Raw genomic sequence first — 57,671 nt, forward strand, 5'->3', positions numbered from 1 at the left:
ATACATTCACTACTATAATCACGAGCGAATCAAACTAAAACTGAAAGGGCTGAGTCCTGTTCAATACAGAAATCAGCCCTCCTATGTATAACTAACAAACTGTCCAACTTTTTGGGGTCAGTTCACACGCCATCCTTTTTTATTTTCTACATTTGTTTGAATAAATGCGCGTAGACGCGACTCACCTGAATTTTTTGCTTACTACCTTTGAGTTGCAGCGTCAGTTTGCCGCTTTCGTCGCGATTGGCGAGTTCTAGAGAGCGCGTATTGATGATGTAGCCACGATGTACCTGCCAGAAGACTTCAGGATCAAGTTGTGCAAGTAGCTCACGCAAACTCATACGTATCAACACCGACTGCTCTGCCGTGACCACATTGATATACTTGTCTGTGGCTTCGAAGTACAGCACATCACCGACCGGAATCATGCGAATTTGGTTGCCGACCGCAGCGCGTACCATGCTGAGGCGTTCTGTCTTGGGCGCGAGACCAGAAAGCGCTGGGTTGAGCTTACTTAGTTGCGCCATTAATTGACCAAGTTCATCAGGGCGCTCGTCTTGCGAGCTGAACTTCGCTTGGAGTCGCTGTACCGTTTTTGAGATGCGTACATCACTAATCGGTTTCAACACATAGTCGATCGCCTCGTGCTCAAAGGCTTGAATTGCGTACTCGTCGTAGGCAGTGACGAAAACGATGAGTGGAAACGGTTTATCCCCCGGCCATTCATCTGCCAATTCTTCAGCGACTTCTAAGCCTGTTTTCCCCGGCATTTTGATGTCGAGAAAAATAATATCGGGGAACTCTTTGAGCGCGTGGTTGACTGCTTCGATACCATTCTCAGCGATGCCGCAGAATCTGAGTTCGGGCCACAGGCGTTCTAAGGTTTTTTTGAGCGTTAAGGCTAAGATTTCTTCGTCTTCCGCGATCAAGGCGCGTGGAGTTGAATGGTTCATCGTTGACCTAGATAGAGTTTGAATTTAATGGCAAGCGCAGTTCCGCAAGGACGCCACAGGGTTGATTATTGACTAGCGTGAAGCTCGCTTTTTCGCCATACAAGGCCAATACACGTTCACGAATATTGGCATTGCCGACATGGCTTTGGTGGTCCGGTGCTCGATAGTTTTCATCGTAATCCGCTGGCAATCCTAAACCGGTATCACCCACCGTCAATATCAGACATTGATGTTCCATTTTGACGCTGACCGTGACTTTGCCGCCTTCCACCTTAGGTTCAAGACCGTGTTTAATTGCGTTCTCTACGAGCGGTTGTAGCAACATGGGCGCGATTTCTTTACCCTCGAGTTCAACTGGTAAATCGATGGCATAAGTTAAGCGTTTCCCCATACGAATCGCGAGTAATTCGAGATAGGCATGCATCAATTCGAATTCATGCTTGAGCGTGGTTTTCTCGGTACGTGCGGAATTGAGCGTTGCCCGCAGGTAGCGAATCAGCTGCTCCAACATGTATTGAGCACGTTCTGTATCGATCGCGATTAGACCCTGTAAGTTCGCCAGCGTATTAAACAACATGTGTGGCTCAATTTGCGCTTGTAATAGCTGGAGTTGCGCTTGCAAGGCTTGGCGCTCAATGGCGGCAGTACGCGCTTTTTCTTTTTCTTGGGCGAGCTTGATGTCGTTTAGTTTGTTTTGGTTCCAGAAGAAGATGCCGGCGAAGAGGCTGATAAATGCACTCACGACGATCGGTGCTCGGTTGCCGCTTTGCATCAGTGTGACAAAACTGGGCGCATCAATTCCATACAAGAAAAGGCCAATAGAGCTTCCAATGAAATAGCCGACAGGTGCGGCAGCGATGCAAATCAACATAAACGCAATGCGATTGGGTTCTTGCTTTCGCCAAATGAGGTAGCTCGACAACGAGATCACGACATTAATGGAAAAACCAATGAGCATGGAAAACACCCACACCATGAAGAAGCCTTGCTTGGAGTGTAAAACTAACTTAACGAAAACAGCGATTAAAGTGTTTAACGCCACCATCATGCCGACCTCGCGCATGATTTTTTCTCTAGTGAGTGTATTAAAACGATCGGTGATCTTCATCTGAGTCCTGTTCTACTAAGCCTATGGCGATGTGGCCACGTCGAAGTATAAAGCTTAGGCTAAGGACTAGGCTAGGAGAAAAGTTTGCGACAAAATCGCGAAAAACGTCGCCAATGGAGATTGATTGGCGTGAAGCGGGAAGCGTCGTAGACAAGAAAAGAGCGAGGTGGCACTTTGTGGGAAGTGCTTACGCTCGCTCAAATGGGGGTGATAAACGGTAATTCGTGGTGAATAATGTTTTTGTTTAGGTGATGCGAATTACTTGTATTGTGGCCCTGTTAGTAAGAAACCACCGCCTTGATAGATGGTAGTGATATCGTCCGCCGCAGGGTAGTCGCTACTGTCAGGGAATTTATGCGCAAATACTGTTGAGCTGTCTTTGGCTTGGAAGCCGAGATGAGCCGCATAGCGATTGTCCCACCAACTTGCTGGGTTATTCGACACGCCAAAACTAATGGTGTGGCCGACACGTGGTGCAAACACTGCACAGCGTAAGAGTTCAACTAAATCGTTGTAGCTGAGGTAAGTCACCATCATGCGCTTGTTGATCGGCTCTGGGAATGAGGAGCCGATGCGGATACAGACGGTTTCAAGGCCAAAGCGGTCGTAGTAGTATCGCGACAGGCTTTCACCAAAACATTTACTGATGCCATACATGCCATCGGGGCGCGTAGGCATACTAGCGTCGATATAGTCTGTGGTCTTGTAATAGCCAACGACATGGTTAGAGCTGGCAAAGATCACGCGCTTTACTTTTGCTAGGTGCACTGCTTCATAAATATTGTAAGTGCCTTGAATATTCGCTGCCATGATGGCTTCAAAGTTGTTTTCTGTGGAGATGCCACCGAAATGCAACACAACGTCGACATCTTTCATTAATTCGTGCACGGCGGCTTTGTTGGAGAGATCGCACTGTACGATTTCTTCACCTTCTTGCGCATCGCCCATCGGGCTGATGTCAGAGAGGCGAATGATATCGGCCCAAGGCTTGATACGTTCGCGCAAAATTTTACCTAAGCCGCCAGCCGCGCCAGTGAGAAGAATGCGTTTAAAAGGTTTGATTGGTGCAGTACTCATGACTTCCTCAAATTTAAGTTTAGCTTTACAGAGATGAATTCGGTGAATGTAGGGGAGATTAGGTAATCGGTGCAGGGTTAAACAGCACTAAAGAGTTGTGCAGTTTCCAGTGCTCAGCCCATGTTTTCTTACCGCTGGCGACATCGAGCATAAAGTGGAATAACTCCCAACCTACGTCGCTAATGCTACTTTCGCCACTGGCGATTTTGCCAGCGTTTATGTCCATTAAATCATGCCAACGTTTAGCGAGATCGTTACGTGTGGCGACTTTGACGACAGGTACAGCAGCTAAACCATAAGGTGTACCGCGACCTGTGGTGAACACATGCATATTCATGCCTGCCGCGAGCTGTAAAGTACCGCAAATAAAATCGCTGGCAGGGGTAGCAGCATAGATCAAACCTTTGCTTGTCAATTTTTCGCCAGGTGATAACACACCGGTAATCGCGCTGCTACCGGATTTGACGATAGAGCCCATAGCTTTTTCGACGATATTGGATAAGCCACCTTTTTTGTTGCCTGGTGTAGTGTTAGCGCTACGATCGACGCCGCCGCGCTTCAAGTAATTATCGTACCACTCCATTTCACGAATCATGGCAGCGGCAATTTCTGGGGTGGCGGCACGGGAGGTCAGTTGGTCGATGCCATCACGCACCTCGGTCACTTCTGAAAACATCACAGTAGCGCCAGCGCGTACTAGTAGATCTGTGGCAAAGCCGACGGCAGGGTTGGCGGTCACACCGGAAAACGCATCGCTACCACCGCATTGCACGCCAATCACCAGATCAGAGGCAGGGCAGGTTTCGCGACGACGTCGATTCAAAACTTCGAGTTGTTGCTCCGCAGTTGCCATGATCGATTGAATCATCGAATCAAAACCCACATGTTCAGCATCTTGCAAACAAACGACGACCGGTTCAAAAGAATTGGTGTTGGCGCTTTGAATAGGAATGGCAGCCTTCGGAAATAAGCGATTCGGTTGCAGTTTTTCGCAGCCCAAGCTCACCACCATGGCTTGTCCGCCAAAGTTAGGGTTGAGACTAATATTACGTACCGTTCGAATGGGGATTTGCGCATCAGGTGAGTCAATCGCTACACCACAACCATAGGTATGATCGAGACCAATCACATCATCCACGTGCGGATATTTTGGGAGTAATTCTTGTTTGATGCGTTTGACAGCAAATTCGACTACACCGGCCACACATTGCACGGTAGTGGTGATCGCTAAAATATTGCGCGTACCCACGCTGCCATCGGCGTTACGGAAACCCTGGAAGGTATAGCCCTCGAGTGCGGTGGTTTCTGCCGCTGGACGGTTGGCAATAGGCAGATCTTCTAAAGTACGTGCAGGTGGAAGTTGGACTAAGGCTTCTTGTATCCAGCGACCACGTTCTATGTTTTCTGTGGCGAAACCGATGGTCACGTTATAGCGAATGATTTTCTCTTGCGCGCCGATATCAGACAAAGCGACTTTATGGCCCTGTGGAACGTATTCTTTCAAAACCAAACCGCAGGGAAATACGGTGCCCGCTGCGAGTCCACCATCATTGACGACGATGGCGACATTGTCGTTGTCATGCATGCGAATATACAGCGGTGTGAGCGTTTCGTTTGCCATGTTGATCTCTTGTCCTTTTCTCTTTTCCCGACCGCACTACAACGAACGCGAGGTTCAATCTTGAGTTAGCGATCGGTTGATCTGCTCAAGCACAGACGAACTTCTCAACTCAAATTTAGATCGCTCGCAATAACTGCATTTCGGTCTTATGTTTTCGATGCGGCATCGGCTTGCATGAGTAGACCTGTCATTAGTAGACCAATTTCATAATCGGTCTGACCACTCATTTAAGGCGGTGCTGCACCCATTCTTCTTGGCAAGTACTCGCATTGGTATGAGCGGAGAGGCGAAAAAACGATGTCTATTCGCTCGAACCTAAGCTTATTTTTATTGGTTGTTGTGGCGAGTATGCCATTTAAAAAAATATTTGGCTAGTCCAGATTGCAAAATTGGTCGAACCAATTTAGAATGGCCTGACCAAATACAACATCGTGTTTTTATTATGATAAGAAAAGCCTCTGCAGCTACTGAGCAATCCGGCCACGAGCCGCGCTTGTATCGCGTAGTGGCCGACAAGATCCAAGTCTTAATTCAGGATGAAAGTATCGGTGCTGGAGAGCGTTTGCCGTCGGAGCGAGATTTGGCGGCGAAGTTATCTGTCAGCCGTGCTTCATTGCGCGAGGCGATCTTGGCTTTGGAATTAGGTGGCGTGGTGGAAGTGCGTGGCGGGTCTGGCGTGTATATCAGTGAGCAAGTTCAAGAGCCCGACGTGCCAGAAGTGGGTCCGGGGCCGTTTGAAGTGTTGTCGGCGCGCCGTTTGATTGAGCCTGAAGTGGCTGCAATCGCTGCGCGGGTGGCGACAGATGGTGCGATTGATACGATTTTGAAAGCGGCGTTGGAAATGGAGAAGCATCATGCTGACCAGTCCAGCAACGAGCGTGCAGATAGAGAATTCCATTTGTCGATTGCGAGGGCAACTGGCAATAGTGCTTTGGTTGGAACGGTTGAATATTTGTGGGATCAACGTGGTCGTTTATGGCATCGCTTGAAGGAGCATTTTCAAACGGAAGAATTACGCCATGTCACTTTGACTGACCATCGCGATATTTTAGAAGCGATTGCGGCGCATGATCCCGCAGCAGCACGTAAAGCGATGCGAGCACATTTAGAGCGAGTGACACGGACCTTCTCGCGCGGTTGAAGCAAGCCTGAGTAGCTGTAGAGAGGTGAAAGTTTTAGTGGTTTTAGTAGTTTTAGTGTTGAGAAGTGATGCAAGAAAATGGTAGGGCTGATCACACCTGCATTTGTCTGGTCAGCAAATTGGACCGGCGAGACCTCGATGCGGCAAATAGCCACATCTTCGTCGACGCGGCAGAGAGTACGCGAGGTGCTCCAACTAGGGTTTTTTGCTCATCCCCATATGAGTGTCTATTAAAATTAGTAGGAGACAATAATGAAAACGAACAAGAAGACCAGCTTGCAACAGCTGACCTTATCCGCTATCACAGTCGCAGTCTTGGGTGTTATTAGTCAAAGCCAAGCACTGGCGCAAGAACCTTTGCGGGTGGAAGTGACAGGTTCCTCCATCAAACGTTTGGCAAGTGAAGCTTCACTACCGATTACTTCGGTAACTGGCGAAGAGTTAGAAAAACGCGGCATGACAACTTTGGCCGATTTGATGATGGCTTTGCCTCAGTCAAATTCTTTAGCGCCTTCTAATGCAGGTTCCGGCACCAACGTTAACTTGCGCGGCTTGGGCGTTAACCGCACTTTGGTATTGCTGAATGGTCGCCGCCTAGCCAATGAAGCGATTGCCGATGGTTATGCCAATCTCGACGTGATCCCGATGAGCGCGATCGCACGCGTTGAAGTGTTGAACGACGGCGCTTCATCTATCTACGGTTCAGACGCCATCGGTGGTGTCGTCAATTTCATCACAAAGCGTGAATACAATGGTGCTTCCGTTACAGCGCAAGCGGTACAACCGCAGCGTGACGGTGGTGCAGACGAACAACGCGTGAGCTTCATCATTGGTACGGGCGATTTGCAAAAAGATGGATGGAATATTTATGCAACGGCCGATGCCCATCGTCGTAGCCGCCTGTTGGGCTCTGATCGCGCTGAGTTGAGTTCTGCAGAGTTATTGACCAGTATTGGTCGTGCGCCATCTTTGGCCAGTGGCGGTTTCGCGATGCCGGCGAACTTTACTATCCCAAGTAACAAAGCCTTCGCTGCGGCTAACCCATACTATTCAACGGGTTGCGTGGCACCTTACTCGATTCAAGGCGGTAAGAATACCTGTGTTATTAACAATCAAACCTATAACACCGCCTTATATGCGAATGATCAACTGACCTTCTTCACAAAAGCGACGAAACGTATTAGCGATGATCATACTATCTCCTTGGAATACAACCGTGGTGAAGAGCATATCTTTGGCACAAAAATTCCAACGACTAGCTTAGCCGCCAACGGCGTTACGGCATTGTTGCCTTCGACCAGTAAGTGGTATCCAGGCGGCAGTGGCGGTGTGCCAAAAGTGACAGGCGTAACAGGCGCACCTTTGTTGGTGACTTGGAGTGTTGCGGACTTAGGCGCTTACACGACCAAAGATGAACAGATCAATCAACGTTGGAATTTGAGTGACGAAGGCGTGATCGCTGGTTGGGACTACAAAGCTGGTTTGGTGGTCGGTATTAGCGATCGTATTGGTTACTTAGATTCTGGTGCTGTCGATGGTGCCAAGCTCATCGCAGGTATTACGAATGGCACATTGAACCCATTTGGGTTGCAAGATGCTACAGGTAAAGCCTACCTCGATAGCATTGGTCTGAACGGCCAGAAATTGCGCGTTTCTAAGAGTACATACACCGGTTTGGAACTGACACTCAACAAAGCAGTGATGAAATTACCTGCTGGTGATGTTGGCTTGGCGGTTGGCTTAGATTTTCATCGTGATACAACCGAAGATACCAAAACAGAATTAGGTAACTTGGCGACTTATGCGGGCTCAGTTCCTTCTCACGGTCAAGGTGCACGCAATGTAGCGGCTTTGTATGCTGAGGTTGAAGTGCCGGTGACTAAAGAATTGAACTTGAACTTGGCGGTGCGTGACGATCATTTCAGCGACTTCGGCAACACAGTGAATCCAAAAGCGAGCTTCCGTTATCAACCGAACTCTGTGGTGATGTTCCGTGGTTCAGCTAATACTGGTTTCCGCGCACCGACTTTGTTCGACCGTTACGGCTATCGTTTGCCAGGCGCCACCACAACAACGGGTGCGGCATGGGATGATCCAGTGCAATGTCCAGGCCCAACGCCAGCTATTGCTGGTACAGGTAAAGCCTTGCCAGGTTTGGTGTCGGCAACAGTGTGTAATGTGAAATTGCCAAAACAAACTGGTAGTAATGCCGAGTTGATTCCAGAAACCTCTGTGGGCGGCACGCTTGGTATGGTGGTTGAGCCAATGAAGAATTTGACGGTGTCTGTAGACTACTGGCGTATCACGATGGATAAGATGTTGGCCAATTTGCCGGAGCAAGCTTACTTCTTAGATCCAGTGAAGTATGCCGATTTGTTTGTGCGCGATGCGACGGGCAAATTGTTGTACATTAAAAACGTGACGATGAACCTCGGTGGTCAAAAAGCAGCAGGCTTGGATTTGGCTGCAAACTATAGCTATCCAACAGAGGGTTGGGGTACGTTTAAAGTTAGTTTGAATGGCACTTATCTGACACAGTTTGATAATCAGTTGGAAAAAGGTGGTGCTTGGGCCTCCAACATCGGTCGTTTCGGTTTGGCAAGTAACGGCACGACAAGCAGCTTGCCTATCATTACTTTCCGTTGGAAACATACCTTGGCTCTGAACTGGATGAAAGGTGATTGGGCTGCGCAGTTGACACAGAACTACAATACTGGGTACCACGATCAAAACTTGGTCGCAGCGCAGTACTTCCGTGATATCAAACCCTATCAAGTGTTCAACCTGACTGGCACTTATCGTGGTTTTAAAAACTTCACGATTGTGGCTGGTCTGACGAATCTGTTTGATGTCAATCCGCCTGTGACTAATCACAGTGGTTATAACGGTTATTTGAGTAGCGCCGCTAGTCCGATTGGTCGTGCATTCAATACCCGTATCACTTATACCTTCTATTGATCGGTCATACCCGCGATCTGCTTGAAACAGATCGCGGTTTTTTTTTGATCTCGTTCATCATTGATTGATCACCGGTATTCATCATGGCATTTCAGGTTCAATTGAAACAAAGATGGCAAAGCTTGGGCCTTGCGCTCTCACTTCTCATGCTCGGTGCCTGCGCGCCTATCAGCGAGCTTCAAGCAAACAAACAAGAGAGCGAGCAAGCGATACGCATCGTCTTGGTTGGTGACTCTACCATGGCAACCAAGAGCGGCTATGGCGATGCGTTATGCGAGCGTTTTACGCCAGCAGTGCAGTGCATTAATCTTGCTCGCGGCGGTCGTAGTTCTGGCAGTTTTCGTGCTGAAGGCTTATGGAAACAAGTCGAAGATTTACTCAAAGATCAATCAGGGCGTAAGACGTTCGTCTTGATCCAGTTTGGGCACAATGATCAACCTGGAAAGCCAGGACGCTCGACTGACTTAGCGACGGAATTTCCCGTCAATATGGCGCGCTATGTAGATGAAGTACGCGCTTGGAATGGTGTACCTGTACTAGTCACACCCTTAACTCGTCGCAGCTTTCGTGCTGGCGTTTTAGAAAACAACCTCTTGCCTTGGGCACAGGCGATCGAGAAGATAGGGCAGGAACGTCATGCTACTGTGTTGCCACTCAATGCAAAAAGTTATGCGGCAGTACAAACGATGGGGGAGGCAGAGGCGGACACCTTAGCAGTAGCGCCTCCACCGGTAGTGAATAAGCAAGTGGATGAAGCAGGTTCAAGCAGACCTGATATCGCAAAGTTAGAGCCTCAGGGCGCGCCAAAGTCTGCTTTTGATCGCACCCACGTGGGTCGCAAAGGTGCTGTCTTTTTCGCCGACATGGTGTTGCGTGAATTGATGCAGGCGTATCCAGAAACCAAGGCCTTGGTTGGGCCAGCCTTGACGACTGAAGTAGCAAAAGAAGGAAGTAAATAATGAAGTCCTTAAGCTTGAAATTGCTGATGTGCGCTTTGCCTTTCAGTTCGTTTTTATCTGCAGCCAGTTTTGCGCAAGATAGTCGGCAAGTGATCGAACCCCGTATGCCTGCGGTATGCACGGTGTTAACCGCGACGCAAGCAGCGAAAGACGTGGCAGAAAGTACCATCGTCGACACTCAAAAAATCCAAGCTGCGCTCGATCAATGCCCACAAGGACAGGCCGTGCAGTTAGCGGCAAATAATGAGCGAGATAGTTTTATTGCTGGACCACTACGTATTCCTTCCGGTGTTTCTTTGCGCATTGATCGCGAGGTGATCTTGTATGCCAGCACAGATCCAAGTTTGTTTGAGCGTGGTGATAAGTTTGGCGCATGTGGCGTCAACGCAGAAAAAGGCCGTCAATGTTTGCCCTTTATTCGCATAGAAGATGCGAAGTCCTCAGGCTTGTACGGCCCCGGCACGATTGATGGACAAGGTGCTGCTTTGGTTAAAGGTAAAACCGAATCGTGGTGGCAAATGGCGCGCCGTGCTCAGCGTGAAAACAATGAACACAATGTGCCGCGTTTGATCGAAGTCAATCGCTCGCAAGACATTACTTTCTATCAGCTACGCCTACAAAACTCTCCCAATTTTCATGTGACTTTGAATCGGGTTGATGGTTTTACTGCATGGGCAGTGGTGATCGATACGCCCGCCACTTCGCGTAATACTGATGGTATTGATCCGATTTCGTCGCGCAATATTACGGTGGCACATAGTTATATCCGCACCGGTGACGACAACATCGCGATTAAAGGAGGAAGTAGTGGAGTGGTCGAGAATGTCTCCATCTTGAATAATCATTTCTATAGCGGCCATGGCATGTCGATTGGTAGTGAAACGAATGGTGGCGTGCGCAATGTCTTAGTACGCGATCTAAGTATGCAAGGCACCACTTCTGGCTTACGCATCAAGAGCGATGTTTCACGAGGTGGCGTGGTCGAACATATTCGATACGAAAACGTCTGTCTAAAAGATATTAAACGCCCCATTGATATCGACACGCATTACAACCCCAAGGCGATTGGCCGGTCTGTACCATATTATCGCGATATCGTGATGGAGAACGTGCACAGCCTAAGCCCAGGACAAATCATTTTGCGCGGCTACGATGCGCAAAATCCGCTGCGTTTGCAGATGAAACAAGTCAGTGTAGCGGCGACTTCATTAGCAACACAAACCGTCGCCTTCGCTGAGATCAACGTCGATGGTAGGCCGCAATCCTTCCTTGAAGAAAGCAAACGTATTGAATTGCCTACCGTGAGTGAGAGTACTTGCGCAGGTAAGTTCGCCGATTTCCCGGCGGTGCAAAAGAAGGATGTTCGCCCCCAGCTCACTGCCCAACAATCAGCATTGTTCAGCATTGAAGAAGTGCTTAAGCGTGTTGGTGAAGCAGGCAAAGAAAAGTTAGACCCATGGAACCCATTAAACGATGACTTAGTGCGCGCCTCAGATCTGAAGGCCGACTATGTGGTCGACCGCCGCTTGAAAGCCGATGGCATCCGTGTATTTCATAGTGTGCAAGCTGCAGTCAATCAAGCTTTGCTCGATGGCAGAAAACTGCAAGCTAAGACGGCAGGCAATAAACGTTTATGGATAGAACTTGCGCCTGATACTTATCGAGAACTCTTGTATGTGCCTGTGACCGCGGTTCCGATCACCTTGTTTTCAAAAAATGAAGATGCGCGTCAAACAAAGATCGTCGCCAATCTACATGCGGCATTACTGGGCCGTGCTTATATCAGCCGTTTCGCCAAGCAGTTTGAAAGTGTAGACCCTAGCATTGTCGAGATGTTCAATAGCATCAAAGACAGGCCAGTGATCGGCACTAACGGCAGCGCAGTGGCGTGGATACGCGGTGACGGTTTTCAAGTCAAAAACATCACGATTGAAAACGCCTACAACAAAGAAGCGATCGATACCTCAGCCGAATGTCCGAATAGCAGTTGCGGCGCAACAGCGGGTACAGCCCCGGTGGTCGTTGTGCATCACCAAGCGGTAGCGATGATGGTGGAAGGCGCAGACAAAGTTCAATTTGAAAATTTACGCCTCTTGGGTCTGCAAGATACTTTGTACTTACGTTCGACGAAACCTGGCCTCAGTGTGCGGAGTTTCTTCCATCGTTCTTATGTGGAGGGTAATGTCGATTTTATCTTCGGCGACACCACGGCTTACTTCTATCGATCTGAAATTAAGTCTATCGGTGATCGTTCCACTTCGTACGTGGCGGCACCGAACACCAATTTGCGTAGCGCCTATGGCTTCGTGTTTAACGAATGCAATTTCACACACGATGGCAGCGCCAATGCTTTAGCAGGTAAATTCTATTTGGCACGGCAATGGTTCCATACACAAAAGTGCACCCCGTATGCAGGTATCAATGTGCCGGGCTATCGTTGTGAGTTAGCCGATGTCGATGGCTATCAGGCGCCTGTTGGCACCATTAGCAAACAAGTCTTAGAAACCGTCGGTAAAGTCGTGATTTTGAATTCACGCATTGGTGCGCATATTCAAACGCAACATCCTTGGGCTGATTGGAACAAAAAAGGTAGCCTCGCTTTCCGCCCAGCGCAATATGCAGTGGCCGATTATTTTGCCAATTTAGCGGAAGTCAGCAAAGAACGCGATGCCGACTGGGTACAGCAGCTAGGCTATAGCTTACCGTTGATTATGCCAACGCCGGCTGCAGCAATATTCTTAGCTGAGTTTAACAATAGCGTAGAAGCAGCGCCCGCCACTTCGCCTGCTCATCCTTCAAAGTGAATGAAAGCTTCCTATGAATAAGCCTCAAAATAAGAATCAAACACGCCGACGCTTCCTCCAAAGCACCAGCCTAATAGGCGGCGCACTTTGCCTGCCTACGGCATGGAGCCAAAGCAAAATGGAAAGCGACCCATGGCAACGTGCGCAAAGTATCGTTGATCGTTTCGCCAAAGCTTTGCCATTTCGCGACCAAGATTTTTCAGTGCTGGAGTTCGGTGCCAAGCGATGCGAATTAGATTCGGTCAAGGCTTGGGTATCCCATGAAGAACAAGCGACATTGCCAACGCCGAAGACCGGTAGTCATGATTGTTATCCTGCATTTGCGGCTGCGATCGCCGCTTGCCATCAAGCTGGGGGCGGACGCGTCGTCATTCCTAAAGGTGATTGGTATTGTGCTGGCCCCTTGGTTTTGCTATCAAATGTGCATGTGCATTTACAAGCGGGTGCGCATATCTTCTTTAGTCATCAACCTGAACACTACGCTCAATATGGCAGTGTTGATTGTGGTGCCAATGGCCGCTTGGTGATTTCGCGTTGGCAGAGTAATGATTGCTTAAATTACTCACCGATGGTGTATGCCTTCGGACAAACCAATATTGCGCTTACAGGCGAAGATTGGAGCAGTATTCTAGACGGGCAGGGCGGAGTGCCATTTAATGAAGCTGGCGATTGTTGGTGGACTTGGAAGGGCAAACAAAAAACTATCAACTCAGTTGGACAAGACACTACGCCTAACTACAAGGCTGGCAAGATGTCGGAGAACACGGTGAATCCACTGAACGCCAAAGCTTTGTCTGACGTGGTCAATATCAGTCAAGAAGAGGCCTCCTTAATTCAAGCCGAAGGCGACCGGTGGCGCGCAGATGGTGCCTACTTGCCAGCTTTATCTGAAGCCAAAGTGCCGCTACCAAAACGTGTCTTCGGTAAAGGGCATTATCTACGCCCACCGATGATACAGTTGATCGGCTGCGATCGCGTTTGGCTGCAAGGCTATCAAGTCTGCAATACACCATTCTGGCAGCATCACCCCGTCAATTGCCGCGACATCTTGATCAAGAATGTGCTCGCGAAAAGCCACGGCCCCAATAGCGATGGTTTTGACCCCGAGGCTTGCGACAATGTCTTAGTCGAGTCCTGCACCTTCGACACCGGCGACGACTGTATTGCGATTAAAGCGGGCAAAAATCGCGATACGCAATATGGCCCTTCGCAAAATATCGTGATACAAAACTGTACCATGCAAAGCGGCCACGGCGCCGTCACCTTGGGCAGCGAAATGGCGGGCGGCATACAACATGTGTACGCACAAAACCTCTTGTTCGAGAACATGCATTGGGCGACCAACACATTGAACACCGCGATACGTCTCAAAACCAATATGAACCGCGGCGGTTTCTTACGCCACTTCTATGTACGCAACGTACGCATCCCCAACGGCGTACAAACCAGCCCATCGTTCTACGCGTCATTACCAGGTTCGCCCATCGCGTCCCGCACGGTGGCGTCCGCTGCAGGCGCTGTCGTCACCTTCGACTGTGACTACGCACCCGTGGCTGATAATGTACGTACCCGTCCACCCGAAGTGAGCCACGTACATATTTCAAATGTGACGGTCGGTAATGTGAAATCAAAAACAGGGCAACATTCCTGCTACCAAGCAATAGTGATCTTGGGCCCCGTCGCCTCGGATTACAACGGGCCTGTGCCTATGCCAACAATATTGCCCGTGCGTGATGTGGTCATTGAAAATTGCGATTTTGGTGACCCTGTCAATCAAGAGCAATACATGTACCTGTATAACGTGCAGGGATTGAAGCTAAAAAATGTAAAGATAGCTGGGAAGACGATTACGCAGGAATTTAAAGCGTAGATGGCCTTTGTGTAGTGCCCGGCTAGTAGCGTGACCAGATATTTTCGAAATGCCCGACTTGTTCGGGCATTTTTGTTTTTTATGGTTGTGTATTTGGTATGATTGCAAGGTTCGGTTAAATTTGAAATCACCTTGGCGCTTTTTGCAAAATTTTAGTACTCGGCGATTTGGCACTGGGCAGCGAAGAGTGTGTATTCATGGGGTATTGGAGAGTTTCAATGAAAAGTATTGTGCGACCATCTGGTCTTACGCCCGTCATATCACCGTCTATATCTAGTTCGGCAAAAATGCGTCGACTATTAACTCTACTTCTTGTCGGAGGCGTCGCCGCCATGAGCGAAGCAAAAGGAAAAAAATTTCTCGATTCTTATGGTGGTCAGACTGTCGATCAGCTGATTGCGATGGAATCAGACTATCGTATCGATTCCCTTGTGCTCGCTTTTGAAGGGGCGCTGCTACAGAAGCAAGAAAAGAAGAAGCTCTCGCGCATCGAGCTTGATATCTTGGCTGTCGAGGCGATGGAGCGCGAAGTTAATAATGGTGGGTATCATCAGTTTTTCCTTAATTCGTCCAAGAAGTTCGCTGCTATCCTTCCTTCTTCGCTGGAGCGAATCGGTTGCCCGGCCGCCGCCAAGATCACTTCGGATGCGCTCGCATACCTGAAGATCAGCGGCGACGTTACGGTTGCGAAGATCGATGCTGCACTGGATCGTCTAGGCGACAAAGCGATTACTGATCTCGGAAAGATGGATAATCGGTACTTCCAGAATAAAGAGGCGATAGCGGACAAACTGTTCACATACATCAAAGCGAACAAGGGTGAGATTGTACTGAAGTGAGGAAAGTCCACGTAGGTACGATTAAAGCAAAGCGTAATCGTACGCATGCATCCGCAACCCATCACAACTAATCAAAACCCATCAATCCATGCCAAATTATCGACGCGCATTTGTTGCTGGTGGGACGTGGTTTTTCACGGTGAACCTCTTGCAACGACATGGAAATAATTTGCTTGTACGAGAAATCGAATTGCTTAGGCGTGTTGTGCAACAGGTACGCCAAAAGCATCCTTTTTACATCGACGCATGGGTTGTGTTGCCAGAGCATCTCCATTGTGTCTTGACGCTGCCGCCCGGCGACAGCGATTTTAGTTTGCGCTGGCGTCTCATCAAAACCGCATTTTCTCGCGCATTGCCGAGGGAAGAAAGAATATCAGCGACCCGCCAAAAGTATGGCGAACGCGGCATTTGGCAGCGACATTATTGGGAACATTTGATCCGCGACGAGCTTGATTTCCAAAGGCATGTCGATTATGTTCACGTCAATCCTTTGAAACATGGATTGGTGAAACGTGTACGCGATTGGCCCTATTCCACCTTTCATCAACATGTTGTGAAGGAGATTTATTCCTTGGATTGGTGCGGTGATGTGGAAATACATGTTGGTGGTGGCGATTGACATATGTACGATTACGCTGCGCTTAAATCGTACCTACGGGGGTTACGTTTGCTCAATAACGATTATTAAAGCTCGCGCCTCGCAGAAATCCGTGTTTAGTGCAGCAACTCTTTTAGCGAATTCTCGATTTGTAAAGCCCAAAGCTACACCTTTTACCTCCCCTCTCGTGGAATAGCGAACGTGCTTTAGAAAAACTGGTTGGTAAAAACTTGTCGCTGGCGCCTTAGCTCTTCGTGTGAGGTAATACAGAGATGTAATCAAGGCAGCAGGCAATGCCGCAAACAGGATCATGTTGTTTGCTAGGAAGCGAGGAAGTTCATTTGCATAAATTAATGACAAACCCAAGAAGGGCCAGAAAAGACCAAAAGCAATAAGACACTTTATCAAAATGTTTTTTCGGAAACGAAGTGCCGAACGCTCACAATTGTTGCAGAAAGGGAGTTCAATTTTTAGTGTACGCTCAACGCCGCCGATAACGAAGTAGCTAATATCTTTTAATTCAGTTTCAGTTCGAAATACATTTTCTGTTGACCCACAGTTGCAGCAGGAATCCTGCGGGATTCGGAAGGGGAGGTTTTTTAATAACTCGCGTGGTGTGAACATAATCGACGTCGAACAAAATTTAAAAATAAGGAAAAGGAATTATACGAAGAATTTCAATTGAATATACATCGATTTTAGATAATTTGAACAACTCTATTTTTAAAATCAAATGAACGCACATTTCAAGAAAAACACATAGGTACGTAGGTACGATTAAAGCGCAGCGTAATCGTACGCATGCGATTGGAACCAAATACAACTAATTAAATATCGATTATGTTCACGTCAATCTTTTGAAACATGGATTGGTGAAACGCGTACGTGATTGGCCCTATTCGACCTTTCATCATCATGTTGCGAAAGGGAATTTACCCCTTGGATTGGTGCGGTGATATGGAAATGCATGTTGGTGGCGATTGGCATACGTACGATTACGCTGCGCTTTAATCGTACCTACGTGTGTTACATTATTCTCAGGATCAAACAACTCTTTCGGCCGCAACATGCAAAACAAATTCAAATCATCTTTTTCCTTAGTGATTGCCTTAGTCTGCTTCTACATTTCAAGCGCTTGCCTCGCATCTGACAATACTTCTAAGCCCTCTGATCTGATCAGGAAGATAGAAGGCGTCTATAAACATCGTTTTGGAAACGGGCTCGTCTCCGGCGAAAAATATCAATCTGAAGACATCGTTGAAATTGTGAGCTATTCCGAAGACGCGATTTATTTTAGAGCGTCATTGCAGTTCTACAATGGCCACACATGCGGCATCTCCGGAATTGCCAAGTTCTCAAATGATGCGTTCGTTTATCAGAGTGATAAATATCAAACGGAACAGAAGGTCTGCACTTTGAAAATATCTTCCAATAACGGTTCTTTGAATCTCACCGATAGAATCAACGCTGAGTCATCTTCAAGCTGCAGCGCCTATTGTGGCGCTCGGGGAAGTTTGGCGAACTACGACATTAGCCTCGCGAAAAAGCGAAATATTCGCTATATGCCGCTGATCTTGAAATCACGGCAGTATGTTGAGGCTGTTGAGGAATATCAGAAAGAGAACGGCAAATAGCTTGCGCTCGATATGCACGGCAGATTAATCGACCACAAACGCCGTCTCAGCGATCCCCTGCGTCCCAGGTCGCAACAAGATCGTCGCTCCAGCCCATTCATCGTCTTCGGGCTGTCCCACGCCAATTGATGTCACCATTAAGGTATCTAAATTTGGCCCGCCGAAGCTACACATGGCGGGTTTTTTCATTGGTAGGGCGATTTCTTTGTCGAGTTTGCCTTCAGGCGTGAAACGTAAGAGGCGTGAGCCGTCGTTGCCGCATATCCAGTAACAGCCATCGATATCAACCGCTGCGCCGTCGGGGCGGCTTTCTAGTGCTTTCATATTCACGAACACACGTTGGTTGTGTGGTACACCAACTTCGCAATCGTAATCGAAGGCCCAAATCATCTTGCTGTTGGGGTGCGAATCTGAAAGGTACATGGTGCGTCCATCGGGCGACCATGCGAGGCCGTTTTGTACAAATAGGCCAGAGACAAACGGTGTTGAGATACCTTGTTGTGCGCTGTAACGATACAGATGGCCGATGGCCTTGGCTTGGGCCATGTCCATGAACATCGTGCCACTCCAGAAGCGACCTTGACGGTCACAACGGCCATCATTAAAGCGCATGCCTTGACCCAATTCGGCGGGCGCGGCAAGGCGTTTCGCTTGTACCTGATGTGCTTCGCTGAGATGGAGTTGAAAGACGCCGCTTTCCATGCCAGCGATAAAACTTCCATCGGCGGCTTGGGTTAAGCAGCCTAGCATCTCATTGGTATTCCAATATTGCAAACTAGCTTGGCTAGATGGCGCTGTGGGGCAATAGCGCCAGATCTTTTTTTCTGTGATGGCGACCCAATACCACGCTTGCTCCGCAACATGCCAAAAAGGGCTTTCACCGACGCCACTGCGGACATCGGCTACGCGTTCAATAGGAAGAGTCGTCAACATAGATCAATGCGCTTACACAGAATGAATAACTTTGTATTTCGGTACCAGTGTTTTCATCACGCTCCAGGCGACCACGTAGGCCAGAGCACAGATGGCAAACATGATAGTGTAACCAGTTTGTAGCTGACCTTGGCTACCATAGTAATCAAACAGCCAACCACCGAGCTTGGTAATCAATACACCACCGAGACCACCGGCCATGCCACCAATGCCGACTACTGAGGCGACCGCATGTTTAGGGAACATGTCGGATACGGTGGTAAAGATATTCGCTGACCATGCCTGATGAGCAGAAGCGCCGATACCGATCAAGATCACTGGCACCCAAAATCCTAAATAACCGAATGGCTGCGCCAACAAAACGACTAAGGGAATCAGCGCGATAATTAACATCGCTTTCATGCGGCCGTCATACGGCGTATCGCCGCGATTGATGAAGTAAGTGGGGAACCAACCACCACCAATACTGCCGATCATGGTCATGCTATACAGCACAGCCAAAGGGAAAACGAAATCGGTAGTCTTCATGCCGTATTGAGCGGCCAAATATTTAGGTAACCAAAATAAGAAGAACCACCACACACCGTCCGTCATGAATTTACCAAAGGCGAAAGCCCAAGTTTGGCGATAAGCCAATAAACGGAACCAGGAAAAAGTGGTGGTTTCTGCTGTTGTTGCCGCTGAGGCTGCGCTTGCTTGCGTATTCTCTTGTTCTACATCTTGGTGGATGTAGGCAAATTCTTCGGCGGAGAGGCGACGTTGTTGTTCAGGTTTATCGTACAAGACTAGCCAAAATCCCATCCAGATAAAGCCAATCGCACCGACAATCATGAAGGTGGCTTGCCAGCCCCAAGCAGCAGCAATTAAAGGCACAGTGATCGGCGCGAGTACCGCACCAATATTCGCGCCAGAGTTAAAAATGCCTGTGGCAAAAGAACGTTCTTTTTTCGGGAAGTATTCAGCGGTGGCTTTAATCGCAGCAGGGAAGTTGCCCGCTTCACCGAGCGCTAACACAGCGCGTGACAACATAAAACCAAGGATCGATACTGGAAGTGCAGTAAAGCCCAAGGTGGTCGCGATGGTATTGACTGCATTGCCGAAGAAGATGGCAAAGGCATGCATTATTGCGCCGATAGACCAGATCACAATTGCCAAGGCAAAGGCGCGTTTGGTGCCGATACGATCAATGAAGCGCCCCGCAAATAGCATAGAGATCGCATATACAAACTGAAAGACAGCAGTGATATTAGCGTAATCGCTATTGGTCCAGCCAAACTCTTTGCTCAAGTCTGGTGCCAATAAACTGAGCACTTGTCGATCGAGATAATTGATCGTGGTCGCGAAGAAGAGCAGGGCGCAGATTGTCCAGCGATAGCGACCGATGTTGAGGGCATTCATGGAAGTGTCTCCGTTTTTGTTTTAGCGCTTTCACCACACAAACCTTGAAATGAATAAGTCGGTGTGAAGTGAGTCTTATTGTTTGAAACCGCTACTTTGTGCAGAGGTCTCTTCCTATCTGTTTTAAGGCTTGTGAAAAGTTCTATATTGTCGAAGTAGTCTGATCTGAAACTGAGTTGCCGTCATTCCCGCCGTGGCGGGAATCCAGTGCTCAGCAAAGCTTCTCTGTCTATATTACTTCCCTAACTGCAATTCACCATTCACAATACGTGGCACCGACCAAGGATTATCTTGTTGCAAGCTTGCTGGCGTTAAGGCTGCTGGTAACTCTTGATAGCACACTGGGCGAATAAAACGGTCGATGGCCGTTGCACCGACTGAAGTCGTGCGACTATCAGACGTGGAAGGGAAAGGACCACCATGCACCATTGCATGCGCGACTTCCACACCCGTCGGGAAACCGTTAAACAAGATACGCCCCGCTTTACGTTCTAAGATTGGCATTAAAGCTTTGACGAGCTCGTAATCTGCTTCATTGGCATGCACTGTTGCGGTCAATTGGCCTTCAATGAATTCCGCAATCGCGTGCACTTCGTCGAGATCTGCGCAACGAATGATCAAGGAGGATGGTCCAAAGATTTCTTCGCTGAGGGCTGGCGTGTTGAGGAACTGCGGCGCTGTACAGCTCGATAAACGCACTTGTGCAGCGCATGCACTGCCGCCCGCTTGTCCTTCGGCCACCTTACTGACACCGGCGATGCTGGATAATTGTTCTGTACCTTTGACGTAGGCATGATGAATGCCGGGCGTAAGCATGGTTGCTGCGGCTTTCGCTTGCAATGCATTGGCGGCGGTCTCGATAAAATTCTCTAAATCGGTACTGTCGATGGCAATCACTAAGCCAGGGTTAGTACAGAATTGACCAGCGCCCAGTGTTAAGGATTCGACAAAGCCTTGTGCGATTTGTGTGGATCGTGCCGCCAGTGCGCTTGGCATTAAGAACACAGGGTTAATGCTACTCATTTCCGCATACACCGGAATAGGTTCATGGCGTTGCGCAGCAGTGCGCATTAGTGCGATGCCACCTTGACGCGAACCTGTAAACCCAACGGCCTTGATCGCTGCATGGCTGACCAAGCTTTGGCCGATCTGGCGACCATCGCCAATTAAACACGAGAATACACCTTCAGGCATGTGGCATTTGGCAGCAGCCGTTTGAATTGCTTGCGCCACTAATTCAGACGTGCCGAGATGCGCGCTATGGGCTTTGACCACTACAGGGCAACCCGCCGCGAGCGCAGAGGCTGTATCACCACCAGCAACAGAAAAGGCTAAAGGAAAATTCGATGCGCCAAACACCGCGACCGGGCCGATCGCAATTTTGCGCATGCGCAGATCAGGGCGTGGTGGCGTGCGTTCAAGTAAGGCGCTGTCGAGTGTCGCATTGAGGTAGTAGCCATCGCGAACCACTTTTGCGAACAGGCGCAATTGATTCATGGTGCGACCACGTTCGCCTTCCAAGCGTGCAATGGGCAAACCTGTTTCTTGATGTGCACGGTCAATCAGACTAGTGCCAAGCGCGAGAATTTCGTCAGCAATCGTCTCTAAGAAAACGGCGCGTTGTTCTGGCGTCGTTTCGCGATACTGGTCAAAGGCTTCACGTGCCAGTTGGCATGCCTGTTCCACATCGGCTGCATTGGCTAAACCAAATGCGGGTTCGATTTCGGTATTCGTTGCAGGATTGATCGCTTTTAATTGGCCTGCTTGTCCGAAACGACGTTGTTGGCCGATGATCATGTTGCCCTGAATTGACATGGTGTTTCCTTTATCCTGAATGGACCTTTGCACAAACTACTGCGCGACCGAATTGTGAATTTGCGATGCTCGCTGTGCACAAGCACAGGTGCGCTTCTCAATTCAAACTTCGACCGCTCGCTACGTTTGTACAAAGGTCGCTTGAATGTTGTTTTGTTCTAGTCCTAGTGGAGCATTCCAATCATGGTCAATGGAATGCTATCACCTCTGCACATTATTATTGCGCGCCTTGTTTCAAAATCAGCTGACGCAACATTTCATCTTCCTCTGCAGTCAAATCTGTGAGTGGGGCGCGTACTGGGCCGCCGCTATGGCCAACCAAACGTGCGCCAGCTTTGACGATACTCACTGCATAACCCGCCTTGCGATTACGAATCTCTAAGTATGGCAGGAAGAATTCGTCGATCAAACGATTCGTGGTGACATGGTCATCGGCGGCGGTAGCGTGATAGAAGTCCATCGCTAATTTGGGTACGAAGTTAAATACCGCAGAAGAATACACAGGGGTACCGATGGCTTTGTAGGCTGCAGCATACACTTCCGCTGTTGGCAAACCGCCCAAGTAGCTAAAGCGATCACCCATACGACGCCAGATCGATACCATCAATTCAATGTCACCGATACCGTCTTTAAAACCGATTAAGTTCGGGCACATATTGGCCAAGCGCTCTAAAGAATTTGGCGTCAAACGGCAGTTAGCACGGTTGTATACCACCACACCAATGTTGACCGATTTGCAGACTTCGGCGACGTGCGCCACCAAGCCATCTTGGCTCGCTTCTGTTAAGTAATGGGGTAACAACAACAGGCCTTGTGCGCCCAAACGTTGCGCTTCTTGTGCCAAGGCGATTGCTTGACGTGTAGGGCCTCCCACACCAGCCAAGATAGGAACTTTGCCTGCGCAAGTTTGTACCGCAGTGCGAATGATGTCGCTGTATTCACCTGAAGTCAGTGAAAAGAATTCACCAGTACCGCCCGCTGCAAACAAAGCACTCGCGCCATACGGTGCCAACCATTCCAAGCGCTCGATATAAGTATCAGCACGGAAGTCACCTTGCTCATCAAAGTCGGTAATGGGGAAAGACAATAAGCCAGAAGAGAGGATTTGTTTAAGTTCGAGCGGATGCATGGCGTCTCCAGAAATAAAAGAATGGAAGGTGTTCGATGATGAAAATTGTTGTTTTGTTACAAAAAAAGCTTAAAATCGTTTAAGAGATACGTCATCGTACAACTTAAAATTAGGAAATACAAGCACTCGCTTAAAAATCTTGTTTTTATGGCTTATTCGACAACATCTTGCGATTGAAAGTCGGTTTTATCAACTGTTGTGAATTGAGGGAATGGTGTTGTTTGAAACCCTATGACTTGCCGTGAATGGAAGGGTAGGCTTTAGGTTTGAGTGAAGAAGGTGAGAGCGTCATCGCTGCGAAGGCAGTGATCTAGGGTCATTCCGCGTTTGCATCAAGCATTTCTTGATCCAAACGTTAAAGGCTAAGAGGCAAAGAGATGCATTTTCGGGACAGACCGATGAATTAACTTTGAGCAGCATTCGCCTTTTCAGACCCAACCTCAGGCTCTAGCAACTCTTGTGCTCGACGCAAGCGTTCACGGCTATGACTTAAATGGGTACGCATCGCCGCACGCGCTGCTTCTGGATCTTTGCGCAGTATCGCTTGGTAGATGTCTTCGTGTTCGTGTCTTACCCTTTGCAAGTATGACTGCGGCTCACCTTCGGCGAGTAGGGCGGTGTTGATGCGGGCGCGCGGAATAATCGTCCGACCGAGTTGGCTCAGCAAATCGACGAAGTAGGCATTGCCGGTGGCTTGTGCAATTAGGAGGTGAAACTGGACGTCGGCATCGACCGAGTTCTGTTGATTTTCTTGGGCTGTTTGCATGACCCGCAATACTTCAGCTAGCGCTTGAATCTGCTCTTCACTACGGCGAGTCGCTGCATGCCAAGCGGCTTCGGTTTCTAGGCTAATACGGATTTCCAAAATATCGAGTACATCACGTATCGTTACCATCGATTCATGCGGCAGGCCCATACCAGTTTTCGGTGGTGGCAACACGAAAGTGCCGATGCCATGACGCGTCTCTACAAAACCTGCTGCTTTTAAATGCGAAATTGCCTCGCGCACCACGGTGCGACTGACACCGTAAATCTGCATGATTTCGGATTCAGTCGGCAGTTTCTCGCCGGTTTTGAGACTGTCGTTGCGTATCGATTCCGTAATATGTTCAACCACAGCCTGTGCCAAGTTGCGCGGTTTGCTGCGACCAGGGATGGGAAGTGAAGTGCTGTTTAAGTTACTCATAAGCTTTGAACCGGATAGCCTGCATGAAAAAGATAGTTGTATGATAACCGATAATGATAGGAATAGTGGGCTTGCCAAACTTTGGGCTGTCCACTGGGCTAGAAATCATCATTCTAGTTACAAAAAAAGTGACAAGAACAATGACAAATTAGCCAGCTATTTGTGCCAGCAGGGTGTAAGCTTGCAGTTTTTGCGCAAGAGAAGGAAGAGCGATGTTTTATCAAACCAAAATCGCTGCAGCTGTCGCTGCGATCGCGATGTTCAATATGCCGATGTTGGCCGAAGCCGCCAATAAAAAAGGCCCACCGACCGTAGCCGAGGCAGAAAAATTCTTAAAAGACGCTGAAGCTCGCTTAGAAAAGCTCGGTAATACAGCTCAACGTGCGGCCTGGGTCTATGAGACACATATTACCGACGATACCGAAACGATTGCCGCGCAAGCCAACGAACAAGCGATTGGTGCAATGGGCGAGATCGCTTTGCAAGCACGTCGCTATAACAAGCTACCGCTGTCTGCTGAAAACAAGCGTAAGCTGAAATTACTGCAATTGAGCTTGAGTCTCAGCAATGATAAAGACCGCGAAGACTATGCGAAATTGTCCGCGCAAATGAACGGTGCTTACGGCAAAGGTAAATATTGCAAAACGCCAGGCGACGAATCGACTTGTTTAAACCTCGGTCAGCTCGAAGCGATTTTGGCGAAGAGCCGCAATCCTGCTGAGATGAAAGAAGCGTGGTTAGGCTGGCATCAGACCGCTAGCAGCTACAAAGACAGCTATGCGCAATACGTAGATGTGTCGAACAAAGGTGCGCGTGAAATGGGCTTTGCCGACACCGGTGCGTTGTGGCGGTCTCAATACGATATGCCACCAGAAGCGTTTGCCGCCGAGACAGAACGCCTGTGGCAGCAAGTGAAGCCTTTGTACGACTCCTTGCATCAATATGTGCGCTTGAAGCTGCAACAAACCTATGGCAAAGATGAGGTGCCAGACAATGGTCCTATTCCTGCTCACTTGTTCGGTAACATGTGGTCACAAGGTTGGGAAAATTTATACCCTATCGTCAAGCCACAAGGCCCTGCAGCCAATCTCGATATCGCTGAAACGCTCAAGCAAAAGAATATCGACGCCAAAGCAATGACCAAGATGTCTGAAGGTTTTTATACTTCACTTGGCATGGAGGCTTTGCCCGCATCGTTTTATGAGCGCTCACAATTGACGAAACCTCGTGATCGCGAAGTGGTGTGTCACGCTTCGGCATGGGATGTCGATGGTGACAAAGACGTGCGTATCAAGATGTGCATCAACCAAACGACCGAAGACTTTTTGGTGATTCATCACGAGCTTGGTCACATTTATTACGACCTCGCTTATCGCAAACAATCGCCACTGTTTAAAGGTGGTGCGAATGATGGTTTCCATGAAGCGATTGGTGATACTGTGGCTTTGTCAGTCACGCCAGAGTACTTGCATAAATTAGGTTTGATCAAAGAAGTGCCAGATGCATCGCAAGATGTGGGCGTATTGATGGATCGTGCCTTACAAAAGGTGGCGTTTTTACCGTTTGCTTACTTGGTCGATCAATGGCGTTGGAAAGTCTATGCTGGCCAAGTCAAACCAGCCGACTACGACAAAGCTTGGTGGGAATTGCGCGAGAAGTATCAAGGCGTAAAGCGTCCAGCGCCAAGCGCGGCCAATGGCTTCGATGCCGGTGCTAAATACCACGTCGCTTCCGACACACCATACGCACGCTATTTCCTAGCAACGATTTTGCAATTCCAATTGCATCGTGCTCTGTGCCGCGAAGCTGGCTATAGCGGCCCATTAAATCGTTGCTCGATTTATGAAAACAAAGCGGCGGGTAAGAAATTCCAAGCGATGCTCGAGATGGGCACAAGCCGCCCATGGAATGAAGCCTTGAAAGCAGTGTCAGGGGAAGAAAAGTTAGATGCGACAGCAATGTTAGACTATTTCGCGCCACTCAAAACTTGGTTGGATGCGCAGAATAAGGCGATGGCGAAGTAATTTCATAAATTTGGTCGAGGAAACGGCGCACCTTTATTTGGGGGGCGCCGTTTCTTTTTCTATCCAGTGTTCTTCGATGAACAGAATTTTTTCTTGATTCCAGGCCGTGACTGCAACAGAGTGTGTTGGTCCAACAAGCTTTTGCTTTGTTTTGACAGCGGTTGCCGTGTAGTTAAATTGAGCCCCATACTCGATTCGAGCTTTGGCAACACCTTGTTGTGCTACCTCACTATTTACCTTGGAATACGTCATCCATCCGAAAAGTAGGGCCGCGAACAAACCAATTGAAATCGGGTGGCGGAAAGCTATTCCAAACCAGTTTGTTGATTGCTCGAATTTGAGAACTTCAGAAGTAGCCAATATGCGCCCCGCCCAAACGAAGAGAGCTATTTTTAGCAAGAAAAAAGCTAAATACCCTGAACTATCTCTTGGGAATAATTTGAATTGTGTGGCGCTCAGATCAAATGGCTGAATAAAACTAAAGTGGATTGCCATGAAAAGTAAGGAGGCAGCGACGAAGGCACGCGCAAGAAATCGAAATGACGCGATTGTTTGGATCGTATCCTTCTTTATTTTGACGAGCGTTGCTCCAGCGATGAAAGGGATCAAGTCGATAACATAGTCGTCGGTTCCAAATTGAAAAAATAAGTTGAGAACGAAATAGCTGATGATAAAGAGAATTGATACTGCGCCGACTCGCTCGGCTGCCAGCAAATCTTTGGATAGTTCTTTTGGGCTCTGAACCGGATCCTCTGGGTCTTGCCAATGATCTCCATCCATGAGACGCCGTTCGATTTCGGCGACACGTTCCGGAAAGCGTTCTTTATCTATCCGCAGCAGCACACCTTCTAATTGTTCTTTTGAATAAGTGGCGTAGTCTGGCGAGGTATTCATCTAGGTCTGATTGCTTAGTGCTATGGGCTCAAATAAAACGCGACTACTGACGCGGATCAGTAGTCGCGGGATCGAACAAGGATTTTAAAAATAATTACTTCTTCAGGTAAGTATTCATCCAATTCAACACCGTGTGATGCCACAACAATGAATTTGCTGGTTTCAAGATGTGGTGATTTTCATCTGGAAAAGTCAGCAATTGACTGTCGATGCCACGGCGTTGCAAAGCAGTGAAGGCGCCGAAGGATTGTGCGCTTGGTACGCGGAAGTCCATTTCACCTTGTGTCACTAACATTGGTGTTTTCCATTTCAGCACATGGGCCGATGGGTTGAACTTCTCATGCTTGGCAGGAACGTCAAAGTAAGGGCCGCCATTTTCCCATTCCGTGAACCACAATTCTTCCGTGGTGTAGTACATCGAGCGGGTGTCGAAGATACCTGCATGGTTAACGATGCACTTGAAGCCATCATTCCAGTTGCCAGCGATCCAGTTCATCATGAAGCCGCCATAGGAAGCACCCATAGCGCAGGCTTTGCTGCTATCTAACCATGGGAATTGTTTCGCTGCTGCCGCCATACCGAGTTTGAGATCAACCAAAGGTTTGCCGCCCCAATCTTGGCTAATCGAATCAGTAAAGTTTTGACCGTAACCTAAAGAACCGTGGAAGTCGATGAACACCACTGCATAACCAGCGCCTGCATAGACTTGGGGATTCCAGCGGAAGCTCCAGTTATTCGCCATGCTGCCTTGTGGGCCGCCGTGGACGATGAAGGCGATAGGATATTTTTCACCCGCTTTCGCATTCCATGGCTTCATCACATAGCCGTAAACTTTTTCGCCTTTAGCACCAGCGTAGGAGAATTGCTCATATTCGCCAAAACGCACATCGGCCAAAGCTTGCTTATTGATATCGGTGATTTGTTTCCATTGCACTTTGCTGAGGTCTGTGGTGTACAACTGGGCAGCGGAAGCGAGATCTGCTTTAGCGATGACCGCTGTTTTGCCACGCACATCGTAGCCTGCCACAGAGCCCTTGTCGCTCAAAGCAGACACCGCACCACTAGCGACATCAATCGCGAATAAACGCATTTGTCCAATATCGAAAGCATGAGTGTAGAGTGTTTTGCCATCTTCAGACCACATTAGGTTAGAAGCAGATCGATCCCATTTTTCTGCGAGCGCACGTTTCTTGCCGGTCTTTACATCCATCAACATGATTTGGAAACGATCGGCTTCAAAGCCAGGGCGTTTCATCGCGAGGTAGGCCAAGGTGTTGCCATCTGGCGAGAATGCTGGTTTCGCATCCCAAGCTTTGTTTTCTGCGGTCAGATTTTTTGGAGCAGCTCCACCGGCAGCAGGAACTTCATACAAATCAAAATTGGTCGACCAAGCTTCTGTTTTGCCTGCAATGCGTGCAGAGAACACCATGCGTTGACCATCTGGCGTGAAGCTATAGTCTTCTTGGTCGCCATCTGGTTTGGAATGTACATCGGCTTCCAATGTACCTGACAAACTCACGACATTATTGCTGGCCACATGGTTCGCATCGAGTGCGCTGGAGTACAGCACATTGCGACGCCCATCAGCCCAAGTATCCCAATGACGAATGAAGAGTTTGTCGTGGATGCGGCCAGTTGCTTTGGTTTTTGCTTTACCTTCGAGACGATCTTTGGTGCAAGTGAGATCAGGGCAATCGCGGAAAACTTCGATCGCCATGGCGATACGGTTTTCGGTTGGTGATACTTTAAAGCTTTCGATATCTAAAGGCAGATCGGTGACTTTCTGCGCTTCTCCAGTGGCGATCGATAAACGCCACACTTGGCCACTACCTGAACGGCTAGAGATGAAATAAATTGCATCACCTTTGACTGACCATTGTGCACCCGAGTTATTGCCTTCATTCGTGCTGCCAAGATTGGTCAGTTTTTTCGGTGTGGCATTGACGGTGCTGAGATCGAGCATCCATAAGTCCCAACGACCACGGTTTTTTTCTAGATCAGTGGTGCGTTGGGCATACACCACGCGCTTACCGTCAGGAGAAACGACAGGGCTGGCGATACGGTCCATTTTGACCATGTCTTCAACAGTGAAGCCACGCACATCGGCATTTGCATTGGCACTGATGCTGGCACCGCACATCAAACTGATGGCGCTTGCGAGCAGGATATTTCTTATTTTCATGTGATCTCCAAGTGGGGAATAAGTGACGGATGCGTTCTGGAGGTGTGCTGCTATCAGATCCATCCGAGCCCCCGCATTTTAGCGCTTGCGTGAACTTGTTGGTTTATTCCACTACTTCTTTTTTGTGCAAGATCAGATTCTCTAAAAGTGAAAAGTCTTAAAGGAGCGGTATCGCGCTGTATCAAATTGTGTTTTCAAATTCCACAACTAATTTAGAAAAAAGGCTTTGCCTTGTTTTGAGTGTTAGTGTTATAGTTAACTACAACACTAGTTGTGTAGCCTTTTTGGTTCGTAGGTATGCCGAAAATAAAGGGCGAGGCTACAAGCCAGATGTTATTTCCGCATCTAAAGCGAGGTGAAGTATGAGTCATAGTTGGCATGACAACGCGCCGATTTATCGGCAGTTGAAAGAGAAAGTGGTGAGCATGATTCTGGGTGATGAGCTGAAGCCTGGAGAGGCTTTGCCCTCAGTGCGCCAGATCGCCGCTGATTTTCAATTGAATCCGATTACGGTGTCGCGTGCTTATCAAGAATTAGTCGATGAAAACATCGTCGAAATGAAAAGGGGCCTGGGAATGTTTGTATTGGACGGCGCGAAAGAGCGTTTATTAAGCAGTGAACGTGAGCGGTTCCTGCAAGAAGAGTGGCCTGCTGTGGTGAAGCGTATGCAAAGCCTTGGCATTGATATTACTCAGTTGGTGAAACAAAGCCATGCGGGAGAGCCATCATGAGTGCGATTATTTCCGCTCGTCAGTTGAGCAAATCTTATGGCAAAAAGCCTATCTTAAATAATCTCAATTTTGAGATCGAAAGCGGTCGAATTGTTGGTGTGGTTGGTCCGAATGGCTCGGGTAAGACAACGATCCTGAAAACGATTCTCGGCCTAGCGCCGTTCTCTGGACAGTTATCTGTGCTTGGGTTTGACCCCGCCACCCAGCGTGATGCTTTGATGAATGAGGTATGTTTCGTCGCCGATGTCGCTGTATTGCCGCGTTGGCTCAAAGTGCGTGAAGCATTGGATTTTGTAGAAGGTGTGCATCCGCGTTTCAATCGAGCAAAAGCTGAACGCTATATCGCTGAAACGAAGTTGACGATGTCGATGAAAGTCAAAGAAATGTCGAAAGGCATGCTAGCGCAATTTCATTTGGCCTTGGTGATGGCGATCGACGCCAAGCTCTTGGTCCTAGATGAACCTACGCTCGGACTCGATATCCTGTACCGGAAGATGTTTTATCGAAATCTCTTAGAAGATTATTTCGATGAGAACAAAACCATCATCATCACTACACATCAAATCGAAGAAGTAGAAAATATTTTGTCCGACGTAATCTTCGTGCGCGAAGGGCAGATAGTCTTGCACGAGACGATGGAGAAGATACAAGATCGCTTTACTGCAGTTTTGGTGAATGCAGAGCAAGTGGCTACTGCACAAAAGTTAAAACCACTTGACCAACGCAAAATTTTTGAGAAGCAAGCAATGTTATTTGATGGCGTGCCACGTCAACAATTGGCGGAATTAGGTGAGTTACAGACCCCTGATTTAGCCGACATTTTTGTGGCCTTAATGAAGGGGAGCTACTAATGAACACCGCAACAGAACAAATAACTGTGCCAGCATCCCCAAATTATTGGAAAACAATGCATCACTTAATTCGTCGCGAATATTGGGAATATAAAGCTTTGTATTTGTGGGTGCCTTTGGCTTTGAGTTTGTGTTTATTGTGCTTTCTCTCCTATGTTTGTATCGATGCTTTTTTCATAGTCGAACGCAATCGCGTGGGGTTTTCGTTTGTGAAACCAATGATGCTTGAACTCTACTTCAAGTTTTTTGGCCCAGTGTTCGTAACGATGTCTTTTGTCGGAATTTATCACCTAATGTCTTCGTTACATGACGATAGGCAAGATCGTAGTGTTCTGTTTTGGAAGTCATTGCCTGTGTCAGACTGGCAAACCGTGCTTGCAAAAATAAGCTTACCTTTGATCTTTGGGCCCGTGATGGCATTCGCTATGAGCTTGATTTCTTACCTGATCTTTTGTGTGCTGATCTCAACGATCGCCACATTTCACGGTTTTAGTTTGTTTTCAGTGCTCATACTTGATGAGGCGATGTGGAAGACACCTCTGAAATTGGTGACATTGTTCCCTATCTACGTCGCGTGGGCATTGCCAACAGTAGGCTGGCTGTTGATGATTTCTGCATGGTCTAAATCCCGCGTCTTTCCGTGGGCGTTTGGAATGCCATTTTTAGCGATGTTAATCTTAACTTTCGGCAATTTTTATGCGAAATTTGGTTGGAACTTAGTGTGGGTTTTCAATAATATCTTTGGTCGTTTGCTTGGCGGCTTGTTGCCAGGAACATGGGCAGTCTCAGATTCCCTCCAAGGAATGTGGAATGATGAAGGACACGATATGTTCAATTTTGGTGATGTCTATACCCAAGCCTGGGTACAATTTGGCGGACTCAAGTTTTGGATGGGAATTGCCGTTGGCCTCGCATTAATTTTCACGGCTGTACGTCAACGACGTTACGCTGAAGCAATCTAATTGTTTGATTTTTCGACATTGTCTAAAGGTCTTATACCTCTGTGTGTAAGACCTTTTTTGTTTGGGGGGGGGCAGTTTTCTTGCCGGAGATGGTGCCTACGCCATTCGTCGCTTAGTGCTTAGAGAGATGTGACGAATGGTTTACACTTATGCTTGGTTTTTTCTAGTCATTATTCGAATTTCATTAGGAAACTAGTTTTGTCCGGCATTTGCATCCCCACGTTGACACGCCCTCATTCTTTATTTGATTTCTCGCGACATCGTCGTGCGAGCTGCCTTGCGTTGGCAGTGGCGGGGCTTTGTGTCATTCATTTGCCATCGTTTGCGCAGACGCAGAACAATGTAACTGGTTATGTAGTGCGTTATGTCATCGGCTTACCCCTAAAAGAAGTACAAATCAGCGGTAATACAAAGCTGTCAAACGTCCAGTTGCAAGAAGCTATTCAAGAATTTATAGGTAAGCAGATCACTGCAAGCGATGTGGAAGAAATTCGAACGCGTTTAACGCGTGTTTATGTCGATGCTGGTTATATCAATTCTGGTGCTGTATTCGTCATGCCTAGTTCGCCAGATAAGACTGACTCTCTCCGATTCAACATCATTGAGGGGCGCTTGCTCGAGGTGAAAGCCCAGGGACTTCAAGGCTTGCATGCTTCCTACGTGCAACGTCGCTTGCCAGCATCAACCGACGTCCTGAATGTGAATTCTTTACGAGAGCAGTTTCAGCTTTTGTTACAGGATCCCCTCTTTGAACGCATTCAAAGCCGCTTGCTACCAAGTGGGCAGCTTGGTGAGGCGGTTTTCGAACTCGATGTGCTGCGTAAAACGCCGTATAGCTTTTCTATTTTTGCGAATAATTATCGTTCGCCTGCGATCGGCGAAGCTGTTCTAGGAGCGTCGGTCGTCGTCCGCAATTTAAGCGGAAATGGTGATGCGCTTGATGCGCAAATTGGCAAGAGTGATGGAGCGGCGCCTTACCATGTAGCTTGGACCACACCATTGCCTAACCCTGCACAGAGCTTGCAGTGGAGTTGGGATCAAGGCCGCAGCAACGTGGTGGAAGCACCCTTGGATGTAGTCGATATTCATAGTAAGACTAGTTCGATTGAGATGAAGTGGGGACAGACTTGGGCCAATACCTTGGCGCGCCGATTTGAAATTGGGCTGGCGCTTTCATCCAAGCAAACGCGTAGCAGTTTGCTCGGTGAAGACTTTTCATTTAGTCCAGGTGAAATCAACGGCCGTTCAAAAACGCAGGTCTTCAAGTTGTCGCAAGATTGGAGTGAACGGGGTGATAATTTTGGTTTCTTAGGTCGTTCCACTTTTTCTTTCGGTCGCAACAATAATCTTGAGCTTGACCAAAAGAGTAGCGATAGCTTGATTCCACCGCGCCAATATTTTGTATGGAATGGACAGCTGCAGTGGTTACGTCAACTGCCGCAGGTCCATTCGCAATTATTAATGCGAGCCCAATGGCAATGGAGTCCTTCCCGCCTCATTCCAATGGAAAAAATGGCAGTCGGCGGTAATGCGAGTGTTCGTGGATATCGTGAAAGCCAATTGCTGCGTGATCAAGCGCAAGTGTTGAGCGTTGAGTTTCAGCGTGTGATATTGAATGACCCACAAAATTCCCAGCAGATCACGGCGCTTGTATTTGTGGACGGTGGCCGTGCTAAAAATCACGCAGAACAGGCACAATCATTGAGCTCATGGGGAATCGGTCTTAAAGCGCAATATGCTGCTTGGTTTGCTGATGTGACGTTCGCCAAACGATTGCATGGTCCAGCGGGTGTAGGAGTCCCCGCAAAGCAAAGTTGGCAGGATCAAGGCGTGCAACTGCAGTTAGCCTATAAATTTAATTGAGTAATTTCAAACCTATGGCTACTTTTTCCGTTCAATGTCATCGATCCTTTGCAAGTTGGATATGCGCCATCTGTCTACTGCTACCATTGTCTAGTTTCTCCCTCACTTTTGCTGAAATAAATCCGCAAGATCCGGAAATGTTCTCATCGCAGTGTCAATCAAGTTATTGGCTGCGTTTGCAAGACTTGAAAACTACGTATCAAAACGCGACCAGCGCTGGTGTGAAAAGAGAACTCAGTGGTCGCGCGCTCGAATTGGGCTTGCATTTGCAGCAGATGGGGCGCTACCAAGAAGCCCATATTTACCTTCAAGCTGCGGTGGATACCGCTGATAACTCGTTGCAGCGATCACGTGCATTAGTGGCTAGAGCAAATGTCGAAGTTGAACTTGGTCGACGAGACTTAGCCCAACAAGCCTATGACGAAGCCTTGGGCGCTTCGCCAGATTCGGCGGAAACCGCAATTAGTGTAGGACTGAATCGCAGCGCATTATTGACGATGGATGCTGGTAAGCAGGGCATGTTTGGGCAATTACAGCTGCTTTTGCAGCGTATTGAGCAATTGCCAGATGCCGAGAACAAAGCGCGATATTTAGTGCAATACACAGTGCAAGTGAAACGACTTGGTGGCAGCTTACCGCAGTTGGCGCCGGTTTTAGCACAGTCCCTCATCATCGCGCAGAAGGTGGACGCTAAATATCTACAGGTCGAAATTCTTGATCAACAAGCTCAGTGGATGGAAGATCTGCAACGCCACCAAGATATGCTCCAAATTTCTGATCAAGCGATTTTGTTATTGCAACAAATCGATGCGCCTGAACTGATGATTTCCATTGAGGCCCGTCGTGCCCGTGTGTACACGCGCTTGCAGCGCCACGATTTGGCGATAAAAAGCTACCAAATCGCGGTGCGCTACATTGAGGCCATCCGACAAGACATACCAGTATCCTATTCGCAAGGACGTTCCAGTGTGCGGGAGATGATTGATCCTGTGTATCTAGGGCTTGCTGACGCGCTGCTCACGGGCGCAGATGCTCTTGATCCTGCTGCCAAGACGAAACTACTGTTTCAGGTACGTGATGTGGTCGAGCAAATTAAACAGAATCAGTTGGAGGATTACCTAGGAAATCGCTGTAGTACCTTGAGTAATTTGAGTGCGACCACAGCATATGCGCCAGCTACTGCGCTCAAACTGAACAAAGGTACGGCAATTCTTTATCCGATTATCTTCCCCGATCGACTCGAATTATTGTTGGAGACGTCAGAAGGCATCGCACGTCATCGGGTTGATATCACATCGAATAAATTGATCCAAGATGTCAATGCAATGTCTAGCGCCTTACGCGCTCAGCAAAGTTTTCAGACCTTGTCGCGTCGTTTGTATAAGGTCTTGCTTGCACCGCTCGATTCGACTTTGCAAGGGCAAAGCATTGAAACACTGGTGATTGTGCCAGATGGAGCCTTACGATTACTTGCTTTTGCAGCTTTGAATGATGGCAAACAGTTTGCGGTGGAAAAATACGCCATCGCTATTTCGCCGGGCTTACGCATTATTGCCCAGCAAGTCGATGCGCAAATTAAGGGTGCACCAATAGCCCGCAAGGTTTTGTTGGCTGGGGTCAGTGAGCCAGGTAAAGTAGTTGATCGTTTGCCAGAAGATTTGGTCGACCAATTGTTGCAAACAGATGATTTAAATGTGGAAGAAAAAAGAGGTAAGGCTGCCCGTTCTCGAGCCTTGCAAAGTCGTCAGTTGTTTGGCCCGTCGCAATCGAACGTGTTAACCGAGCCAAATTCGACTGAGGATATGCGTGCGATTTCCAATAAGTTAAAACAGATCTTACGCTTGGATGGGGTTAGCACTGAAATTCAGTCGCTTGAAAAGATTATCAGTGCGAAGTCAATTTTGAATGTCGACTTTTCCTCGCGCAATTTTTCACAACAAGTGCGTAGTGGCGAGTTCGATATTGTGCACGTCGCCTCGCATGGCATTTTCGGTAGCACCGCGGATAAGACTTTTATCTTGGCGCACGATGACGTGATTACGATCGATCAGTTCCAGAGTCTGCTGTCAGCCGATCAATTGAATAAGCGCCCATTAGATTTATTGGTGTTGTCAGCTTGCGAGACTGCTGAAGGTGACGATCGCGCGCCACTTGGCATATCCGGTGCCGCATTGAAAGCGAAAGCACGTAGTGCGATGGGATCTCTCTGGCCAGTCTCTGACATTGCCGCCAGCCAGTTAATGCAATCGGTGTATCAAAATTATGTCAATCGGCATATGAGTAAAGCCCAGTCTTTGCGTCTTGCTCAACTCGAATTGATGCAGCAAAAATCTTTTGTTCATCCGAATTTTTGGGCAGCCTTTATCGTTGTGGGGAATTGGCAATGAAGAGACTAGGAACTCGTCGTCACATCTTATCGACTGCAGCATGTTTCTGCTTGTTGCAAGCACATGGCTATAGCGCGGCGGACGTACGTACGGATGGTAGTTTAGGTGCGGTACAAATCCTGAATGGGAAAATGGTCGTGCCGCAAACTTTAGGTCAGGCCAAAGGACAGAATCTGTTCCATAGTTTTTCTGTGCTGAATGTGAATCCAGGGGAGTCTTTGAGTTTTACAACGACAGATGCGTTTCAAAATATTGTCGCTCGAGTGACAGGCGGTACCTCCTCAAACATCCAAGGTCTGCTGCAAGTGCAAGCAGCTGCAGGCTCGAAACCGAATTTTTACCTGATTAATCCTAAAGGCGTTGTTGTTGGCCAAGGCGCTGTGATTGATGTTCCAGCGGGTTTGCATATCACCACTGCGCATTACTTGCAGTTTGCTGATGGACAGTTTCACGCTGATCTAAGTAAAGCTAGTAGCTTGTCTGCCGCTACGCCAGAGGCATTTGGGTTCTTGGGGGGCGATCGCGCCACGATTAAATTTACTGGACGAGCGCAGCTAACACCAGTTACTGGTAGAGAAATTAGTTTAGTTGCTGGCGATGTTATCGTTGAAGATACCTGGCTCAAAAGTTATGGGGGCGATATTCGTGTGATGGCTGTGGCGGATGCGCGCCTTGCGGTGAACACCAATGCAGTGCCAGAACTGAAAGGCACTGTTACCGTCACCGACGGTGGACTTCTTGATTCCTCTGGCGCTGCGGGTGTCAATGGTGGCAATATTGCTGTCAGTGCTGGTGATATATATATCGGATCACCTGATCTGATCTCATTTAATGGCATCAGCAGTAATGCTACCGCGCTTAGTGGCAACGCCGGCAACATCACTGTGCGGGCCACCGGTGAGTTACGTATTGTTTCCGGTAACAGTATTACCTCATCGACGCATGGTGCGGCTAACGGTGGCGAAGTCAATATTCATGCACGACAAATTGTGATCGATGGATATAATTTGACATCGACTGGTATTCATAGCAATGCGGAAGAAGGCACGGGCAATGCGGGACGTGTCAATGTCACGGTTGATGAGACCTTGCATATCGAAAATGGGGGAGCCATTGCCACCTCTACGTTTGCTGAAGGTAAGGCTGGCATCGTGACGGTCAATGCGAAAAATATTGTGTTGGACGGTAAAGGAATTCCAACGGGCATCGTCAGTGAAACCAGTAGCTATCAATCGGATTCAGGCATGGGTGGCGAGGTCTACGTCCAAGCTAGCGAGAAGATAAGTATCATAGAAGGAGCGACTATTTCTGCTTCTTCCTATACTGCAGGAAATCGATATAAAGCAGCTTCAGCAGGTCAGATTTTTGTTCAAACTAATAATTTGGACATGGATGGACTAGGAGACAGCAGCACAGGAATACGAAGTTTTACGGCGAGTGTTGGCAACGCAGGCAATATCACCGTAAAGGCAAGTGGCGATATCAACATCAAGAACGGTGCGAGTATTACGACCGAAACTAATTTCTTGGGCGCAGGTGGCAACATTACGTTAAGTGCCAACAATTTAAGTCTCGATGGTATGGGTGACTACAATACTGGTATCTTTAGTAATGTTGGAACCCAAGGCAGCGGTGACGCGGGTGCAATCAAGATTCAAGTTAATCATGGATTGCGATTACAAAATAGCGCAAAGATATCGAGCTCAACCGACAGCTTCTGGAAGGGTTCGGCGGGTTCTGTGACGATTGATGCCGGTACGATAGTCGTGAAAGGATCAAGTGATCCTGAATTGCCACGTACCGAAATTGTTAGTGCTGCGCATGCAAATGATTATGATCGCTACTCCACTGGAAATGCGGGCGCGGTCAATGTCCTCGCACGAGAAAGTTTGAATTTACAAGATGGCGCCAGTATTTCATCTAGTACGTATTACAAAGGCGTGGCGGGCACCGTCAATATTACATCTCCGCAAATCACCTTGAGCAATGGTGCTGCAGTTCGTTCCGAAGCAGGGGAATTTTCTTCTGGCCAAACCGGAAACTTGAGCTTAACAGCGAGTGAACGTTTGGTCGTCGATCATTCTGAAGTGTCGATCAAAAATGCGGCCAGTGCAGCCAAGCCTGAAAATATCTCGGGAACGACTCTTCAAATTCAAGCCAACACAGTCTTGCTTGATCATGCTGATATTACGGCCGCATCAAGTGGGAATATTGCGGCGAGTCAAATACAAATCGATTTTGGCCGACTCATGCGAATGACACCGGGATTAATTACGACCAGCGCTGTGAGTGGCAATGGTGGAAATATTCGAGTGAGTGGACAAGGCGCGCTCATTTTGCAGCAGTCACAAATTAGCACCTCTGTAAGCGGGCTTGCCAATGGTAATGGCGGCGATATTGCAGTCAGTGCGCCCGTGATGGTGTTAAACACCGGGGCAATCCAAGCAAATACAGCAGCCGCTCAGGCTTTTGGCGGCGACGTGAAAATTCAAGTTAGCAATATTTTGAGTAGTGGTAATCGATTACGCGTTGGTGGTGCGGCCTTGATGTTTGATCCCGCCATATCTCAATTAAATGTCATACAGGCTGCGGCGGCTGATGGTGTAAGCGGCGCCATTACACTGGCATCACCCCCCCTGGATTTAACCGCGAGCCTGAGCAATTTGATGCCACAAGTGATTGATAACCGAGAGCTTAATGCAGACTTTTGTCGTGTTAGTAATCAGAGTTCCATGACGATCTTGGGCCGTGGTGGTCTACCGTTTAGTGTTAAACATTTAGCTCGTGTCCAATAGTCTTCGTGAATTGGCGATGCTGGAACACATGAATTGATTGATGAGGGTGTCGAACTTGATTTCTCTTTTGAGTAAAATTTTTCAAATGACAATTGCTACCGCTGCTCGAAATCGATGGGCGCGAGCTGCATTAATCGCCTTCCAGATAAGTTTGGTCATCGGCTCGGCTTTGTTATTGAGTGAAACACGTTTAGGGCAGCAGATCGATTATTCTCTGTATGATCGACAATTAGCCCTTAGTCGCCAGTATTTTCCACAAGCTGTGAGTATCGATCCGGTGATCGTCGGCCTGGATGAGGCCTTTGTCGACAGTATCGATGAGCCCTTGAGCTTGAGTCACACGCATTTAGCGCAAGCCTTAGAAATTATCTCTTCATCTGGCGCGCGAGTGATTGGTGTTGATATCGCCTTACCGGAAAAACGCTTCGAAACGTTGGTCAATAAGTCCGCGCCAGAACTCGATCTTCATCGTCGCCTACTGCAGGGTTTGCTGACGACGGTCACACAATCTAAACTGGTTGTCGCCAAAGTTTGGGATAAGGATGCGCATCATTTTCGTGAACTGCAATTAGATTACGCGGCAGTTCTACAGACGCAAGAGGGTAACTTTGACCCGATGGCATCGGCTCACTTATGTGCCGACCTCGATGGCAAGATTCGACGCTTTCCCGATCATGAGTGTCAGCCTGATCGTATCAATACCAGTCTCGCGGCTGAAGTTGCCGCAGCGTATGGCGTACGGCAGAATTGGCAAGGCCTCATCAATTTTCGTTTGGGCTCTACGATGAGTTACCGGTCTCTGAAGACCATTTTGCAAATGCACGCGCAAGGCGACCAGATTGACCTGCGACATTTATTCGACGGTAAAGTGGTACTGGTCGGTTCGACTCAAGATTACGTGGATATCTTGCATTTACCAGCTCCTTTGGCGCGCTGGTTGCCGGACTCTGAGCGGGTGCCAGGCGTCCTCGTTCATGCGCAGGCTGTTCGCAGCATGCTGAATCAAGGAATGATGCAGAGCATTGCGAATACTTCGTGGCAGGTAATATTACTGTGCCTCATTGCATCGACGTTTCTTTTCGGTCGACGTATCGCACTCAAGTTGAGCTTGGCGTTCATTGCGATATTGGGCTTAGCTTGTTTGAGTTTTCTGATGTTCTTGCAGAATCGCTGGCTGTCCGTTTCAGCAGTGCTGTTGACATTAATGTTTGCCAGCCTATGGAGCATCAGCTGGCAAGCGTGGCAGCATTTTGTAGATAAACAGAAGTTGGCTAAAGCGTTTACTGGAAGGGTTAGTCCACAAGTCATGTCGGCGATTATGGAAAATGATGTGGGCGCAATGCAGCACAGCCATCGCGAGAAAGTATGCGTGCTGTTTTCAGACGTACGTAATTTCACCACGATGTGTGAACACATGCCTGCGGAGCAAGTAGTCAATTTACTTAATCGCTATTTCAGCTTAATGGTGGCAGAGATACACAAGCAGGGTGGCACAGTTGATAAGTTTATTGGAGATGGCCTGATGGCATTTTTTGGCGCACCGAATACCTTGCTTCATCCAGAACAACAGGCTTTGAAAGCAGCGCGTGGGATGCTAGTAGCATTGGAAGACTTTAATCGTGAAATTTCAGCGCAAGGTTTTGGTGCTTGGAAAATTGGTATCGGCTTACACGCAGGTGAGGCCGTAATTGGTATTTTGGGTTCTGAGGAACGTCACGAATACACCGCCATCGGCGATGTGGTGAACACGGCAGCTAGGTTGGAGAGCATTTCCAAAAACCTTCAATACCCTATTATTGTTTCAGACATCGTGGCAAGTGCAGTGGGCCCAGACCCGAAGTTGGTGCCATTGAATGAACAGGAGCTGAAAGGGCGCTCAGCGATCGCCGTTTTCGGTTCGGCGGATTAAAATGCCCATGAAATCGCGTAATATATGCCTCTAAGAGACTTAGCTTTACTACCTTCTTCTGATTGATGCCTCGTATGAAAAAACTAGCACCTGCCTTTATAGCGGCTTTATTGTTGATGCAAACCGTGTATGCCATGGCCCAACAGACTGCCAATGTGAAAGATCCTAGCATCGGCATCGTGCTTGATCTGCAAGGACAAGCTAAGGTTCTCGATCAGGCGCAGGGGCGTAAGCTTCAATTGCTTAGTTATTTGAAGCAGAACGAACAGGTACAGCTAGAACAAGGGGCAAAGCTCTCGGTCTCACTTTATGCGAACCGTTCTGTTTATCGATTTGTTGGTCCAGCAGTGCTGGTCGCTGAAAAAGACCAAATTCGATTGATTAAGGGCGCTGCACCGGAAGTTAAACAGGTCAAAGAAAAGCTGGTCGCGGGAGCGGAATCAGGCCAACTCTTGACTGGCGCGATTCGTATGCGGCAGCTGCCACCGAAGATTGCTGTGTTAACACCAGAAAATGGCGCAGTCCTATTGGGCGCGCCGAAAGAGTTGAACTGGGCCTCGGTCGAAAAAGCAAACTATGAGATTCGCATTGTCGACGAGGATGAGAATTTGATCATCGAAGCACAGAGCGCGAGCCAAACTTGGATGCTACCCGCCGCATTGCAGTTTGCATCTGGCAAAGCGTATAAGTGGAATGTGAGTTTTATCTCAGAACGTGATGGGGCGAGATACAGTACAAGCGGAGAATTTCGTTTGGCCGATGAGACAACGCGAATCGAATTATCGAAGTTGCGTCCGACGGATGATGCCGTCATTGAAGAATGGGTGCTGTATGCTGCACATCTGCAATCTTTAGGTTTATTCCAAGAAGCGCGCGCCACCTGGAAGCGTATTGGTCAAACACGACCAGATCTAGAACGCAGCATGGAATCCAAATAAGCAACTCAACTAAGCAAATTAGCATTGGTTGCGGCATAACCGAGACTTTGGTCTTGCCGCAAACCACTTTCCTAATAGTTAGATTTCGGTTTGATCTGGGTGATTTACGTGAAAATCGATAATCACTTGGCCACTGATTTTCTTTACCGTGCCATTACGACGCATAATGCTCGCGGTTTTTTCTGGAACGTAGTATTGCTTCAGGTGAATATCAATCGCCTTTTCGTGAAAGGCCTCGCTCACTGTTTTATGCACACGCTTGAGTAATTGGCGCTCGGCTACAGTGGCGACACCAAGGCTGAAATTCTCTCCATAATCAGCGTCGTTACTTAAACCATTATCGTATTCATGATAAAAATCAGCGGCGGTTTGGTGAAAGTCGCGACGGGTAGTGACACTGTAACGAACGGCTGTATTTGGGAAGAAATTGGCGACAATATTGTGTTCGATTAATTCTTCAGGATCAGTACATAAGACATGCAAGCGCTCGTCACTCGATTCAATAATGAGCCATTCATGACGATCGACAAAAGCGCGCGGGAAAGTTTTTGTGCGTAATGGAATAGGGCGGTCGGCTCGATAGGCTTCATATTCGAAACCATAAAATTTAGTCAAAGCGTCACCAATACTCTTCAGGCTTACTTGAAATTCATCGACTAAAACACTTTCTAGGTCTATTCCTTTACGGCGAGATGAGCTAGTCGCTAAAGCTAATTCTGGTGCAGAGAGCACGCCACCAATGACGAGATGATCGTATTTACTACGAACGACAGGCGCAGGCTTCAGACGTTTTTCAAATGCCACTGCGAGAGTCTCACAAATTAAACGCATGCCATCTTCCATGATGGCCGAGAAATGATCGCCTTCGCGTGTGTTGATCAATTGCAGCACGCCTAAGATTTCGCCGGTGTTGGCATTGACGATAGGCCCCGTCAGCATTTGCTTTGTACGATATCCAGTACGTGAATCTACTTTACTTCTAAACTCGAGCTTCGGCGTATATTGGGCTAGTTCTTGGGTGTCGTACACATTACGTATATTCACCAATTTCTTGGTGAGCGCGACATAACCAGCGATGCTGCTGCCGGCAATCGGTAATGAAAAGTCTTTAAATGATTTAAGACCAGTCTTTACGGTGGTTTGAATTTCCAGCTTCGATTCTGTCACAGCATACAGTGTTAAGTGTTCTGCTTTAAATTGATCACGGATAGCATCAGACAAATCAAGCATGATTTGTTGTACGTTATCTGTCGCATGAATTTTGTTAGTGATGTCTTGCAGAGACTTCAAAAAAGTTAATCGGTGAAATAATTCGTATTCTTCTGTGTGCGCTCGTTGCATTATTCGCTCGACCTTAAAACTGAGATATGTGTGGCGGCGAGTATAGCGCTAAACTTGTGGTGCGAACAAATGTTAAGGTATGAACGGTCAAGCTTTTGGTTTGGTCGGTCGCATCAGTGCGAACAAGAAATAAATCTATTTGGAAATTCATTAGATTTCATCCATTTCCCCGAGGCTTTCGTCATCGTTTTTCTTTATTTCGTCGAATTCATACGCACAGCGCAAAATATTTGCTATTCTTGAATTTAATATCTTTTTTACAAAGATATGGATTTTTTCTACTTCGCATTTAGACGAGGTGGGTTTTTCTAACCAAGAAATGGGGTAGTTCATGAAATTGAAACCGATTTGCCTAGCCGTTGCTTTAACTTTGAGCGCTGCCAGCGCATCTGTGTATGCAACAGAAGCCAAACCAGCAGCAAAGGCGGATGCAAAAGCAAGTAAAGTTGCTGCATCCCAATACACGTCTGTTGAAGGCATTACAGAATACCGTTTGGCGAATGGCCTGCGCGTATTGTTGGCACCCGATGCTTCCAAGCCTACGACAACTGTGAACGTAACTTATTTGGTAGGTTCTCGCCATGAGAGTTATGGTGAAACCGGCATGGCCCACTTGTTGGAACACTTATTGTTCAAGGGCACAAAGACTAGCGGTAACTTGATGGATCAATTAAGTAAGCGCGGCATGCAATTTAACGGCACGACTTTCTACGATCGTACAAATTACTACGAAACTTTCCCAGCAAGTGAAGATAATTTGCAATGGGCTTTGAATATGGAAGCTGATCGCATGATCAATTCCAAAATCGCTCGTAGTGATCTCGATACAGAATTCTCAGTGGTTCGTAACGAGATGGAAATTGGTGAAAATAATCCATTCCGTGTACTGTGGAAACAGCTCGCTGCCGTCACTTTTGATTGGCATAACTATGGCAATAACACCATCGGTGCACGTGCCGACGTAGAAGGTGTGAAGATCGAGAACTTGCAGGGTTTTTACCGTAAGTTCTACCAACCTGATAACGCTGTGTTGATGGTTGCAGGCAAGTTCGATACAGCCAAAACTTTGGCCTTGATTGAAAAAACTTTCGGCGCTGTGGCCAAGCCAACTCGTCAACTTGAAAAGACATGGACACGCGAACAAGCCCGTGACGGCGTGCGCGAAGTGACAGTACGCCGCGTTACAGACCAGCAAATGGCTGCAGTATTGTATCCAACTGCACCAGGTAGTCACGCAGATGCCGCCGCTTTAGCTGCGTTAGGTGACATTATTGGCTCCGCACCAAATGGTCGTTTGCATAAGCAATTGGTTGAAACGAAGCAAGCGGTCAATGTTGCTAATATCACTTTCCAATTAGCTGAACCTGGCTATGCGATGTATCTGGCAATGTTAAGTAAAGACCAAAGCGTTGATGCTGCTAAGAAAACTTTGATTGAAACAGTTGAAGGCTTGGAAAAGTCTCCTGTGACAGAAGCAGAACTCAAGCGCGCGAAAACGAACTTGCTCAATGATTTGGAAAAAACGATCAATGATCCACAACGTTTATGCGTGAGCATGTCTGAATCTATCGCGATGGGCGACTGGCGTTTATTCTTTATCCAACGCGATCGTATTGAAGCCTTGACTTTGGCCGATGTAAATCGTGTTGCGAAGAATTACTTCAAGCAAGACAATCGTAGTTTTGGTCAATTCATTCCTGTAGCAGCGCCTGATCGCGCAGTAGTACCAGATGTGCCAGACGTAGCAAAATTGGTTGATGGCTATAAAGGCCGTGCGAAAGTGGAAGCCGGCGAATCATTCGATGCGACGCCAGCAAACATCGATAAGCGCACTGAGAAATTCAACTTGGCAAACGGCGCCAAAGTTGCGTTGTTGAGCAAAAAGACGCGCGGTGAAACCGTGTTTGGTAGCTTGAGTTTGCACATGGGCGATGAAGCATCATTGTTCGGCAAGATGGTTCCTTCCGATTTGGCTGCAGATATGTTGATGCGCGGCTCTAGCAAGTTCACACGTGCGGAACTCGATACTAAATTGGGCGAATTGAAAGCGAAGTTGAATGTGGCCGGTTCTGGTCAAAGTGTGAATGTCAACTTCGAAACAGTCCGTGCAAATTTACCTGCTTTATTGGACGTGATTCGCGAAGTATTGCGTGCACCAAGCTTCTCACCAAGTGAATTCGATTTGCTGGTAAAAGAGAACTTGTCTGCATTGGAAAGCTCACGTAGCGAGCCCCAATCAGTTGCCGCTGAAGCCGCTAAAGCGAAGAAAAATGCGCCATACAAAAAAGGCGATATTCGTTACGCTTCAAGTATTGATGAAGGTCTGGCCGAGTACAAAGTAGCAACTCTGGATTCCGTTAAAGACTTCTACAAAAACTTCTACGGTGCAAGTAATGCGGAATTCACTTTGGTTGGTGATTTCGACACTGCACAAGTGAAGTCGAAATTGAACAGCTTGATTGGTGATTGGAATAGCCCTGCTAAGTTTACGCGCGCGGGTAACATTGGCATCGCAGCGAAAGCGGATTCTTTGAAACTGGAAACACCAGATAAAGCAAATGCTTTCTACATGGCTGAATTGCCTTTCGAAATGAACGATCAAGCACCTGAATATCCAGCTTTGTTGGTTGCAGATAATGTGTTGGGCGGCGGAATTAAGTCTCGCTTGTTTGGCCGTATTCGTCAAAAAGAAGGTATTAGCTATGGTGTAGGCAGTGGTTTGTCCATGCCGGCGCTCGATAAAACCGCCAATGTCACATTGTTTGCGATGTTCGCTCCGCAAAATTTAGAGCGTTTGCAAAATGCGGTAAAAGAGGAGCTCGCTTTGTTTGTCAAAGACGGCATTACGGCGACCGAGTTGGCGGATGCGAAACAAGCATTGGCTCAGACTTATGCATTACGTCGTGCACAAGATCCAGCTTTGGCAGGTGCCTTGCGTGGCCAGTTGTACTTAGGTCGCAGTATGGCGTTTCCTGCTGCATTGGAAGCAAAGATTGCAAGCTTAACTTTAGATGAAGTGAACGCTGCGATTCGTAAATACATCAAGCCAGATGCATTTGCGCACTACTATGCAGGTGATTTCGCCGGTGCTGCCAAGAAAGCAGCTGCTGCGAAATAATGAATCAGTGGGGCTGTTGTTTAGGCCCCGCAAGTAAAAAACGCGGAGCTTTAAGGCTCCGCGTTTTTTTTGATGCAATTGATTGTGATTAAAATTAGATGAGCACCCAACGACCGCCTTGGAAGCTGACTCGAACGCGATCACCGACACGTAAATGACCAGGGTTAGCAAGGCGAGTCGCTTGCACTTGACCATTTGGCAAACGGAAGGTGACTTCGGTCTGTACGCTTTGTGGTTCTGATGAAGAACGATCGATCTCGTTACCAATCACGCCACCTAAAATGGCACCGCCGACTGTTGCTACCGCACGTCCAGCACCGTCATCATTGTTGTCACGGTGGCGACCCCGATCATAGCCACGTCCACGATGATGGCTGTTATTGCCATCACCTTTTCCAAGCTGATTACCGATAATGCCACCGATCAAAGCGCCTAAGACAGCACCTCCGCCATTCGATTCGCGTGCTTGTGCAATATTACGAATGCCGACTATCTGTGCGACTTCGCTCATTGGTTGAGCTTGATACTGCTCGGGCTCTTGATATTGAGAAGCATAAGCAGGTTGCTGTGCTTGATTAGCGTATGCTTCGCTATATTGCGTTTGGTAATTCCCTGGATACTGGCTTGGGTATTGTGTTTGGTAGCTAGTCGCATAGCCGCGGTTATATCGGCCTTGCGCGTAATCGCGATGCACGACGCAGCCGCTCAATTGGCTTAAAGCAAGTACGGAGATAATGAGGGTAGCGATACGCATGATATTTCCTTAATGGTTGAGGCGCATTGGTGAAAAGATGTACCTGATCCATTAACGTCTTGCGAGGAGCATAGTTGACCAAGCCTCAGATATTTGCCAATGCGAAGCCAATGGTACTGCCAGCCGCCACCTTTGGTTGTTTTAGATGATGCCGTTCTTACTTAGGTTTTCAATTTGATCATCATCGTATTGCAGAATTTCACGTAGTACCGCAGAGGTGTCTTGTCCCAACAGCGGTGGCGCCGTGTCATACACGATGGGTGTCGCTGACAATTTCATGGGGCTACCAACCAAGGTGACCTTGCCTGCAGTGGGGTGAGGTAAGTCGACGCACATTTCGCGTGCGATAACTTGTGGGTCGTTGAATACCTCATCGAGAGTATTGATTGGGCCGCAAGGGACTCCCGCATTTTCTAGTTCACTAATCCATTCTTTCTTGCTTTTGCGTTTGACCATGTCAGCCAAGATAGGAACAAGCGTGTCGCGATGTTTGACCCTCTGAGGATTGCTTGCAAAACGTTCGTCGTCAGCAAGTTCAGGACAACCACCGGCTTGTACAAACTTACGATACTGACCATCGTTACCAGCAGCCACGATGATATGGCCATCAGAAGTGGCGAATGTTTGGTAAGGCACGATATTTTGATGCGCATTACCCCAGCGCTTGGGTGTTTTGCCGCTGGTGAGGTAATTGGTATTCATGTTTGCCAGCATTGCGACCTGTGTGTCGAGTAAAGCCATATCGATGTATTGGCCTTCACCAGTTCGATCACGGTAATTTAGAGCGGCTAAGACAGCGATGGACGCATACATACCCGTCATCAAATCGGCAATCGCGACCCCCGCTTTTTGCGGACCACCACCGGGAAGATCATCGCGCTCGCCAGTCAACGACATAAAGCCGCCCATGCCTTGGACGATGAAATCGTAACCTGCGCGATGCGCGTAAGGACCATCTTGCCCAAAGCCTGTGATTGAGCAATAAATCAAGTCCGGCTTAATTTGCTTGAGCGACTCGTAATCTAAACCATATTTCTTGAGTTGACCGACTTTATAGTTTTCGAGAACCACATCCGATTGTTTCGCTAACTCACGAATGATCTCTTGTCCCTGTGGCGTTGAAATATCAACTGTGATGGCGCGTTTGCCGCGATTGGCTGCAAGGTAATAGGCTGCTTCAGTGGTGTTGTTGCCGTCTTGATCTTGCAAATACGGTGGGCCCCAACTGCGTGTGTCGTCGCCAGCGCCAGGACGTTCGACCTTAATCACTTCTGCGCCGAGATCGGCTAAATTTTGGGCGCACCACGGGCCAGCTAAAACGCGCGTTAAGTCGAGCACACGAATATGGCCTAAGGAAGTTTTTTCTTGCTTGTGGTTTCTTGTCGTCTGCATATATGCTGTTATGGTTATTGATACTGTACAAGGACTGACGCAAAACAGACGCTGGCGGTGTTGTTCGCGGCTCGCCGTACCTATGTACTGTCTTCGCCGCTACGCCTAGCCAGTGCAATTTTGTGTCAGTCCAAATTAATTTAGAGAGGTTAGTTCTTTATGTGGCCCTATCCCAAAATCGTCGCCCACCGTGGCGCTGGCAAACTTGCCCCTGAAAATACTTTGTTGGCGATGCAATGCGGCCTCGAATACGGGTTCCATGCGGTCGAATTCGATGTCATGTTATCAAAGGACGGAGTCCCTGTGCTAATGCATGACCCTGATTTCGGTAGAACCGTGGCCGGAAAGGGTTCAGTTTCCAACACTTTGGCCAAAGATTTGCTGCAAATGGATGCCGGTTCTTGGTTCGATCCTCGTTTTTCACATGTTACGGTTCCTGATTACGAAAGCATCTTTCGTTTTTGCCAGGCGCATGGCATTTGGATGAATGTAGAAATTAAACCAGCCCCCGGTTTTGAAAAACAGACTGGAGAGGTGGTCGCTCGCACTAGTCAGCGCCTTCTCGCTGAATTAAAGGCAGAGGGGCAAACAGTGCGGGAGCCATTATTCTCTTCTTTCGCTTTTGATGCTTTGATGTGGGCTAAACAAGCTGCGCCGGAATTGTCGCTTGCTTACTTATTGGATGAGTACGAATGTAATTGGCAGGCGAGCTTGGAGAAACTTTCTGCAGTCTCTCTCAATACTAATCATAAGTATCTGACCGCTGATTGGGCGCGTGAGATCAAGTCAGCGGGGTATGGTTTGTTCTGCTACACCGTCAACGATCCCGTTCGCGCCAAAGAGTTGTTCTCATGGGGTGTAGACGGCTTTTGCACTGACCGCATCGATTTGATCGCTGCGGATTTTGCATAATGAGCTTTTGACAGTTACAAATGCTTACCTTGCTTACAGATTTTTGGTCGTCTGATTCGTTAGAATGGCCGTTATGGACTCATGGATGCAGCAATGTGTTCAAACTGAAGAATAAACCCCCGAATTGAATCTTGACGAAACGTCTTAAGGAGAAAAACATGAAAGCAACTAAAATCTTGGCAGTATTGTTGGTAGGTGCATTTTCCGTATCCGCTTTTGCACAAACAGCGACACCGAATATTGACAAGCGCGAAGCAAGACAGCAAAAACGTATTGCAAACGGCGTAGCCTCTGGCGAATTGACTGCGAAAGAAACAGCAAATCTTGAACGCCGTGAAGCTAAAATCGAAGCCAATGAACAAGCCGCGAAGGCTGACGGGGTGGTAACGAAAGCAGAACGTGCCAAGCTTCAAATGCAAGAAAATCGCGCGAGCGCCAAGATCTACAACAAAAAACACAACGCTCGCACTTCAAATTGAGCGGCACTAGTTTCGATTCCCCTTAACCGGGGCGTGAACCCACCGTAGTAGCAATACTCGGTGGGTTTTTCATTTTCGACAGAAAAACGGGCTCTGTTTCACGTATAATCAAAGGTTAATTTCACCTTTAGCACGGCTTTTTGCCTCATTTAGATTATAAAAACCTATGAACTCGTCAGAAATTCGCGAAAAATTCCTTAAATTCTTTGAATCCAAAGGCCATAGCATCGTCCGTTCATCTAGCTTGGTACCAGGTAACGATCCGACTTTGTTGTTTACCAACTCCGGTATGGTGCAGTTTAAAGACGTGTTCTTGGGTCAAGACAAACGCAGCTACAGCCGTGCTACAACGGCACAACGCAGCGTGCGTGCAGGGGGTAAGCACAACGATTTGGAAAACGTCGGTTATACCGCACGTCACCACACTTTCTTCGAAATGCTGGGTAACTTCTCGTTTGGCGATTACTTTAAACGCGATGCGATTAACTACGCTTGGGAATTGTTGACCGTCGTCTACGGTTTGCCAAAAGATAAATTGACAGTTACCGTTTACCAAGAAGACGACGAAGCCTACAACATCTGGAAAGATGAGATCGGTGTGCCAGTTGAGCGCATTATCCGTATCGGCGATAACAAAGGTGCACGCTACGCATCCGATAATTTCTGGCAAATGGCTGACACAGGTCCATGTGGTCCTTGCAGCGAAATTTTCTATGATCACGGCCCAGAAATTTGGGGTGGTCCTCCAGGCTCTCCAGACGAAAACGGTGACCGTTTCATCGAAGTATGGAACTTGGTTTTCATGCAGTTCAATAAAGATGAGCAAGGCGTTTTGCATCCATTGCCAAAACCATGCGTTGACACGGGTATGGGCTTGGAACGCATCGCAGCGGTATTGCAGCATGTGCATTCCAACTACGAAATCGATACTTTCCAAAACTTGATCAAAGCCGCTGCACGCGAAACCGGTTGCACAGATTTGAACAATAACTCTTTGAAAGTCATCGCGGATCATATTCGTTGCGCAGGCTTCTTGATTGTCGACGGCATCATTCCTGGTAATGAGGGTCGTGGTTATGTATTGCGTCGTATTACCCGCCGCGCTTTGCGCCATGGCCACAAATTGGGTCAAACCAAGCCATTCTTCTACAAATTGGTCGCTGATTTGGTGAAAGAAATGGGCGTTGCCTATCCTGAGTTGGCTGAAGCTGGGGAACGCGTTGCACAGGTACTGAAACAAGAGGAAGAACGTTTCGGCGAAACTCTCGAGCACGGTATGAAGATCCTCGAAGCGGCGCTCGCAAAAGACAGTAAAAACCTCGATGGTAATACCGCATTCACGCTGTATGACACTTACGGTTTCCCATTAGATTTGACGGCCGATATCTGCCGCGAACGTGGCGTGGTGCTCGATGAAGCAGGCTTCGATGCAGCGATGGCGAACCAAAAACAAATGGCTCGCGCTGCTGGTAAGTTCAAGATGAACACGGCGATCGAATACAACGGTGAGAAGTCGAAGTTTGTCGGTTACGAACAATTGAGCTATGACAGTAAAGTGATCGCGCTTTATGTTGATGGCGCTGCCGTACAAAAAATTGAAGCGGGTCAAGCTGCGATCGTGGTCTTGGACGTTACACCGTTCTATGCGGAATCAGGCGGTCAATGTGGCGACGCAGGTGTTTTGCAAGCTGCAAACGGTGTCAGTTTTGATGTCGTGGATACGCAAAAAATTCAAGCGGATGTGTTTGGTCATCATGGCATTTTGAGCGCAGGTAGCTTGGGTGTAGGCGATGCCGTGAGTGCGCAAGTCGATAAAGTATTGCGTGCGCATACGATTCGCAATCATTCCGCCACGCATTTGATGCACAAGGCCTTGCGTGAAGTGTTGGGCGCGCATGTGGCGCAAAAAGGTTCATTGGTTGATGCAGAAAAAACGCGTTTCGACTTCAGTCACAATGCGCCAATGACGGCAGACGAAATTCGTCAGGTCGAAACCATCGTCAATCGCGAAATTTTGGCGAACGTGGCGACGCAAGCACAGTTGATGTCATTTGATGATGCGGTAAAACATGGTGCGATGGCCTTGTTCGGTGAAAAATATGGCGATGAAGTTCGCGTATTGGACATCGGTACATCGCGTGAGTTGTGCGGTGGTGTTCACGTGCATCGTACAGGTGATATTGGCTTGTTCAAGATCGTCGGTGAAGGCGGTATCGCCGCTGGTATTCGTCGCGTAGAAGCAGTGACGGGCGAGGTAGCTTTCAATTTAGTACAAGACATGAATAGCCGTATCGCACAAGCGGCTGCGGTATTGAAAACGCAGCCTGAAGAAATTGGCGGTCGTTTATTGCAGTGGCAAGAGCAAATGAAATCGCTCGAAAAAGAAGTCGCTGCATTGAAATCTAAACTGGCGGCAAACCAAGCTTTGGCCTTGGTCTCCCAAGCAACCGACATTAATGGCGTGAAAGTATTGGCTGCGACTTTAGATGGCGCAGATGGCACAGCTTTGCGTGATTCTGTTATCAGCTTGCGTGACCAATTGAAAACGGCGGTCGTCGTTTTAGCGTCGGTGGCTGATGGTAAGGTGAGTTTGGCGGCCGGTGTTTCCGCAGATGTGATTAGCAAAGTGAAAGCGGGTGATTTAGTCAATTTCGTTGCGCAACAAGTCGGCGGTAAAGGCGGCGGACGTCCAGATATGGCGCAGGCTGGCGGTACCGACCCTAGCGGCTTGCCAACAGCATTGGCGAGTGTCGCTGGCTGGTTAGGCGCGAAACTGTAATCGCTTTCGCACGAGATTCTAAGCACCGCAATAGCTATTGAAATATTAAGTTTATTGCGGTGCGGAATCTGTTTCCCCGTATTTGTTGCACAAAGATACTCGAACTAAGAGAATCCGCGTGTCGTCCAAGTATTTTTGCGTGTTGCATTGCACAAGTCTTTGTAAATTGCGGTAGAATTCCTGCATAAAGATTCAGCAAGAAGCTGAGCACAAGAGCTATACTGTACTTTTCTTTCCCCAAGGAAAATCATGCAATTCAATAGAGAAGTGGATGCACGTGGCCTAAGTTGCCCGTTGCCTATCCTGAAAGCCAAGAAAGCCTTGGCAGAAATGATCACCGGCGAAGTGCTGCGTGTGATCGCCACTGATCCGGGCTCTGTCCGTGATTTCAAAGCCTTTTCCAAACAGACTGGCAATGAATTGCTGTCGCATTTGGAAGCAAGCAACGAATTCGAATATTTTTTGAAGCGTAAATGAGGAGCGTGCGCGCAAACGTCAGCTGACATTGCGTAACAACTCATGTTAATTGCTAGATAATCTTAAAAAACCACAAAGATTTTTGTGGTTTTTTTTTATCAAACCGGGTCATTTTCATAGAGGAGTTCGTCAGTTTCGCAAAAAAAGAACGAACGTTCTAAAACAGCAGACGGGTTTCCTGTTAACATCTATAATCAATTACTTTACGTTTACGTCAATTTATCCAGAGCAAAAGTGTTCGACAGGAGTATTAGTTGAGTTCATATTGTGGCGAAGGCGTGAACCGAGGCACGATTTTTTAGTTTTATTTTCTTCTCTTATCAGTACACCATAGTAAAGGCAAACCTATGAAAGTCTTAGTACCAGTTAAGCGCGTGGTTGACTATAACGTTAAAGTCCGCGTCAAGTCCGACGGTTCTGGCGTTGATATCGCTAATGTCAAAATGTCGATGAACCCATTTGATGAAATCGCAGTAGAAGAAGCAACACGCTTGAAAGAAGCGGGCGTTGCGACGGAAATCGTAGCGGTGTCTTGCGGTGTGGCGCAATGCCAAGAAACCTTGCGTACAGCAATGGCGATTGGTGCGGATCGCGGCATCTTGGTGGAAACGGACGAAGAACTGCAACCATTGGCCGTCGCTAAGTTGTTGAAAGCTTTGGCTGATAAAGAGCAACCACAATTGATCGTATTGGGTAAACAGGCGATCGATGATGACTGCAATCAAACTGGCCAAATGTTGGCGGCTTTGTTGGGTTGGCCACAAGCGACTTTCGCTTCCAAAGTCACAGTTGCTGACGGTAAAGCGACAGTGACACGTGAAGTTGATGGCGGCTTGGAAACCTTGAGTTTGACATTGCCTGCAATCGTAACAACAGACTTGCGTTTGAACGAGCCACGCTATGTGACTTTGCCAAACATCATGAAAGCAAAGAAAAAACCACTCGATAACGTCAAGCCTGCTGACTTGGGTGTGGATGTCACTTCCCGCATCAAAACATTAAAAGTCGCTGAACCCGCTAAACGCTCCGCCGGCATCATGGTGCCAGACGTCGCAACACTGGTAAGCAAATTGAAAAATGAAGCGAAAGTGATTGGTTAATTCCAACACGATTGTCTTTGTAAATCGTATCGACCTTAATTAATTTGAGTAACGCGGAAGTCCCGTTACAGAATAAGTGGAAAACATCATGACTACACTCGTCATCGCTGAACACGATAATGCTTCCTTGAAGGGAAGTACATTGAACACTGTTACTGCTGCTGCTAAATGCGGTGGTGACGTACACGTATTGGTTGCTGGCCACAATGCTGGCGCTGTTGCGCAAGCAGCTGCACAAATTGCAGGCGTGAGCAAAGTCTTGCACGCCGATGCAGCTTATTTCGCTGAAGGTTTGGCAGAAAACGTTGCTGAGCAAGTCTTGACGATTGCTTCTGGCTACACACACATCTTGGCGCCAGCAACTGCCTATGGCAAAAACATTTTGCCACGCGTTGCCGCCAAACTTGACGTCGCGCAAATCTCAGAAATCACGAAAGTGGAATCTGCAGATACATTTGAACGTCCAATCTACGCTGGTAACGCCATCGCGACTGTGCAATCGACCGACAGCATTAAAGTGATCACAGTGCGTACAACTGGTTTTGATGCAGCCGCAACAGGTGGTTCTGCAGCTGTGGAATCTGTGCCCGCGGTAGCAGATAGCGGCAAGTCTGCTTTCGTTTCTCGCGAAGTAGCAAAATCTGATCGCCCAGAATTGACAGCGGCGAAAGTCATCGTTTCCGGTGGTCGTGGTATGGGTTCTGCGGAAGCGTTTAAAGTATTGGAACCATTGGCTGACAAACTCGGCGCAGCGATGGGTGCATCTCGTGCTGCGGTGGATGCTGGCTACGTACCGAACGATTGGCAAGTGGGTCAAACAGGTAAGATCGTTGCGCCAACTTTGTACATCGCAGTAGGTATTTCCGGCGCGATCCAACATTTGGCTGGGATGAAAGATTCCAAAACGATCGTAGCGATTAACAAAGATCCGGAAGCACCGATTTTCTCTGTGGCAGACTACGGCATCGTTGGCGATTTGTTTGAAATCGTGCCACAGCTGGTAACAGAGTTAGGCTAAGCGCTAGCTACACATTGATGTTGTGATTTTCGACTAACGAGAGTCCATCATCGTAGAGGGCGCAGAGAAATCATCAGAATTCTCTGCGCCCTTTGGTTATCAGAGCTTATCTGAACAAAACAATGAATTGAGATATTGGGAGACTGTATGAGTTATGTAGCGCCAATTAAAGACATGCTGTTCGTGATGAACGAATTGGCTGGCCTGAATGAAGTGAATGCCTTACCTGGCTGCGAAGATGCAACGCCAGAAACCGTAGAAGCGGTGTTAGAAGAAAACGCGCGCTTTACCAGCGAAGTTATTGCGCCTTTGAATTGGGCGGGTGATCAAGAACCAAGCTATTGGAAAGATGGTCAAGTATTCACCACTAAAGGCTTTAAAGAAGCTTTCAAGATGTTTGCTGAAGCAGGCTGGCAAGGTGTGCAGCACCCTACGGATTTCGGTGGTCAAGGCTTGCCGAAATTGGTGGCAACACCTTGTATCGAAATGCTGCACGCGGCGAACTTGTCTTTTGCTTTGTGCCCATTGTTAAGTGACGGTGCGATCGAAGCTTTGCTAACTGCAGGTAGTGATGCAGACAAAGCGACTTACCTCGAGAATTTGGTCTCAGGTAAGTGGACAGGCACGATGAACTTGACTGAGCCACAAGCTGGTTCGGATTTGGCGATGGTGCGTACACGCGCTGTGCCACAAGGCGACGGCACTTACAAAGTTTTTGGTACCAAAATCTTCATCACTTATGGTGAACACGATATGGCAGAAAATATCGTTCACTTGGTATTGGCTCGTACACCGGATGCGCCAGAAGGCGTCAAAGGTATCTCACTGTTTATCGTTCCGAAATTTTTGGTTAATGCTGACGGTAGCTTGGGTGCGCGTAATGATGCACATTGTGTGTCTATCGAACATAAACTCGGTATCAAAGCGAGCCCAACTTGCGTGCTGCAATTTGGTGACAATGGTGGCGCGATCGGTACCTTGGTTGGCGAAGAAAACCGCGGCCTCGAATACATGTTCATTATGATGAACGCAGCACGTTTCGGCGTTGGTATGCAAGGCATCGCGGTGGCAGAACGTGCTTACCAAAAAGCAGTCTCATATGCTAAAGATCGCGTGCAGTCACGTGACTTAGCTGGATCCCCAGGTCCAGTAGCGATTATTAATCACCCAGATGTCCGTCGCATGTTGATGTCTATGCGCGGACAAATTGAAGGTGCGCGTGCGTTGGCTTACGTCGCCGCAGCAATGAGCGATAAAGCACACCACGCTGCCGATGAAGCGGTACGCAAACAAAATCAAGCAGCTTATGAGTTCTTAGTGCCTATCGTTAAAGGTTGGTCGACTGAAATGTCTTTGAACGTTACATCCACTGGCGTTCAAGTTCATGGCGGCATGGGCTTCATTGAAGAAACAGGCGCAGCACAATACTATCGTGACGCACAAATCCTGACGATCTACGAAGGTACAACGGCGATTCAAGCCAATGACTTAGTTGGCCGTAAAACAGCACGTGACGCGGGTGCAGTGGCGAAACATTTCATCGCGCAAGTTCGTGCAACCCAGGCAGAATTGGCAACAAGCAGCAATGTGGATTTGCAAGCTATCGCTAAGCAATTGGCGCTCGGTGCAACGGCTTTGGAAGATGTGGTCAACTTCGTGGTCGCTAACTTCAAATCAGACATCAAAGCAGTCTTCTCGGGCAGCGTACCCTACTTGAAATTGGCGGGCGTAGTCTTGGGTGGTTGGCAGCTAGCACGTGCCGCTTTGATCGCCGATAAATTGAACGCAGCAGGTGAGGGCGATACTTCTTTCAATCAAACGAAAGTAGCAACAGCGCGTTTCTTCGCTGATCATATTTTGACGACGTCATTTGGCCTACGTTCTTCCATCGTTGAAGGTGCGGCTGGTGTGATGGCATTGTCGGTTGAGCAGTTCTGATGTTGTGATTTAAGTTTTGAGCAAAAGAAAAAGCCCGAAGTGATTCGGGCTTTTTTTGTGCTGGCAAAGTTTGAAATTAATTTAAAGACTATTGCTTCCTCTTTTGATCTATTTTAGTAAATGTCTGAAAATAGATGCTGGGCAGAGGTAATTGACGAGATGATAATCTTCATTTCGACACATATTACCCATAAGCTCCACCGGTATAAAGCAAATCAAACGCCCGTGCCATCATGCCGATTAAGGTAATCGCGCCACACCCTACAGCAAACACCAAAATCAAGGCCAAGAGCCAACTGGAATCGCTTTTCTGACCTGAACTAGCATTGTATTTAGCATCCCATTTCTCATCTGATTTCAGTCCTAAGATCAAGGTCATGAAAAGGGCAACCAAGAGCGAAATCAGCCATGGGCCATAAGTCACGAAATCGTTGAGGTTGAAATAGAGTTTCGATAATAAAATGGAAAGCGGCAAACTGAGTGCATGGAGCCAAGCGATAGGGTCGGTTTTGCCATGCAGATAAAAGCGATGGGCACCAAAGCTGCCAAGGCTAAAGCTTAAGAAAGTGGCAAGGGTTTTATTTTTATGTGGGGTGCTCATGGTGACTCAATCAAGACGCGGAAAGCGCTGATTCTAGCTGATTTTGCAAGGGGTGAGAGTGACATTGCTCATGGCGAGTGAGCTTGTACAGGAAAAATGCGTCAATTTCGCGTAAAATATGCAGTCTTTCTTCGTACGCATCGGTTTGATGCCAACAATAAGCCTTGCAAGAAACGGGTTTTGCACGTTATAATTTGCGGCTT

At 47.9% G+C, this 57,671-nt stretch carries 42 protein-coding genes; 26 read left to right on the forward strand and 16 right to left on the reverse strand.

Annotated features, from left to right (window positions below):
- Positions 1-91 (forward strand): IS3 family transposase (locus H8K36_RS17820; protein ID WP_186917702.1); only part of this gene is annotated, 91 nt, incomplete at its 5' end.
- Between the two features lie 55 nt (positions 92-146).
- On the opposite strand, the gene H8K36_RS17825 is transcribed toward H8K36_RS17820, so the two are convergent.
- From H8K36_RS17825 to garD, 4 genes are all read right to left on the reverse strand, one after another.
- The gene (locus tag H8K36_RS17825; RefSeq protein WP_186917933.1) at positions 147-953 is read right to left on the reverse strand and encodes a LytR/AlgR family response regulator transcription factor; all 807 of its coding nucleotides are present in this window, start codon (positions 951-953) and stop codon (positions 147-149) included.
- A gap of 7 nt (positions 954-960) precedes the next feature.
- Complete coding sequence (locus H8K36_RS17830; protein ID WP_186917932.1) at positions 961-2,061, reverse strand: sensor histidine kinase; 1,101 nt, start codon at positions 2,059-2,061, stop codon at positions 961-963.
- A 258-nt stretch (positions 2,062-2,319) separates the two neighbouring features.
- Complete coding sequence (locus H8K36_RS17835) at positions 2,320-3,138, reverse strand: NAD-dependent epimerase/dehydratase family protein (protein WP_186917931.1); 819 nt, start codon at positions 3,136-3,138, stop codon at positions 2,320-2,322.
- A gap of 58 nt (positions 3,139-3,196) precedes the next feature.
- On the reverse strand, positions 3,197-4,759 hold the full coding sequence (gene garD / locus H8K36_RS17840; protein WP_186917930.1) for a galactarate dehydratase: 1,563 nt from the start codon (positions 4,757-4,759) through the stop codon (positions 3,197-3,199).
- A gap of 442 nt (positions 4,760-5,201) precedes the next feature.
- Between garD and H8K36_RS17845 the strand changes: the two genes are divergently transcribed.
- The 7 genes from H8K36_RS17845 to H8K36_RS17875 all read left to right on the forward strand — a co-directional run bounded on the left by H8K36_RS17845 (position 5,202) and on the right by H8K36_RS17875 (position 15,949).
- Positions 5,202-5,900: a FadR/GntR family transcriptional regulator gene (locus H8K36_RS17845; RefSeq protein WP_186917929.1), complete on the forward strand. Its 699-nt coding sequence runs from the start codon at positions 5,202-5,204 to the stop codon at positions 5,898-5,900.
- A 252-nt stretch (positions 5,901-6,152) separates the two neighbouring features.
- Entirely contained in the window at positions 6,153-8,858 is a 2,706-nt protein-coding gene (locus H8K36_RS17850; RefSeq protein WP_186917928.1) for a TonB-dependent receptor plug domain-containing protein, read from the forward strand.
- 83 nt (positions 8,859-8,941) lie between these two features.
- Entirely contained in the window at positions 8,942-9,817 is an 876-nt protein-coding gene (locus H8K36_RS17855; RefSeq protein WP_230404800.1) for a rhamnogalacturonan acetylesterase, read from the forward strand.
- A complete protein-coding gene (locus tag H8K36_RS17860; protein ID WP_230404803.1) occupies positions 9,817-12,621 on the forward strand; it encodes a pectinesterase family protein in 2,805 nt (934 codons plus the stop codon). The genes H8K36_RS17855 and H8K36_RS17860 overlap by 1 nt, the downstream gene beginning before the upstream one ends.
- Before the next feature lie 13 nt (positions 12,622-12,634).
- Entirely contained in the window at positions 12,635-14,491 is a 1,857-nt protein-coding gene (locus tag H8K36_RS17865) for a glycoside hydrolase family 28 protein (protein WP_186917927.1), read from the forward strand.
- Positions 14,492-14,823: 332 nt separating this feature from the next.
- Entirely contained in the window at positions 14,824-15,330 is a 507-nt protein-coding gene (locus H8K36_RS17870; RefSeq protein WP_186917926.1) for a DMP19 family protein, read from the forward strand.
- An 88-nt stretch (positions 15,331-15,418) separates the two neighbouring features.
- Positions 15,419-15,949 carry an REP-associated tyrosine transposase gene (locus H8K36_RS17875; RefSeq protein ID WP_186917925.1) on the forward strand — a complete coding sequence of 177 codons (531 nt, stop codon included), beginning with the start codon at positions 15,419-15,421 and terminating at the stop codon, positions 15,947-15,949.
- Positions 15,950-15,991: 42 nt separating this feature from the next.
- Here the strand turns inward: H8K36_RS17875 and H8K36_RS17880 are convergent, their stop codons facing one another.
- Complete coding sequence (locus tag H8K36_RS17880; protein ID WP_186917924.1) at positions 15,992-16,552, reverse strand: hypothetical protein; 561 nt, start codon at positions 16,550-16,552, stop codon at positions 15,992-15,994.
- 443 nt (positions 16,553-16,995) lie between these two features.
- Here H8K36_RS17880 and H8K36_RS17885 point away from each other — a divergent pair, with 443 nt between their 5' ends.
- The gene (locus tag H8K36_RS17885; protein ID WP_186917923.1) at positions 16,996-17,562 is read left to right on the forward strand and encodes a hypothetical protein; all 567 of its coding nucleotides are present in this window, start codon (positions 16,996-16,998) and stop codon (positions 17,560-17,562) included.
- A gap of 24 nt (positions 17,563-17,586) precedes the next feature.
- On the opposite strand, the gene H8K36_RS17890 is transcribed toward H8K36_RS17885, so the two are convergent.
- The 5 genes from H8K36_RS17890 to H8K36_RS17910 form a co-directional block, all read right to left on the reverse strand.
- Positions 17,587-18,495 (reverse strand): SMP-30/gluconolactonase/LRE family protein, encoded by a 909-nt coding sequence (locus tag H8K36_RS17890; protein WP_222611268.1) that lies wholly within the window; start codon positions 18,493-18,495, stop codon positions 17,587-17,589.
- A gap of 12 nt (positions 18,496-18,507) precedes the next feature.
- The gene (locus H8K36_RS17895; protein WP_186917922.1) at positions 18,508-19,893 is read right to left on the reverse strand and encodes an MFS transporter; all 1,386 of its coding nucleotides are present in this window, start codon (positions 19,891-19,893) and stop codon (positions 18,508-18,510) included.
- Between the two features lie 234 nt (positions 19,894-20,127).
- Positions 20,128-21,708, reverse strand: coding sequence for an aldehyde dehydrogenase (NADP(+)) (locus tag H8K36_RS17900; protein ID WP_186917921.1), 1,581 nt, complete (start codon positions 21,706-21,708; stop codon positions 20,128-20,130).
- Positions 21,709-21,925: 217 nt separating this feature from the next.
- Entirely contained in the window at positions 21,926-22,837 is a 912-nt protein-coding gene (gene kdgD, locus H8K36_RS17905) for a 5-dehydro-4-deoxyglucarate dehydratase (protein ID WP_186917920.1), read from the reverse strand.
- 403 nt (positions 22,838-23,240) lie between these two features.
- Entirely contained in the window at positions 23,241-24,023 is a 783-nt protein-coding gene (locus tag H8K36_RS17910) for a FadR/GntR family transcriptional regulator (RefSeq protein ID WP_186917919.1), read from the reverse strand.
- Between the two features lie 212 nt (positions 24,024-24,235).
- On the opposite strand from H8K36_RS17910, the gene H8K36_RS17915 reads away from it, so the two are divergent.
- Positions 24,236-26,047 (forward strand): M2 family metallopeptidase, encoded by a 1,812-nt coding sequence (locus tag H8K36_RS17915; protein ID WP_186917918.1) that lies wholly within the window; start codon positions 24,236-24,238, stop codon positions 26,045-26,047.
- A gap of 33 nt (positions 26,048-26,080) precedes the next feature.
- On the opposite strand, the gene H8K36_RS17920 is transcribed toward H8K36_RS17915, so the two are convergent.
- A complete protein-coding gene (locus tag H8K36_RS17920) occupies positions 26,081-26,941 on the reverse strand; it encodes a hypothetical protein (RefSeq protein ID WP_186917917.1) in 861 nt (286 codons plus the stop codon).
- 94 nt (positions 26,942-27,035) lie between these two features.
- A complete protein-coding gene (locus H8K36_RS17925; protein WP_186917916.1) occupies positions 27,036-29,123 on the reverse strand; it encodes a S9 family peptidase in 2,088 nt (695 codons plus the stop codon).
- 362 nt (positions 29,124-29,485) lie between these two features.
- On the opposite strand from H8K36_RS17925, the gene H8K36_RS17930 reads away from it, so the two are divergent.
- From H8K36_RS17930 to H8K36_RS17965, 8 genes are all read left to right on the forward strand, one after another.
- Complete coding sequence (locus H8K36_RS17930) at positions 29,486-29,854, forward strand: GntR family transcriptional regulator (RefSeq protein WP_186917915.1); 369 nt, start codon at positions 29,486-29,488, stop codon at positions 29,852-29,854.
- The gene (locus H8K36_RS17935; RefSeq protein WP_186917914.1) at positions 29,851-30,705 is read left to right on the forward strand and encodes an ABC transporter ATP-binding protein; all 855 of its coding nucleotides are present in this window, start codon (positions 29,851-29,853) and stop codon (positions 30,703-30,705) included. The genes H8K36_RS17930 and H8K36_RS17935 overlap by 4 nt, the downstream gene beginning before the upstream one ends.
- On the forward strand, positions 30,705-31,667 hold the full coding sequence (locus H8K36_RS17940; RefSeq protein ID WP_186917913.1) for a hypothetical protein: 963 nt from the start codon (positions 30,705-30,707) through the stop codon (positions 31,665-31,667). Before H8K36_RS17935 ends, H8K36_RS17940 begins: the two co-directional genes overlap by 1 nt.
- Before the next feature lie 222 nt (positions 31,668-31,889).
- Positions 31,890-33,530: a ShlB/FhaC/HecB family hemolysin secretion/activation protein gene (locus H8K36_RS17945; RefSeq protein ID WP_186917912.1), complete on the forward strand. Its 1,641-nt coding sequence runs from the start codon at positions 31,890-31,892 to the stop codon at positions 33,528-33,530.
- A gap of 137 nt (positions 33,531-33,667) precedes the next feature.
- Positions 33,668-35,917 (forward strand): CHAT domain-containing protein, encoded by a 2,250-nt coding sequence (locus tag H8K36_RS17950; RefSeq protein WP_186917911.1) that lies wholly within the window; start codon positions 33,668-33,670, stop codon positions 35,915-35,917.
- The gene (locus H8K36_RS17955; RefSeq protein WP_186917910.1) at positions 35,914-38,712 is read left to right on the forward strand and encodes a two-partner secretion domain-containing protein; all 2,799 of its coding nucleotides are present in this window, start codon (positions 35,914-35,916) and stop codon (positions 38,710-38,712) included. The genes H8K36_RS17950 and H8K36_RS17955 overlap by 4 nt, the downstream gene beginning before the upstream one ends.
- An 85-nt stretch (positions 38,713-38,797) precedes the next feature.
- Positions 38,798-40,621, forward strand: a complete 1,824-nt coding sequence (locus H8K36_RS17960; RefSeq protein WP_186917909.1) for an adenylate/guanylate cyclase domain-containing protein — start codon at positions 38,798-38,800, stop codon at positions 40,619-40,621.
- Positions 40,622-40,695: 74 nt separating this feature from the next.
- Entirely contained in the window at positions 40,696-41,559 is an 864-nt protein-coding gene (locus H8K36_RS17965) for a hypothetical protein (protein ID WP_186917908.1), read from the forward strand.
- 78 nt (positions 41,560-41,637) lie between these two features.
- Here the strand turns inward: H8K36_RS17965 and H8K36_RS17970 are convergent, their stop codons facing one another.
- Positions 41,638-42,900 (reverse strand): GspE/PulE/PilB domain-containing protein, encoded by a 1,263-nt coding sequence (locus H8K36_RS17970; protein WP_186917907.1) that lies wholly within the window; start codon positions 42,898-42,900, stop codon positions 41,638-41,640.
- Positions 42,901-43,231: 331 nt separating this feature from the next.
- Between H8K36_RS17970 and H8K36_RS17975 the strand changes: the two genes are divergently transcribed.
- Complete coding sequence (locus H8K36_RS17975) at positions 43,232-46,018, forward strand: M16 family metallopeptidase (protein WP_186917906.1); 2,787 nt, start codon at positions 43,232-43,234, stop codon at positions 46,016-46,018.
- A 94-nt stretch (positions 46,019-46,112) separates the two neighbouring features.
- Here H8K36_RS17975 and H8K36_RS17980 read toward each other — a convergent pair whose 3' ends face one another.
- Both H8K36_RS17980 and H8K36_RS17985 read right to left on the reverse strand, forming a co-directional pair.
- Entirely contained in the window at positions 46,113-46,772 is a 660-nt protein-coding gene (locus H8K36_RS17980) for an outer membrane lipoprotein (RefSeq protein ID WP_186917905.1), read from the reverse strand.
- A 141-nt stretch (positions 46,773-46,913) separates the two neighbouring features.
- Entirely contained in the window at positions 46,914-48,164 is a 1,251-nt protein-coding gene (locus tag H8K36_RS17985; RefSeq protein WP_186917904.1) for a CaiB/BaiF CoA transferase family protein, read from the reverse strand.
- A gap of 159 nt (positions 48,165-48,323) precedes the next feature.
- Here H8K36_RS17985 and ugpQ point away from each other — a divergent pair, with 159 nt between their 5' ends.
- From ugpQ to H8K36_RS18020, 7 genes are all read left to right on the forward strand, one after another.
- On the forward strand, positions 48,324-49,076 hold the full coding sequence (gene ugpQ, locus H8K36_RS17990; RefSeq protein WP_186917903.1) for a glycerophosphodiester phosphodiesterase: 753 nt from the start codon (positions 48,324-48,326) through the stop codon (positions 49,074-49,076).
- A 158-nt stretch (positions 49,077-49,234) separates the two neighbouring features.
- Positions 49,235-49,555, forward strand: a complete 321-nt coding sequence (locus tag H8K36_RS17995) for a hypothetical protein (protein ID WP_222611269.1) — start codon at positions 49,235-49,237, stop codon at positions 49,553-49,555.
- Positions 49,556-49,721: 166 nt separating this feature from the next.
- On the forward strand, positions 49,722-52,334 hold the full coding sequence (alaS, locus tag H8K36_RS18000) for an alanine--tRNA ligase (RefSeq protein ID WP_186917902.1): 2,613 nt from the start codon (positions 49,722-49,724) through the stop codon (positions 52,332-52,334).
- Between the two features lie 249 nt (positions 52,335-52,583).
- Entirely contained in the window at positions 52,584-52,811 is a 228-nt protein-coding gene (locus H8K36_RS18005; RefSeq protein ID WP_186917901.1) for a sulfurtransferase TusA family protein, read from the forward strand.
- Positions 52,812-53,158: 347 nt separating this feature from the next.
- Positions 53,159-53,911: an electron transfer flavoprotein subunit beta/FixA family protein gene (locus H8K36_RS18010; protein ID WP_186917900.1), complete on the forward strand. Its 753-nt coding sequence runs from the start codon at positions 53,159-53,161 to the stop codon at positions 53,909-53,911.
- An 88-nt stretch (positions 53,912-53,999) separates the two neighbouring features.
- Positions 54,000-54,929, forward strand: coding sequence for an electron transfer flavoprotein subunit alpha/FixB family protein (locus tag H8K36_RS18015; protein WP_186917899.1), 930 nt, complete (start codon positions 54,000-54,002; stop codon positions 54,927-54,929).
- Between the two features lie 147 nt (positions 54,930-55,076).
- Positions 55,077-56,867 carry an acyl-CoA dehydrogenase gene (locus tag H8K36_RS18020; protein WP_186917898.1) on the forward strand — a complete coding sequence of 597 codons (1,791 nt, stop codon included), beginning with the start codon at positions 55,077-55,079 and terminating at the stop codon, positions 56,865-56,867.
- A gap of 184 nt (positions 56,868-57,051) precedes the next feature.
- Here H8K36_RS18020 and H8K36_RS18025 read toward each other — a convergent pair whose 3' ends face one another.
- Positions 57,052-57,468 carry an NINE protein gene (locus tag H8K36_RS18025; RefSeq protein ID WP_186917897.1) on the reverse strand — a complete coding sequence of 139 codons (417 nt, stop codon included), beginning with the start codon at positions 57,466-57,468 and terminating at the stop codon, positions 57,052-57,054.
- Positions 57,469-57,671 lie beyond the last annotated feature (203 nt).

The organism is Affinundibacterium nitidum (assembly GCF_014284155.1).
Lineage (GTDB): Bacteria > Pseudomonadota > Gammaproteobacteria > Burkholderiales > Burkholderiaceae_D > Undibacterium > Undibacterium nitidum.

Excerpts from the sequence above, each read along its gene's own strand:
- H8K36_RS17870 (WP_186917926.1), top strand. The coding sequence starts at position 14,824 with ATGAGCGAAGCAAAAGGAAAAAAATTTCTCGATTCTTATGGTGGTCAG.
- H8K36_RS17845 (WP_186917929.1), top strand. The coding sequence starts at position 5,202 with ATGATAAGAAAAGCCTCTGCAGCTACTGAGCAATCCGGCCACGAGCCG.
- H8K36_RS17960 (WP_186917909.1), top strand. The coding sequence starts at position 38,798 with ATGACAATTGCTACCGCTGCTCGAAATCGATGGGCGCGAGCTGCATTA.
- H8K36_RS18015 (WP_186917899.1), top strand. The coding sequence starts at position 54,000 with ATGACTACACTCGTCATCGCTGAACACGATAATGCTTCCTTGAAGGGA.
- H8K36_RS17830 (WP_186917932.1), bottom strand. The coding sequence starts at position 2,061 with ATGAAGATCACCGATCGTTTTAATACACTCACTAGAGAAAAAATCATG.
- H8K36_RS17875 (WP_186917925.1), top strand. The coding sequence starts at position 15,419 with ATGCCAAATTATCGACGCGCATTTGTTGCTGGTGGGACGTGGTTTTTC.
- H8K36_RS17910 (WP_186917919.1), bottom strand. The coding sequence starts at position 24,023 with ATGAGTAACTTAAACAGCACTTCACTTCCCATCCCTGGTCGCAGCAAA.
- H8K36_RS17965 (WP_186917908.1), top strand. The coding sequence starts at position 40,696 with ATGAAAAAACTAGCACCTGCCTTTATAGCGGCTTTATTGTTGATGCAA.
- H8K36_RS17935 (WP_186917914.1), top strand. The coding sequence starts at position 29,851 with ATGAGTGCGATTATTTCCGCTCGTCAGTTGAGCAAATCTTATGGCAAA.
- H8K36_RS18025 (WP_186917897.1), bottom strand. The coding sequence starts at position 57,468 with ATGAGCACCCCACATAAAAATAAAACCCTTGCCACTTTCTTAAGCTTT.
- H8K36_RS17835 (WP_186917931.1), bottom strand. The coding sequence starts at position 3,138 with ATGAGTACTGCACCAATCAAACCTTTTAAACGCATTCTTCTCACTGGC.
- garD (WP_186917930.1), bottom strand. The coding sequence starts at position 4,759 with ATGGCAAACGAAACGCTCACACCGCTGTATATTCGCATGCATGACAAC.
- H8K36_RS17980 (WP_186917905.1), bottom strand. The coding sequence starts at position 46,772 with ATGCGTATCGCTACCCTCATTATCTCCGTACTTGCTTTAAGCCAATTG.
- H8K36_RS17855 (WP_230404800.1), top strand. The coding sequence starts at position 8,942 with ATGGCATTTCAGGTTCAATTGAAACAAAGATGGCAAAGCTTGGGCCTT.
- H8K36_RS17950 (WP_186917911.1), top strand. The coding sequence starts at position 33,668 with ATGTTCTCATCGCAGTGTCAATCAAGTTATTGGCTGCGTTTGCAAGAC.
- H8K36_RS17915 (WP_186917918.1), top strand. The coding sequence starts at position 24,236 with ATGTTTTATCAAACCAAAATCGCTGCAGCTGTCGCTGCGATCGCGATG.
- H8K36_RS17975 (WP_186917906.1), top strand. The coding sequence starts at position 43,232 with ATGAAATTGAAACCGATTTGCCTAGCCGTTGCTTTAACTTTGAGCGCT.
- H8K36_RS17850 (WP_186917928.1), top strand. The coding sequence starts at position 6,153 with ATGAAAACGAACAAGAAGACCAGCTTGCAACAGCTGACCTTATCCGCT.
- H8K36_RS17885 (WP_186917923.1), top strand. The coding sequence starts at position 16,996 with ATGCAAAACAAATTCAAATCATCTTTTTCCTTAGTGATTGCCTTAGTC.
- H8K36_RS17940 (WP_186917913.1), top strand. The coding sequence starts at position 30,705 with ATGAACACCGCAACAGAACAAATAACTGTGCCAGCATCCCCAAATTAT.
- H8K36_RS17880 (WP_186917924.1), bottom strand. The coding sequence starts at position 16,552 with ATGTTCACACCACGCGAGTTATTAAAAAACCTCCCCTTCCGAATCCCG.
- H8K36_RS17995 (WP_222611269.1), top strand. The coding sequence starts at position 49,235 with ATGAAAGCAACTAAAATCTTGGCAGTATTGTTGGTAGGTGCATTTTCC.
- H8K36_RS17955 (WP_186917910.1), top strand. The coding sequence starts at position 35,914 with ATGAAGAGACTAGGAACTCGTCGTCACATCTTATCGACTGCAGCATGT.
- H8K36_RS18020 (WP_186917898.1), top strand. The coding sequence starts at position 55,077 with ATGAGTTATGTAGCGCCAATTAAAGACATGCTGTTCGTGATGAACGAA.
- H8K36_RS17900 (WP_186917921.1), bottom strand. The coding sequence starts at position 21,708 with ATGTCAATTCAGGGCAACATGATCATCGGCCAACAACGTCGTTTCGGA.
- H8K36_RS17925 (WP_186917916.1), bottom strand. The coding sequence starts at position 29,123 with ATGAAAATAAGAAATATCCTGCTCGCAAGCGCCATCAGTTTGATGTGC.
- H8K36_RS17890 (WP_222611268.1), bottom strand. The coding sequence starts at position 18,495 with ATGTTGACGACTCTTCCTATTGAACGCGTAGCCGATGTCCGCAGTGGC.
- H8K36_RS17970 (WP_186917907.1), bottom strand. The coding sequence starts at position 42,900 with ATGCAACGAGCGCACACAGAAGAATACGAATTATTTCACCGATTAACT.
- H8K36_RS17865 (WP_186917927.1), top strand. The coding sequence starts at position 12,635 with ATGAATAAGCCTCAAAATAAGAATCAAACACGCCGACGCTTCCTCCAA.
- H8K36_RS17825 (WP_186917933.1), bottom strand. The coding sequence starts at position 953 with ATGAACCATTCAACTCCACGCGCCTTGATCGCGGAAGACGAAGAAATC.
- alaS (WP_186917902.1), top strand. The coding sequence starts at position 49,722 with ATGAACTCGTCAGAAATTCGCGAAAAATTCCTTAAATTCTTTGAATCC.
- ugpQ (WP_186917903.1), top strand. The coding sequence starts at position 48,324 with ATGTGGCCCTATCCCAAAATCGTCGCCCACCGTGGCGCTGGCAAACTT.
- H8K36_RS17920 (WP_186917917.1), bottom strand. The coding sequence starts at position 26,941 with ATGAATACCTCGCCAGACTACGCCACTTATTCAAAAGAACAATTAGAA.
- H8K36_RS18010 (WP_186917900.1), top strand. The coding sequence starts at position 53,159 with ATGAAAGTCTTAGTACCAGTTAAGCGCGTGGTTGACTATAACGTTAAA.
- kdgD (WP_186917920.1), bottom strand. The coding sequence starts at position 22,837 with ATGCATCCGCTCGAACTTAAACAAATCCTCTCTTCTGGCTTATTGTCT.
- H8K36_RS18005 (WP_186917901.1), top strand. The coding sequence starts at position 52,584 with ATGCAATTCAATAGAGAAGTGGATGCACGTGGCCTAAGTTGCCCGTTG.
- H8K36_RS17860 (WP_230404803.1), top strand. The coding sequence starts at position 9,817 with ATGAAGTCCTTAAGCTTGAAATTGCTGATGTGCGCTTTGCCTTTCAGT.
- H8K36_RS17895 (WP_186917922.1), bottom strand. The coding sequence starts at position 19,893 with ATGAATGCCCTCAACATCGGTCGCTATCGCTGGACAATCTGCGCCCTG.
- H8K36_RS17930 (WP_186917915.1), top strand. The coding sequence starts at position 29,486 with ATGAGTCATAGTTGGCATGACAACGCGCCGATTTATCGGCAGTTGAAA.
- H8K36_RS17985 (WP_186917904.1), bottom strand. The coding sequence starts at position 48,164 with ATGCAGACGACAAGAAACCACAAGCAAGAAAAAACTTCCTTAGGCCAT.